The organism is uncultured Roseovarius sp. (genome assembly GCF_947259555.1).
Taxonomy (GTDB): domain Bacteria; phylum Pseudomonadota; class Alphaproteobacteria; order Rhodobacterales; family Rhodobacteraceae; genus Roseovarius.
Genome location: NZ_CAMYMD010000025.1, coordinates 55958 through 110882, shown reverse-complemented (window position 1 = coordinate 110882; position 54925 = coordinate 55958). Strand labels below are relative to the sequence as shown.

At 58.6% G+C, this 54925-nt stretch carries 57 protein-coding genes and 1 pseudogene (2 of these 58 cut by a window edge); 30 read left to right on the top strand and 28 right to left on the bottom strand.

Annotated features, from left to right (window positions below; genetic code table 11):
- Nucleotides 1–710: the 5' portion of a shikimate dehydrogenase gene (locus tag Q0X85_RS04140; protein WP_297769392.1), read on the bottom strand. Its footprint begins 124 nt before the window's first position; the window shows 710 of its 834 coding nt (coding positions 1–710); it begins with the start codon at nt 708–710; its stop codon lies off the left edge, out of view.
- Nucleotides 707–1306, bottom strand: a complete 600-nt coding sequence (locus tag Q0X85_RS04135; RefSeq protein ID WP_297769389.1) for a Maf family protein — start codon at nt 1304–1306, stop codon at nt 707–709. The genes Q0X85_RS04140 and Q0X85_RS04135 overlap by 4 nt, the downstream gene beginning before the upstream one ends.
- A gap of 419 nt (nt 1307–1725) precedes the next feature.
- Here Q0X85_RS04135 and hemJ point away from each other — a divergent pair, with 419 nt between their 5' ends.
- The 7 genes from hemJ to Q0X85_RS04100 all read left to right on the top strand — a co-directional run bounded on the left by hemJ (nt 1726) and on the right by Q0X85_RS04100 (nt 9085).
- Complete coding sequence (gene hemJ, locus Q0X85_RS04130) at nt 1726–2175, top strand: protoporphyrinogen oxidase HemJ (RefSeq protein WP_297769386.1); 450 nt, start codon at nt 1726–1728, stop codon at nt 2173–2175.
- 121 nt (nt 2176–2296) lie between these two features.
- A complete protein-coding gene (rho, locus tag Q0X85_RS04125; protein ID WP_297769383.1) occupies nt 2297–3568 on the top strand; it encodes a transcription termination factor Rho in 1272 nt (423 codons plus the stop codon).
- A gap of 28 nt (nt 3569–3596) precedes the next feature.
- On the top strand, nt 3597–4883 hold the full coding sequence (gene mnmE, locus Q0X85_RS04120; RefSeq protein WP_297769380.1) for a tRNA uridine-5-carboxymethylaminomethyl(34) synthesis GTPase MnmE: 1287 nt from the start codon (nt 3597–3599) through the stop codon (nt 4881–4883).
- A 12-nt stretch (nt 4884–4895) separates the two neighbouring features.
- Nucleotides 4896–6758 (top strand): tRNA uridine-5-carboxymethylaminomethyl(34) synthesis enzyme MnmG, encoded by a 1863-nt coding sequence (gene mnmG, locus Q0X85_RS04115; RefSeq protein ID WP_297769378.1) that lies wholly within the window; start codon nt 4896–4898, stop codon nt 6756–6758.
- Nucleotides 6755–7375 carry a 16S rRNA (guanine(527)-N(7))-methyltransferase RsmG gene (rsmG, locus tag Q0X85_RS04110; protein WP_297769376.1) on the top strand — a complete coding sequence of 207 codons (621 nt, stop codon included), beginning with the start codon at nt 6755–6757 and terminating at the stop codon, nt 7373–7375. Before mnmG ends, rsmG begins: the two co-directional genes overlap by 4 nt.
- Nucleotides 7353–8162 (top strand): AAA family ATPase, encoded by an 810-nt coding sequence (locus tag Q0X85_RS04105; protein ID WP_297769374.1) that lies wholly within the window; start codon nt 7353–7355, stop codon nt 8160–8162. Before rsmG ends, Q0X85_RS04105 begins: the two co-directional genes overlap by 23 nt.
- A gap of 17 nt (nt 8163–8179) precedes the next feature.
- Entirely contained in the window at nt 8180–9085 is a 906-nt protein-coding gene (locus Q0X85_RS04100; protein WP_297769372.1) for a ParB/RepB/Spo0J family partition protein, read from the top strand.
- Here Q0X85_RS04100 and hemW read toward each other — a convergent pair whose 3' ends face one another.
- From hemW to rph, 3 genes are read right to left on the bottom strand one after another with little or no spacing between them, the layout of a single operon-like run.
- The gene (hemW, locus tag Q0X85_RS04095) at nt 9086–10249 is read right to left on the bottom strand and encodes a radical SAM family heme chaperone HemW (protein WP_297769369.1); all 1164 of its coding nucleotides are present in this window, start codon (nt 10247–10249) and stop codon (nt 9086–9088) included.
- A complete protein-coding gene (rdgB, locus tag Q0X85_RS04090; protein ID WP_297769366.1) occupies nt 10242–10850 on the bottom strand; it encodes an RdgB/HAM1 family non-canonical purine NTP pyrophosphatase in 609 nt (202 codons plus the stop codon). The genes hemW and rdgB overlap by 8 nt, the downstream gene beginning before the upstream one ends.
- Nucleotides 10843–11559, bottom strand: coding sequence for a ribonuclease PH (gene rph, locus Q0X85_RS04085; protein WP_297769485.1), 717 nt, complete (start codon nt 11557–11559; stop codon nt 10843–10845). Before rph ends, rdgB begins: the two co-directional genes overlap by 8 nt.
- Nucleotides 11560–11677: 118 nt before the next feature.
- On the opposite strand from rph, the gene hrcA reads away from it, so the two are divergent.
- Nucleotides 11678–12742, top strand: a complete 1065-nt coding sequence (gene hrcA / locus Q0X85_RS04080) for a heat-inducible transcriptional repressor HrcA (protein WP_297769364.1) — start codon at nt 11678–11680, stop codon at nt 12740–12742.
- 9 nt (nt 12743–12751) lie between these two features.
- Nucleotides 12752–13312, top strand: coding sequence for a nucleotide exchange factor GrpE (locus Q0X85_RS04075; RefSeq protein ID WP_297769362.1), 561 nt, complete (start codon nt 12752–12754; stop codon nt 13310–13312).
- A gap of 18 nt (nt 13313–13330) precedes the next feature.
- On the opposite strand, the gene mutS is transcribed toward Q0X85_RS04075, so the two are convergent.
- Nucleotides 13331–15949, bottom strand: coding sequence for a DNA mismatch repair protein MutS (gene mutS, locus Q0X85_RS04070; protein ID WP_297769482.1), 2619 nt, complete (start codon nt 15947–15949; stop codon nt 13331–13333).
- A gap of 232 nt (nt 15950–16181) precedes the next feature.
- Between mutS and Q0X85_RS04065 the strand changes: the two genes are divergently transcribed.
- Nucleotides 16182–17048: a ribokinase gene (locus tag Q0X85_RS04065; RefSeq protein WP_297769359.1), complete on the top strand. Its 867-nt coding sequence runs from the start codon at nt 16182–16184 to the stop codon at nt 17046–17048.
- Here Q0X85_RS04065 and msrA read toward each other — a convergent pair.
- Entirely contained in the window at nt 17039–17707 is a 669-nt protein-coding gene (gene msrA, locus Q0X85_RS04060; RefSeq protein ID WP_297769356.1) for a peptide-methionine (S)-S-oxide reductase MsrA, read from the bottom strand. The genes Q0X85_RS04065 and msrA overlap by 10 nt on opposite strands.
- 147 nt (nt 17708–17854) lie before the next feature.
- Here msrA and Q0X85_RS04055 point away from each other — a divergent pair, with 147 nt between their 5' ends.
- A complete protein-coding gene (locus Q0X85_RS04055; RefSeq protein WP_297769353.1) occupies nt 17855–18763 on the top strand; it encodes a D-amino acid aminotransferase in 909 nt (302 codons plus the stop codon).
- On the opposite strand, the gene tmpT is transcribed toward Q0X85_RS04055, so the two are convergent.
- Nucleotides 18760–19398: a thiopurine S-methyltransferase gene (gene tmpT, locus Q0X85_RS04050; RefSeq protein ID WP_297769351.1), complete on the bottom strand. Its 639-nt coding sequence runs from the start codon at nt 19396–19398 to the stop codon at nt 18760–18762. The genes Q0X85_RS04055 and tmpT overlap by 4 nt on opposite strands.
- A 118-nt stretch (nt 19399–19516) precedes the next feature.
- On the opposite strand from tmpT, the gene Q0X85_RS04045 reads away from it, so the two are divergent.
- Both Q0X85_RS04045 and Q0X85_RS04040 read left to right on the top strand, forming a co-directional pair.
- Nucleotides 19517–20239 carry an HAD family hydrolase gene (locus tag Q0X85_RS04045; RefSeq protein ID WP_297769480.1) on the top strand — a complete coding sequence of 241 codons (723 nt, stop codon included), beginning with the start codon at nt 19517–19519 and terminating at the stop codon, nt 20237–20239.
- Between the two features lie 110 nt (nt 20240–20349).
- Nucleotides 20350–20763 carry a hypothetical protein gene (locus Q0X85_RS04040; RefSeq protein WP_297769348.1) on the top strand — a complete coding sequence of 138 codons (414 nt, stop codon included), beginning with the start codon at nt 20350–20352 and terminating at the stop codon, nt 20761–20763.
- A gap of 56 nt (nt 20764–20819) precedes the next feature.
- Here Q0X85_RS04040 and Q0X85_RS04035 read toward each other — a convergent pair whose 3' ends face one another.
- Nucleotides 20820–22046, bottom strand: coding sequence for an argininosuccinate synthase (locus Q0X85_RS04035; RefSeq protein WP_297769345.1), 1227 nt, complete (start codon nt 22044–22046; stop codon nt 20820–20822).
- Between the two features lie 105 nt (nt 22047–22151).
- Between Q0X85_RS04035 and ilvA the strand changes: the two genes are divergently transcribed.
- Entirely contained in the window at nt 22152–23390 is a 1239-nt protein-coding gene (ilvA, locus tag Q0X85_RS04030) for a threonine ammonia-lyase IlvA (RefSeq protein ID WP_297769342.1), read from the top strand.
- On the opposite strand, the gene Q0X85_RS04025 is transcribed toward ilvA, so the two are convergent.
- Complete coding sequence (locus Q0X85_RS04025; protein WP_297769339.1) at nt 23387–23722, bottom strand: Hpt domain-containing protein; 336 nt, start codon at nt 23720–23722, stop codon at nt 23387–23389. The genes ilvA and Q0X85_RS04025 overlap by 4 nt on opposite strands.
- Nucleotides 23723–23877: 155 nt before the next feature.
- Here Q0X85_RS04025 and Q0X85_RS04020 point away from each other — a divergent pair, with 155 nt between their 5' ends.
- On the top strand, nt 23878–25149 hold the full coding sequence (locus Q0X85_RS04020; RefSeq protein WP_297769478.1) for a fused response regulator/phosphatase: 1272 nt from the start codon (nt 23878–23880) through the stop codon (nt 25147–25149).
- On the opposite strand, the gene Q0X85_RS04015 is transcribed toward Q0X85_RS04020, so the two are convergent.
- Complete coding sequence (locus Q0X85_RS04015) at nt 25124–25567, bottom strand: NUDIX hydrolase (RefSeq protein WP_297769335.1); 444 nt, start codon at nt 25565–25567, stop codon at nt 25124–25126. The genes Q0X85_RS04020 and Q0X85_RS04015 overlap by 26 nt on opposite strands.
- Before the next feature lie 78 nt (nt 25568–25645).
- On the opposite strand from Q0X85_RS04015, the gene Q0X85_RS04010 reads away from it, so the two are divergent.
- The 5 genes and pseudogenes from Q0X85_RS04010 to Q0X85_RS03990 all read left to right on the top strand — a co-directional run bounded on the left by Q0X85_RS04010 (nt 25646) and on the right by Q0X85_RS03990 (nt 30220).
- Nucleotides 25646–26644 (top strand): Hsp33 family molecular chaperone HslO, encoded by a 999-nt coding sequence (locus Q0X85_RS04010; protein ID WP_297769333.1) that lies wholly within the window; start codon nt 25646–25648, stop codon nt 26642–26644.
- Entirely contained in the window at nt 26619–27236 is a 618-nt protein-coding gene (locus Q0X85_RS04005) for a CoA pyrophosphatase (protein WP_297769330.1), read from the top strand. The genes Q0X85_RS04010 and Q0X85_RS04005 overlap by 26 nt, the downstream gene beginning before the upstream one ends.
- Nucleotides 27233–28378 (top strand): CCA tRNA nucleotidyltransferase, encoded by a 1146-nt coding sequence (locus Q0X85_RS04000; RefSeq protein WP_297769328.1) that lies wholly within the window; start codon nt 27233–27235, stop codon nt 28376–28378. Before Q0X85_RS04005 ends, Q0X85_RS04000 begins: the two co-directional genes overlap by 4 nt.
- Nucleotides 28379–28420: 42 nt before the next feature.
- Nucleotides 28421–29644, top strand: a complete 1224-nt coding sequence (locus Q0X85_RS03995; protein WP_297769475.1) for a class I SAM-dependent RNA methyltransferase — start codon at nt 28421–28423, stop codon at nt 29642–29644.
- A gap of 74 nt (nt 29645–29718) precedes the next feature.
- Nucleotides 29719–30220: pseudogene (locus Q0X85_RS03990) on the top strand (L,D-transpeptidase family protein).
- Here the strand turns inward: Q0X85_RS03990 and Q0X85_RS03985 are convergent.
- Nucleotides 30221–30739 (bottom strand): CAP domain-containing protein, encoded by a 519-nt coding sequence (locus Q0X85_RS03985; protein WP_297769325.1) that lies wholly within the window; start codon nt 30737–30739, stop codon nt 30221–30223. It abuts the pseudogene before it with no gap.
- A 173-nt stretch (nt 30740–30912) separates the two neighbouring features.
- Here Q0X85_RS03985 and Q0X85_RS03980 point away from each other — a divergent pair, with 173 nt between their 5' ends.
- Nucleotides 30913–31515, top strand: a complete 603-nt coding sequence (locus Q0X85_RS03980) for a L,D-transpeptidase (protein ID WP_297769322.1) — start codon at nt 30913–30915, stop codon at nt 31513–31515.
- Nucleotides 31516–31659: 144 nt separating this feature from the next.
- Nucleotides 31660–31848: a hypothetical protein gene (locus tag Q0X85_RS03975; RefSeq protein ID WP_297769319.1), complete on the top strand. Its 189-nt coding sequence runs from the start codon at nt 31660–31662 to the stop codon at nt 31846–31848.
- Between the two features lie 72 nt (nt 31849–31920).
- On the opposite strand, the gene hemH is transcribed toward Q0X85_RS03975, so the two are convergent.
- The gene (gene hemH, locus Q0X85_RS03970; protein ID WP_297769472.1) at nt 31921–32985 is read right to left on the bottom strand and encodes a ferrochelatase; all 1065 of its coding nucleotides are present in this window, start codon (nt 32983–32985) and stop codon (nt 31921–31923) included.
- 60 nt (nt 32986–33045) lie between these two features.
- Nucleotides 33046–33864, bottom strand: coding sequence for a methyltransferase domain-containing protein (locus Q0X85_RS03965; protein WP_297769317.1), 819 nt, complete (start codon nt 33862–33864; stop codon nt 33046–33048).
- Between the two features lie 15 nt (nt 33865–33879).
- Between Q0X85_RS03965 and Q0X85_RS03960 the strand changes: the two genes are divergently transcribed.
- From Q0X85_RS03960 to Q0X85_RS03945, 4 genes are read left to right on the top strand one after another with little or no spacing between them, the layout of a single operon-like run.
- On the top strand, nt 33880–34611 hold the full coding sequence (locus Q0X85_RS03960) for a ComF family protein (RefSeq protein ID WP_297769314.1): 732 nt from the start codon (nt 33880–33882) through the stop codon (nt 34609–34611).
- Nucleotides 34612–34643: 32 nt separating this feature from the next.
- Nucleotides 34644–34901, top strand: coding sequence for a glutaredoxin 3 (gene grxC, locus Q0X85_RS03955; protein ID WP_297769312.1), 258 nt, complete (start codon nt 34644–34646; stop codon nt 34899–34901).
- Between the two features lie 5 nt (nt 34902–34906).
- Nucleotides 34907–35737, top strand: a complete 831-nt coding sequence (locus Q0X85_RS03950) for a carbon-nitrogen hydrolase family protein (protein WP_297769309.1) — start codon at nt 34907–34909, stop codon at nt 35735–35737.
- Nucleotides 35738–36184 (top strand): MarR family transcriptional regulator, encoded by a 447-nt coding sequence (locus Q0X85_RS03945; RefSeq protein ID WP_297769307.1) that lies wholly within the window; start codon nt 35738–35740, stop codon nt 36182–36184.
- A gap of 4 nt (nt 36185–36188) precedes the next feature.
- On the opposite strand, the gene ubiG is transcribed toward Q0X85_RS03945, so the two are convergent.
- Complete coding sequence (gene ubiG / locus Q0X85_RS03940) at nt 36189–36935, bottom strand: bifunctional 2-polyprenyl-6-hydroxyphenol methylase/3-demethylubiquinol 3-O-methyltransferase UbiG (RefSeq protein ID WP_297769304.1); 747 nt, start codon at nt 36933–36935, stop codon at nt 36189–36191.
- A gap of 48 nt (nt 36936–36983) precedes the next feature.
- Here ubiG and pip point away from each other — a divergent pair, with 48 nt between their 5' ends.
- Complete coding sequence (pip, locus tag Q0X85_RS03935; RefSeq protein ID WP_297769301.1) at nt 36984–37958, top strand: prolyl aminopeptidase; 975 nt, start codon at nt 36984–36986, stop codon at nt 37956–37958.
- A gap of 46 nt (nt 37959–38004) precedes the next feature.
- Nucleotides 38005–39066: a cell division protein ZapE gene (zapE, locus tag Q0X85_RS03930; RefSeq protein WP_297769298.1), complete on the top strand. Its 1062-nt coding sequence runs from the start codon at nt 38005–38007 to the stop codon at nt 39064–39066.
- Between the two features lie 22 nt (nt 39067–39088).
- On the opposite strand, the gene Q0X85_RS03925 is transcribed toward zapE, so the two are convergent.
- From Q0X85_RS03925 to Q0X85_RS03885, 9 genes are all read right to left on the bottom strand, one after another.
- On the bottom strand, nt 39089–39673 hold the full coding sequence (locus tag Q0X85_RS03925; RefSeq protein WP_297769296.1) for a c-type cytochrome: 585 nt from the start codon (nt 39671–39673) through the stop codon (nt 39089–39091).
- Nucleotides 39673–40929 carry a PQQ-dependent sugar dehydrogenase gene (locus Q0X85_RS03920; protein WP_297769293.1) on the bottom strand — a complete coding sequence of 419 codons (1257 nt, stop codon included), beginning with the start codon at nt 40927–40929 and terminating at the stop codon, nt 39673–39675. The genes Q0X85_RS03925 and Q0X85_RS03920 overlap by 1 nt, the downstream gene beginning before the upstream one ends.
- A 224-nt stretch (nt 40930–41153) precedes the next feature.
- On the bottom strand, nt 41154–41834 hold the full coding sequence (locus Q0X85_RS03915; protein ID WP_297769290.1) for a 2-keto-4-pentenoate hydratase: 681 nt from the start codon (nt 41832–41834) through the stop codon (nt 41154–41156).
- A gap of 50 nt (nt 41835–41884) precedes the next feature.
- Nucleotides 41885–43087 (bottom strand): CoA transferase, encoded by a 1203-nt coding sequence (locus Q0X85_RS03910; protein WP_297769289.1) that lies wholly within the window; start codon nt 43085–43087, stop codon nt 41885–41887.
- Entirely contained in the window at nt 43084–43857 is a 774-nt protein-coding gene (locus tag Q0X85_RS03905) for an enoyl-CoA hydratase (RefSeq protein ID WP_297769284.1), read from the bottom strand. The genes Q0X85_RS03910 and Q0X85_RS03905 overlap by 4 nt, the downstream gene beginning before the upstream one ends.
- Nucleotides 43858–43866: 9 nt before the next feature.
- The gene (locus Q0X85_RS03900; protein WP_297769281.1) at nt 43867–45147 is read right to left on the bottom strand and encodes a TRAP transporter large permease; all 1281 of its coding nucleotides are present in this window, start codon (nt 45145–45147) and stop codon (nt 43867–43869) included.
- On the bottom strand, nt 45147–45701 hold the full coding sequence (locus tag Q0X85_RS03895; protein ID WP_297769278.1) for a TRAP transporter small permease: 555 nt from the start codon (nt 45699–45701) through the stop codon (nt 45147–45149). Before Q0X85_RS03895 ends, Q0X85_RS03900 begins: the two co-directional genes overlap by 1 nt.
- A 117-nt stretch (nt 45702–45818) precedes the next feature.
- Complete coding sequence (locus tag Q0X85_RS03890; protein WP_297769275.1) at nt 45819–46793, bottom strand: TRAP transporter substrate-binding protein; 975 nt, start codon at nt 46791–46793, stop codon at nt 45819–45821.
- A 121-nt stretch (nt 46794–46914) separates the two neighbouring features.
- On the bottom strand, nt 46915–48099 hold the full coding sequence (locus tag Q0X85_RS03885; protein WP_297769272.1) for an aminotransferase class V-fold PLP-dependent enzyme: 1185 nt from the start codon (nt 48097–48099) through the stop codon (nt 46915–46917).
- 145 nt (nt 48100–48244) lie between these two features.
- Between Q0X85_RS03885 and Q0X85_RS03880 the strand changes: the two genes are divergently transcribed.
- Nucleotides 48245–51175 carry an FAD-binding and (Fe-S)-binding domain-containing protein gene (locus Q0X85_RS03880; protein ID WP_297769268.1) on the top strand — a complete coding sequence of 977 codons (2931 nt, stop codon included), beginning with the start codon at nt 48245–48247 and terminating at the stop codon, nt 51173–51175.
- Nucleotides 51168–51854, top strand: coding sequence for a GntR family transcriptional regulator (locus Q0X85_RS03875; protein WP_297769265.1), 687 nt, complete (start codon nt 51168–51170; stop codon nt 51852–51854). Before Q0X85_RS03880 ends, Q0X85_RS03875 begins: the two co-directional genes overlap by 8 nt.
- Here the strand turns inward: Q0X85_RS03875 and Q0X85_RS03870 are convergent.
- The 4 genes in view from Q0X85_RS03870 to Q0X85_RS03855 are tightly spaced (at most 24 nt apart) and all read right to left on the bottom strand, a layout consistent with a single transcriptional unit that may run on beyond the window.
- On the bottom strand, nt 51838–52941 hold the full coding sequence (locus Q0X85_RS03870; RefSeq protein WP_297769262.1) for an FAD-binding oxidoreductase: 1104 nt from the start codon (nt 52939–52941) through the stop codon (nt 51838–51840). The two genes, Q0X85_RS03875 and Q0X85_RS03870, sit on opposite strands and share 17 nt — an antisense overlap.
- Nucleotides 52938–53966, bottom strand: a complete 1029-nt coding sequence (locus Q0X85_RS03865; RefSeq protein ID WP_297769259.1) for a histone deacetylase family protein — start codon at nt 53964–53966, stop codon at nt 52938–52940. The genes Q0X85_RS03870 and Q0X85_RS03865 overlap by 4 nt, the downstream gene beginning before the upstream one ends.
- Nucleotides 53963–54424, bottom strand: a complete 462-nt coding sequence (locus Q0X85_RS03860) for a GNAT family N-acetyltransferase (RefSeq protein WP_297769256.1) — start codon at nt 54422–54424, stop codon at nt 53963–53965. The genes Q0X85_RS03865 and Q0X85_RS03860 overlap by 4 nt, the downstream gene beginning before the upstream one ends.
- A gap of 24 nt (nt 54425–54448) precedes the next feature.
- Nucleotides 54449–54925, bottom strand: partial view of a 3-keto-5-aminohexanoate cleavage protein gene (locus Q0X85_RS03855; protein ID WP_297769254.1) — the 3' portion only. It continues 450 nt past the right edge of the window; the window shows 477 of its 927 coding nt (coding positions 451–927); its start codon lies beyond the right edge, outside the window; its stop codon occupies nt 54449–54451.

Below are 54925 nucleotides of genomic sequence, written 5' to 3'. Positions count from 1 at the left end.
CGCTCTGCCTCTAGCAAGAGTGACGTCTTAAGAGGAGCGTAGACCAGATCATTGACCACAGTTCCTTTTTGAAGGCCGTCGAGTGGTATACGAAGCGGTGGCTGCCCTATCATTCCAAGCGATGTCGTGTTCACGACTGTCGTGGCCTCTTCGAGCATGTTGCCTGCCTGTACCCAATCGACAACGGTGAGACGCGTTCCGAATTCGGATTGGAGTGCCTCCGCGCGTACACGGGTACGGTTGGCAATCATGATCTCAGGCACACCCGCATCCAGCAATGAGGCAAGAACGGCGCGCGCAGCTCCGCCAGCCCCAAGTACGGCTGCTGGTCCGCTTTTGGGGGCCCAATCTGGTGCATTCTGATGAAGGTTCTGAATGAATCCGTATCCATCAGTGTTATCGGCGTGAATCTTGCCATCCTTACGAAATATGAGCGTGTTGGCAGCCCCGATCAATGTCGCTCTATCGGTGACGAGATCGGCTAGCTCAAGCGCGCGCTCCTTATGGGGGACGGTGATATTCACGCCGACGAAGCCCATCTTGGGCAAAGTCTGCAAAACATTTCCTAAATCATCAGAAGCCACATCCATTGGGATGTAATACCCTGGAATACCGAGAGTTTTGAGCCAATGACGGTGAAGTTGCGGGGACTTCGAGTGTGCAATGGGAGAACCTATCACACCAGCGAGGGGTATTTTTTCGTGACTCATTTTTGCAGGTCTCCTCGGAGAGTAAGAAAAGACAAGAGATCCAGAAGAGGCAACCCAAGAATGGTGAAGTAGTCTCCGTCAATTCGTGAAAAAAGCCGGACACCTTCTTCTTCCAGCTTATACGCTCCAACACTATCGCTAATCCGGGGCCAATTCCGATCTAAATAACTATCCAGCCAATCCTCTGAAAAGTTGCGGACACTCAGTTGCGCGCGGCCGATATGGCGCCAGATTGGCGCGCCCGCCTCGCAGACTACGACTGCGGATAACAGCTCATGATGTTTTCCTCGTAACGACAGGAGTTGTCTCCGAGCGATATCGAGCGTTTCCGGCTTGGAGAGCAATTGCCCTTCTAGATCAAGCACCTGATCGCAACCGATCACAAGCCTTTCCGGGTGCTTTGAGCTTATGCGCAGCGCCTTCATTTCAGCGAGAGCATCAACAATCTCTCTTGGGCGACAACCATCCGATATCATCGAGTCTCGCAGCGCAATCTCGTCAACACGCGGTTTTATGACATCAAATTCAAGACCTGCGTTCATTAGCAGCGTTTGGCGGATGGCGGACGCAGAGGCAAGTGTGATCGACATGGCCATGTGGATAACCCTTCGTACAACGACATGATGTCCTTATGAACAATTTACGTGAGAATCCATCCAAAGCGTCCACCGGGGGACAAGCCGCAGTTCATTAAGCGACCAAGGAAAGTAATACACGGTGGGCGAGGATAATTTAAAACGAAGGAAAACCCAATTCTTGAACCATTAATACACAGATTAATTGTTGGTTTTTATACTCATTTTATCAATTTAAGTTATTGTTTTTATTATGTTTTATGTGGTACAACTATGCTAATTATGACGAGGTTGAAAAATTACTAACCGAACTGTCCACAGGTGCATAACCTTGTTGATAACATGATAATCCACAGAAATTTCTTGGCCTAAATCAAACTACAATCTTTCTTATCTTTCTTATAATTATTAGAGAAACCTGATCTCGTCTGGAGTGCTCGATGATTGATTTTCTGACCATGCTTTATCCTTGGATAAAAGCATTTCACATCATGTCGGTCATCACTTGGATGGCAGGGCTCTTTTATTTGCCACGGCTGTTCGTTTACCACACGGAGCAATCCAAATTTGGTGACAGTAAAGACGCCGTTTTTCAGATCATGGAATACAAGCTTCTGCGGTTCATAATGAATCCGTCAATGATCGCGACATGGATCTTTGGACTATTTCTGGTTATGACGCCGGGAATTGTAGATTGGGGTTCAATTTGGCCATATAGCAAGTTTGCCGGTATAGTGGTAATGACGTGGTTTCATATTTGGCTCGGCAGGAGACGCAAAGAATTTTCGCTAGGCGAGAATACACTTAGCGGGCGTCAGCACAGACTTATGAATGAAGTTCCAACGCTGGCAATGGTTGTTATTGTGCTCTCTGTCGTGATCAAATTTTGACTCTGATTGACGACTGGTGCGATAGCGCCTATTAGGATGCCAAGCTCCCGTCCGGGTTCGCTGTAAATTCCCATCATCTACCGACAGAGGCACCTATCTGGATGCCATCATAGGATTCGTAATGTCCGAAGATCATTTGAACTTGTCTGACTTGAAGGCCTTGACCGCCAAGGAACTGTTGGCGATTGCCGAAGAGCTGGAGATCGAGAACGCGTCGACGATGCGCAAGGGTGAGATGATGTTCTCGATCCTTAAGGAGCGCGCGGAAGACGACTGGACGGTTTATGGGGATGGCGTTCTTGAAGTCTTGCAAGATGGCTTTGGGTTTTTACGTTCTCCGGAAGCCAATTACCTCCCAGGTCCGGATGATATTTATGTTTCGCCAGAAATGATTCGTCAGTATGCGTTGCGCACTGGCGATACAATTGAAGGGCAGATGAAACAGCCCGATGAGACAGAGCGTTACTTTGCACTTACGTCGGTTACGCAGATCAATTTCGAGGATCCTGAGCGCGCACGCCACAAGATTGCATTTGATAACCTGACGCCGCTTTATCCTGATGAACGTCTGAAAATGGAAATCGAGGACCCGACGATCAAGGATCGCTCAGCGCGTGTGATTGATCTGGTTGCTCCGATTGGCAAGGGACAGCGTTCTTTGATCGTTGCGCCGCCGCGGACGGGCAAGACGGTACTTCTGCAGAATATCGCAAACAGTATCGAGAAGAACCACCCGGAATGTTATCTTATTGTCCTTTTGATTGACGAGAGGCCCGAAGAAGTCACGGACATGCAGCGCTCTGTGAAGGGTGAAGTCGTGAGTTCTACGTTCGATGAGCCGGCGACGCGCCATGTTGCAGTATCGGAAATGGTGATCGAGAAGGCCAAGCGCCTTGTTGAGCATAAGAGGGATGTCGTGATTTTGCTCGACTCGATCACCCGTCTGGGCAGAGCTTACAATACTGTTGTTCCATCCTCTGGCAAGGTGTTGACCGGTGGTGTGGATGCCAACGCTTTGCAAAGGCCCAAGCGGTTCTTTGGCGCTGCGCGAAATATTGAGGAGGGGGGGTCTCTTACGATTATAGCGACGGCTCTGATCGATACGGGTAGCCGCATGGATGAGGTGATTTTTGAAGAGTTCAAGGGTACGGGTAACTCTGAAATAGTTCTGGATCGTAAGGTTGCAGACAAGCGCGTGTTCCCCGCGATCGATATCCTTAAGTCCGGAACGCGAAAGGAAGATCTTCTGATCGACAAGCTGGATCTGCAAAAGACATTTGTTCTCCGGCGCATACTCAACCCGATGGGCACGACGGATGCCGTGGAGTTCTTGTTGTCTAAGCTTAAGCAGACAAAGACAAACTCGGAGTTCTTCGACTCGATGAACACCTGATCATCGTCGAGATTTTAGGGGCGCGGTGATGGAAACGATCTATGCGCTTTCCACAGCGCACGGTAAGGCTGGTGTCGCGGTTGTTCGCGTAAGCGGTCCGAATGCGCATTTGGCCTGCGAGCGTCTGTGTGGTGATATTCCAGAAAGACGGCAGGCCACGCTGCGAATATTGCATGATGTGGAAGGGCATCGGCTGGATCAGGCGCTGGTGCTGGTGTTTTCGGAGAAATCCAGTTTCACAGGCGAATCAACGGTCGAGTTTCAATTGCATGGCAGTATTGCAGTTGTATCAGCTGTTCTTCAGGCTCTTGGTCGGATCGAAGGATTGCGGCCAGCGGAGCCAGGGGAATTTACGCGACGAGCTTTGGAAAATGGGTGTCTGGATCTAGCACAGGTCGAGGGGCTGGCGGATTTGATCGATGCAGAAACGGAGGCGCAGAGGCAGCAAGCACTGCGTTTGTTCTCTGGGGCGCTCGGTGAAAAGTGCGAGGCTTGGCGGACGTCATTGATACGGGCTGTAGCGCTGCTGGAGGCGACCATAGATTTTGCCGACGAGGACGTGCCGGTTGATGTGACTCCTGAAGTGACTGATCTGGTGGATAGCGTTATCTATGAATTGGATCGAGAGATTGCTGGCATCTCGGCGGCGGAACGTGTTCGAAGTGGCTTTGAGGTTGCGATAGTCGGGGCGCCAAATGTAGGAAAATCGACCCTCTTGAACACTTTGGCTGGTCGGGAGGCGGCGATTACCTCTGAGTTCGCAGGTACAACACGGGATGTCATCGAAGTGCGGATGGATCTTGATGGCTTGCCGGTCACGTTTCTTGATACGGCGGGGCTGCGTGAGACAGATGATGTTGTCGAATCAATGGGTATTGCTAGAGCAAGGGATAGGGCGGCAAGAGCTGACCTTAGGGTGTATTTGGTCGACGGACCATCTCAGCCGGATTTTGAAATGCGGGATGGGGACATTGTAATCAGAGCCAAGGCTGATTTGCTGGATACAGGGGAACAAGGGATTTCGGGCACTACGGGCGTTGGGATTCCTGAGCTGATCGCGAAGATTCGCGCAACGTTGGAAAGTAGGGTCTCGGGTGTTGGTCTTGCGACGCGGGAACGCCATCGGCATGCTATGATTCGGGGCGTTGAGGCGCTGGAACAAGCTACTCGCATATTGCCGCGCGGGGAGGGTCTGGCAGAGATTGCCTCGGAAGAGTTGAGAGTGGCTATTCGAGCGCTTGATTCTTTGGTAGGTCGTATTGGTGTCGAGCATATACTTGATGAAATCTTCGCCAGTTTTTGTCTTGGGAAGTGAAGGGTGTTTCACGTGAAACATTTTGATGTCATCGTCATCGGTGGTGGCCATGCGGGCTGTGATGCCGCTCACGCGGCCGCCCGAATGGGCGCGCGCACCGCGCTGATTACGTTAAACCGGAGCGGAATTGGTGTTATGTCCTGTAATCCGGCCATTGGGGGTCTTGGAAAAGGTCACCTCGTTCGGGAAATAGACGCGCTCGATGGGGTCATGGGGCGTGTTGCCGACCGGGCAGGGATACAGTTCAGGTTATTGAATCGGCGTAAAGGTCCGGCTGTCCAAGGCCCGCGTGCGCAGGCGGACCGGAAAATTTACCGCGAGGAAATGTTGCGGGAAATGGACGCCTGCGATGGACTAGAAATCATTGAAGGTGAAGCCGCTGATTTTCTTATGGACGGCTCGCGGGTTACCGGAGTGCGTCTTTCCGATGGAAGTGAGGTTTCGTCCGGGACTGTTATTCTGACGACTGGCACGTTCCTGCGCGGCATGATTCACATCGGCGATGTTTCAAGGCCGGGGGGCCGCATGGGTGATAAACCCTCGGAACGTCTTGCGAGGCGTCTTGATGAATTTGATCTTGGATTGGGGCGTTTGAAGACTGGAACGCCACCCCGCCTTGATGGCAGTACAATTGATTGGCAGCGTGTTGAAGCTCAGCCGGGTGATGAGGATCCCGTTCTTTTTTCCTTTTTGTCTAATACGCCTCATGCGCGGCAAGTCTCCTGTGGGATTACCCATACAAACGAAAAGACACACGCGATCATCAGGAAAAATCTTGATCGGTCAGCTATGTATGGTGGCCAAATCGACGGGGTTGGGCCGCGGTACTGCCCCTCCATCGAAGATAAGGTTGTCCGGTTCGCTGACAAACACTCTCATCAGATATTTCTCGAGCCGGAGAGTCTGTCAGACCATGTGATTTATCCCAATGGTATTTCAACTTCCCTTCCCGAAGAAGTGCAGAAAGACTACGTCCAGTCGATTGTTGGACTTGAGAAGGCGAAAATCCTTCAGCCGGGTTATGCCATCGAGTATGACTACGTTGACCCGAGGTCTCTTGACACGCGGCTGTCGGTAAAGTCCGTTCCAGGTCTTTATTTCGCCGGGCAGATAAATGGAACAACCGGTTACGAAGAAGCGGCGGCACAAGGCGTGGTGGCTGGAATGAACGCTGCGCGAGAATCGCTTGGCATGGCTCCCGTATTCTTTAGCAGAACGGATAGCTATATCGGGGTTATGATTGATGATTTGACCACCAGAGGGGTAAGTGAGCCCTATCGTATGTTTACCTCGAGGGCTGAATTCCGACTGTCGCTTCGTGCTGATAATGCAGACCAGAGATTGACGCCAACGGGTGTTCAGTTTGGATGTGTCGGAGAAAAGCGCAGGCACATTTTCGAGGAAAAGATGGAGAAGCTGGTTAATGGTCGGGAGGAGTTGCATCGCTGCACGTATACGCCTCGTAACTTGGCTGATATCGGTCTGAAGGTGAACCAAGATGGCGCGCGTCGGTCTGCGTTTCAAATACTCGCGTTTCCTGATGTTGGTTTTGACGACCTGATGCGCCTAAACCCGTCCTTTTCGGCGATAGATCAGACCACCCGTGACCAGCTTGAGAAAGACGCTTTGTACGCAAATTACATCGAACGTCAGAATCGGGATGTCGAGCTGCTCAGGCGGGACGAAGCCTATGTAATTCCAAGAGAATTCGACTATGGCTCTATTGACGGTCTTTCTAGCGAACTGCGGTCCAAGCTCACCCGCGTTCGGCCGGAGAATATAGGGCAGGCGGGTCGCGTCGAGGGCATGACCCCGGCAGCGTTGAGCTTGATCCTTGCTAAACTTCGCCACCGTGATCGGGCTAAAACAGCATGACCGAACAACCTGATGTTTCACGTGAAACAAAGGAGCGGTTGGAAGTGTACTTGGATTTGCTAGCAAAGTGGAATCCGACCATAAATCTTGTTTCCAAGAATAGCCTCAATAATATCTGGTCGCGGCATCTTATCGATTCCATTCAGCTCTCTGAGATTATGAACGCTCCAACGGGCCATTGGGCCGACATCGGATCCGGAGGTGGATTTCCGGGCCTTGTTATCGCCATCCTTGCTAGCGCAAGCAAATCGCCGATGTCTGTTACACTCGTGGAAAGCGACTCGCGTAAATGCGCCTTTTTGCGAACCGTCATCCGAGAGACTGGGATCTCCGCGAGGGTTTTGAATGACCGCATCGAGGCCCTTGATGGCCTCGATGCCGATGTTCTTTCGGCACGGGCGCTTGCTGACCTAGATACTCTCCTCGGATTCGCAGACCGACACCTTAAAAGATCAGGAACAGCGATCTTTCCCAAGGGAGCAACCTGGAAGAAAGAACTGGAAGTTGCGCAAAGGAAGTGGTTTTTCGATCTGCACCTTGCTAAGAGTAAAACGGATGCCGATGCTGTAATTATGGCCATCACAGGAGTTTCCCGTGTCCGATCCAACGCGCCCTGATGGGCCCAAGATCATCGCAATTGCCAATCAGAAAGGCGGGGTCGGCAAAACGACCACGACTATAAATCTTGGCGCGGCGCTGGCCGAAGCAGGTGAGAATGTTTTGGTTGTAGACCTCGACCCACAAGGAAATGCGTCCACTGGCTTGGGGGTGGAGGCCGATTCTCGGAAATACACCACGTATGATCTGCTCTTGGATGACATCCCGCTAGGAGACGTTGTCCAGCGCACGGAAACAGAGAACTTATTGATCATTCCCGCGACTGTTGATTTGTCCTCTGCAGATATAGAACTGATATCAAATGAGAAACGCAGCTTTTTATTGCATGATGCACTGCGGCAGCGTGCTATGGACGAATTTGACCTGGACTACATCCTGATCGATTGCCCGCCATCTCTTAATCTCTTGACCGTGAATGCGATGGTCGCAGCCCACTCTATTCTTGTTCCGCTTCAAAGTGAGTTTTTTGCGCTTGAAGGTTTGTCGCAATTGATGCTGACAATTCGAGAGGTACGGCAGTCGGCAAATCAGAATCTTAGAATCGAAGGCGTCGTGTTAACGATGTTCGACGCGCGTAATAACTTGTCGACACAGGTGGAGCAGGATGCACGAGACAATCTTGGGGACTTGGTGTTTAAGACACGCATACCGCGCAATGTACGTGTGAGCGAGGCGCCGTCTTACGCGATGTCTGTCCTCAGCTATGACCCGTCGTCCAAAGGCGCGCAGGCGTATCGTGATCTGGCTCGTGAGTTGTTACAGAACACTGCACGTATCGCGGCCTGACAAGAGGGGAGTACGTAATGACTGTAAAAAAATCACAATCTCGTGGTTTGGGGCGGGGACTATCCGCGCTTATGGCAGATGTCTCGATTGAATCGACGCAACAAGGAACGGACGACCCACAGAGCCCGGATCTGATGGTCCCGGTCGAAAAGGTACGACCCAATCCTAACCAGCCACGTCGAGATTTCGATACGAGTCAGCTTGAAGATCTTTCGAGGTCTATCAGTGAAAAAGGGATAATCCAGCCTCTGATCGTGCGCGCTGCTCCTGGCCGCGCTGGGGAATACGAGATTGTCGCCGGGGAACGCCGCTGGCGTGCCGCTCAGATGGCGAAGCTCCATGAAATCCCGGTTTTGATTCGGAATTTCGACGATACAGAAGTCCTAGAAGTTGCTATCATTGAAAACATCCAGCGTGCTGATCTCAACCCGGTCGAAGAGGCGTTTGGATATCAGCAGCTCATGCAGAAATTTGGGCATACGCAGGAAAGACTTGCGGATGCATTGGGAAAAAGCCGCAGCCATATCGCAAACTCTGTTCGTCTCCTGTCTTTGCCTGACGAGGTTTTGAGTTACCTCCGTGAGGGTAAGTTATCCTCGGGTCACGCACGGGCAATCATAACCTCAGACGACCCGGTTGCTTTGGCGCGGCGGGTGATTCAGAAATCACTCTCTGTGCGCGAGACAGAGAAGCTCGCAAAATCCGGTGTTGGAAATATTTTTAACGAGAGCGGCAAATCAGCCAAGGCTCGACAGGAGCGCAGCAAGGATGCTGATACGAAAGCCCTAGAAGACGACCTTTCCGCGACCCTGTCGATGAAAGTGGCGATCGAACATGTTCCGGGTCAGGAAAACGGGAAAATTACCGTACGCTACGAGTCTCTAGATCAGTTGGACCGCTTGGTCGGGATGTTGAGTGTATAATCAATGACCAACCGGTAGTAACTCGCGGATCACCGCATTGAGGACCGGGCGGCCTTTGGCTGTGGTCCGTAAACGATCACCGGAAAGACGGACCATACCAAGTGATGTCAAATGCTCGACGGCGTCATGTGAAATTGATTGACCCGAGATGCGCTCATATCGTCTGATATCGATTCCCTCAATCACACGAAGTCCCATTAAGAGATACTCAATCGCCTGTTCCTGACGAGATAGGGGTTCTGCCGGCAGCTCGGTTTCAGATCTTCCTACGCCATCCAGCCATTGACCCGGCGGCGCATGCGCAGCGGTTGCCCACTTCCGACCGCCGCAGGTAATCCGGCCATGGGCACCGGGCCCGATGCCGACATAGTCTCCGTAGTTCCAATAGATCTTATTGTGGCGCGACTCTGCGCCTGGCTTGGCGTGGTTGGAGACCTCGTATGCGCGCAAGCCCGCCGCTTCGCAGATCTCTTGCGTGGCATCATACATATCAGCTGCCGCATCATCATCAGGCAGACCCCGCAACTTGCCAGCCCTGTAACGATCTCCAAAGGCGGTACCACCTTCAATGGTCAATTGATAGAGCGACAGATGATCAACGGCCATTGCGATCGCCTCGCGTAACTCCGTGCGCCAGCCTTCCAGGGTTTGATCTTGGCGAGCGTAGATAAGGTCAAAGCTCACACGATCAAAGGTTTCTCTTGCAATATCATATGCTTGCCGAGCATCTGACACGGTATGAAGCCGTCCAAGGCGCCTTAGGTCTTGGTCGTTCATTGCCTGGATTCCCATGGAAATCCGAGATACGCCAGCCTCAGCATACCCTCGAAACCGCCCTGCCTCAACTGATCCCGGGTTGGCCTCGAGAGTGATTTCAGGGTCATTGCCCATAGGCCAATGTTTTCGTATCCGATCGAGAATCGCGGCGACTGTATCGGGTGGCATGAGGCTCGGTGTACCGCCGCCGAAGAAGACCGTATTCAAAACACGGTTCGGTAAAAGCGCCGCGTAGCGATCTATTTCATCAAGGTATGCGTCGCGCCAACGATCATGATCTATTTTCTGAACGACATGACTGTTGAAGTCGCAATATGGGCACTTTGCCTCGCAAAAGGGCCAGTGGATGTAGAACCCAAAACCACCGCTTTGCCAATCCTCAAGCAAAGCAACCCGCGATCAGCTTGCGAAACGCATCGGCGCGGTGGCTGATTTGATTCTTATCGTACGAGGTCATTTCTGCAAATGTGAGATCATGGCCGAGGGGTTGGAATACAGGATCATAGCCATGCCCTTGGACGCCGCGCATGGGCCAAATGATCCAACCTTCGGCCGTTCCCTCAAAGACTTGTTCCTGACCATCCGGCCAGGCGAGTACGAGTGTGCAACAAAACCGCGCTGTCCATGGCTGCGCACAGCCGCTTGACACAAGCTCGTCATGAGCTCTCTGCATCGCGATTCCAAAATCGCGACCAGTGTCTGTTTGCGCCCAATCCGCTGTATACACACCCGGCGCTCCGCCCAGAGCGTCAATCACGATACCCGAGTCGTCAGACAAGGCCGGCAGGCCAGTTGCCTGAACGGCGGCCTGCGCCTTGATCCTGGCGTTTCCGACAAAGCTCGTCTCTGTCTCTGCCGGTTCAGACAATCCAAGCTCTGCCGCACCTATAACTTTCACGCCATATGGTGCAACGAGGGCAGTTATCTCTTCCAGCTTGCCGGAATTATGGGTTGCAACCAGTAGTTGGTCCCCGGTAAAACTACGCACTTGTGGCCTCGAGCTGTTTTTTGACCAACTGGTCAACGCCTTGCTCTGCGAGATCGAGCAGAGTGTTCATCTGATCGCGGCTGAAGGTCGCTCCTTCCGCACTCATCTGCACCTCGATAAGACGTTTGCTGCCAGTCATAATGAAATTTCCATCTACTCCAGCCTCGCTGTCTTCGGGATAGTCGAGGTCAAGAACTGGCTGACCCGCATAGATCCCGCAAGAAACCGCTGCGACAGGGTCGATCAACGGATCGCTCACCACATCGCCTGCTTTCATCAGCTTCTGTACTGCCATTTTCAAAGCAACCCAACCACCGGTAATGGATGCGCAACGCGTCCCGCCATCTGCCTGAATCACGTCACAATCAACGGTAATCTGCCGCTCACCAAGAGCAACCCGGTCGACCCCCGCGCGCAAGGACCGTCCGATCAGGCGTTGTATTTCAACAGTGCGACCGCCTTGCTTGCCCGCGGTTGCCTCACGGCGCATGCGGCTGCCGGTAGAGCGGGGAAGCATGCCATATTCGGCTGTGACCCATCCCAATCCAGACCCTTTTACAAATGGCGGTACACGCTCTTCAATTGTCGCAGTACATAGAACATGAGTGTCACCGATCTTGACAAGACAGGACCCCTCGGCGTGTTTCAATATACCGGTTTCGATTGAAACCGGCCGCATATCACTTAAATCTCTACCCGATGGCCTCATGATCCATTCCCTTTCAGTGTTGGCCACGGGATACAGGCGCACGGCCTTGAATAGCAACCCCGATTGACCTCGGGCAATTGCGGTCTTTAATGGGGCCGCAGACAGGAACCCAGAATCCATGCACGATGCCAGTACCATTCTGGAGCAACTCAATGATCGATCGCGCGAAGTGTTTCGCCGCGTTGTCGAGAGCTACCTGATCAGTGGTGATCCGGTTGGGTCTCGGACGCTGACACGTGACTTCAGTGAAAAGGTCAGCGCTGCCACGATCAGAAACGTAATGCAGGATCTCGAATACCTCGGATTGCTGGGTAGCCCGCATATAAGCGCGGGGCGCATTCCTACACAGGACGGCCTGCGCATGTTTGTTGACGGGCTCTTGGAGGTCAGCAATCTCGAAGCCGATGACCGCCATGCGATAGATGCAACTGTTGGCAGCAATTCTCAGGATGTCGCGGGCGTCCTTGATCGAATCGGCTCGGCGCTGTCAGGGGTGACCCGGGGTGCTTCGTTGGTATTGACGCCGAAACACGAGGCGCCGATAAAACATATAGAGTTTGTCAGTCTCGGCCATGACCGTGCCCTAGTGGTCTTGGTTTTTTCTGATGGGCATGTCGAAAACAGGATCTTTACCCCACCGCCCGGACAGACCCCGAGCTCGATGCGCGAGGCAGCAAATTTTCTCAACGCGCTGATTGAAGGCAAGACACTTTCGGATCTGCAAACGGTAATCTCCCGTCAGATTTCGGCGCGCAAGCAGGAAATAGACAAGCTTGCCCGTGACCTCATCGAGAGCGGACTTGCCGTTTGGGAAGGAGAGGACGATAGCTATGAGCGCCTGATCGTGCGGGGACGGGCCAACTTGCTGAGCTCGACATCCGAGGAACAGGATCTTGAACGTATTCGAATCCTCTTTGACGATTTGGAAAGAAAGCGCGATATCGCAGAATTCCTCGAACTTGCGGACGAGGGGGCCGGCGTACGTATTTTTATTGGATCAGAGAACAAACTTTTCTCACTTTCGGGTTCCTCTTTGGTTGTCTCTCCATATATGAACGCAGACCGTAAGATCATCGGTGCGGTGGGTGTTATTGGCCCGACGCGCCTCAACTATGGACGGATTGTGCCGATTGTGGACTACACGGCACAACTCGTGGGCAAACTGATCTCCGACCGGAGCTAGAGGTGAAGAATGGCAGAGCCGAAAGAAGACAGCTTTCTTGACGATATCGAAGAGGCCGCGGCCGAAGAACATGAGGCGTTGACCGAAGATTTCAGTGATGAGGCGGCAGAGATCGATGCGCTGCGTGCGGAGCGCGACGCGCTTCGAGACAAGTTCATGCGGGCCCTCGCGGATGCAGAGAACGCGCGCAAGCGCTCGGACAAGGACCGACGCGAAGCGGAGAATTATGGCGGCTCCAAGCTTGCCCGGGATATGCTTCCGGTACATGACAATCTAAAGCGCGCGCTGGATACCGTTACCGAAGAACAGCGCGCTGGCTCTGTCGCTTTGTTCGAGGGAATCGAGCTCACCTTGCGCGAGTTGCTCAACGTATTCTCCAAACATGGCATTACCGTGATTGATCCTCAGGTTGGGGACCGTTTTGATCCGCAACACCATGAGGCGATGTTTGAGGCGCCTTTGCCCGGCACAAAAGCCGGAGAGATCATTCAGGTATCGGCACAGGGCTTCATGCTGCACGACCGCATATTGCGACCGGCACAAGTCGGCGTTTCGTCCAACCGAGGATAACTCGGGGCAGGGCGGGTATCACCCCGCCCGTTTCGCCAAATCTTTCAACTCATACAGCAGATCCAGTGCCTGACGAGGACTCAGTGTATCTGGCAAAACCTCCTTCAGCCGCTCTTCAACAACGGACTCTTGCCGCTGTACCTTCGGTGGCGCCGGCGTTGCGGCGAAAAGCGGAAGATCGTCGATAAGTGCCTTTTGCGCTCCACCCCCTTCTCTTTCACCTTTTTCAAGAGCATCGAGTACAACCCTCGCGCGCGCCACAACAGCCTCGGGTAGTCCCGCGAGTTTGGCTACCTGCACCCCATAGCTTCGATCTGCCGCCCCGCGACGGACCTCGTGCATGAAAATAACATCGCCGTCATGTTCCTTGACGGTGACGGTTGCATTTTCGACGCGCTTCAACGTTTCGCTTAGGTTAGTCAGCTCATGATAGTGCGTGGCGAAAAGCGCCCGACATCCATTTACATCATGCAGGTGTTCCAGCGTTGCCCAGGCGATGCTCAGCCCGTCATAGGTTGCTGTGCCCCGTCCGATCTCGTCGAGAATGACCAGCGCATGATCATCCGCCTGATTGAGAATCGCCGCCGTCTCGACCATTTCGACCATGAACGTCGAGCGCCCGCGCGCCAGGTCATCCGACGCGCCAACCCGGCTGAAGAGTTGGCTCACCATGCCGATATGTGCCGACGTGGCCGGCACGAAACTGCCCATTTGGGCCAACAGGGCAATCAATGCGTTTTGCCGCAAGAAGGTAGATTTACCGGCCATATTGGGACCTGTCAGCAACCAGATATCGCTTTCATTCCCCAAGGCGCAGTCATTGGCGATAAAAGGCGCACCGCCTTGGGCCCTAAGCGCCCGCTCTACTACAGGATGCCGCCCGCCCTCTATGCATAGCGCCCGGCTTGCATCGACTTTTGGACGACACCAGTTTTCGGAGTTGGCAAATTCTGCCAACGCAGTCGCGAGATCCAGCTCCGCCAGCCCGCGCGCGACCTGACCAATCTCAGCCGCGCTTTGCATTATGCTATGTTTCAGGCTGTCATAGAGCCTCTTTTCGATTTCCAGTGCGCGGCCCCCAGCGTTGAGAATCTTTGTCTCCATCTCGCTCAAGGGCACCGTTGTGAAACGAACCTGATTGGCCGTGGTTTGCCTGTGCTTGAAGGTTTCATTTAGCGGTGGCGATAGCATTTTTTCAGCATGGGCTGCGGTCACTTCCACGAAGTAGCCAAGAACGTTGTTGTGCTTTATTTTGAGCGATTGGATACCCGTTTGCCTGACGTAGTCGCCTTGCATCCCAGCGATGACACCTCGTCCCTCATCGCGCAATTGTCGTGCCTCGTCGAGCTCGGCATCAAAGCCTGGAGCAATAAAACCACCATCGCGCGCGAGGATTGGTGGCTCTGCGACCAGCGCCTGATCCAGTAAATCAAGCAGCGCGTCGTGGCCTGTCAATTCCTGCGACGCTGTTTCAAGAAGTGGCGGTAGATCAAGCTCCGAAGGCTGTTCGGCTATTACGGCCGCTTGTTCCAGGCCATTCCGCACCGCCGCAAGGTCACGCGGGCCGCCACGGTCCAACCCAAGCCTCGATAATGCCCGGTCGAGATCTGGAACCTTGCGCAGCGCATCACGCAGGTTTCGCGAAAAACGGGATTGGTCTACTGCAAACTGCACTGCGTTCAGGCGGACCTCAATCACCTCCAGCACACGGCTTGGGCTCGAAAGCCGTTGTTCCAAGAGGCGTCCACCACCAGCCGTCACCGTGCGGTCAAGCGTTGCCAGTAACGAACCGGATCGCCGACCATCAAGCGCATGGGTCAGTTCCAGGTTTCGCCGCGTCGCCGCGTCGATTTGGACGACACGCGCTTGTGCCTCGCGCACCGGTGTGCGCAAAAGTGGCAGCTTGCCCTTTTGGGTCACGTCCAACCATTCGACGATAGCGCCCATGGCTGCGATCTCCGGTCGCGAAAACTGCCCATAGGCGTCAAGTGTTCCGACGCCGAATAACGCGCAAAGGCGACTTTCGCCGCTCGTGCTGTCAAACGCCGCCTGACCTAACGCCGTGAGAGAGACACCAGCCTCCGCGATAATATCGCCAAGTACGGACTCATCCCTGTCGGCAATCACAACCTCACGTGGCGAAAGCCGAGCAAGTTCTGGTCCTAGACGCTCCAAGCTCAGCGGCATCACGTGGAAGGCGCCCGTAGAGATATCGACCCAAGCCAGAGCGCCCTCGTTACGTATTTGTGTGAAGCTTGCCAGATAATTATGCCGCCGCGCATCCAGAAGGCTTTCTTCTGTCAATGTCCCTGGCGTGACAAGGCGCACCACCTCGCGCCGAACTACGGATTTCGAGCCTCGCTTTTTGGCCTCTGCCGGATCTTCCATTTGTTCACATACAGCGACGCGAAAGCCTTTGCGAATAAGCGTCAGCAAGTATCCTTCGGCCGAGTGAACCGGCACACCGCACATCGCGATATCCTGACCTTGATGTTTGCCGCGTTTGGTGAGCGCGATGTCGAGCGCCTCGGCTGCGGCCGCGGCATCGTCAAAGAACAACTCGTAGAAATCACCCATTCTGTAGAACAGGAGCGCCCCGGGATACTGCGCCTTGATTTCCAGATACTGTGCCATCATCGGCGTTGCAGTCATGGCGGTGCCTGTCACATCGTTCCCCTCGATCTTTGGCGCGACCTTACAAATCTGCTTGTCTCCGCGAAAGCCAAAACCTACCGCTATTTGAGATGTGCGGCTGGTCGGATATTGCCAAGATTAGGAATAAAGATCTCGGCATGAGTCCGATCACAAGCGTCATGCCGTCTGACAATGCCCTGAATAGGATCATGAACTTCGCCAGAGGTGAAAAGCGATGATTTACAATCTTGGATCTATCAACGCGGACCATGTGTACCGTGTGCCCCGCCTGCCTGCGCCCGGAGAGACCCTTCACACTCAAGCCTATGATCGCATGTTGGGCGGCAAAGGTGCAAATCAGTCTATAGCGGTCGCGCGCGCGGGTTCGCGAGTCATGCATATAGGCGCGGTCGGCCCTGAAGGAGGCTGGCTGGTTAGCGAGCTAGAAGAAGCTGGTGTGAATGTACGTCATGTTGTGCGCAACGAGACCCCTACTGGACATGCCGTGGTAAGTGTCGATGCATTGGCCGAAAACTCTATCATCATTCATGCTGGGGCGAATCGGGCGCTTGGCCGCGATGATCTGAAGATCGCTTTGGAAGGCGCGGGATCGGGCGACTGGCTGATGATGCAGAACGAGACCAACTTGCAGTTCGAGGCTGCTCGCATGGCCCGGCTCAAGGGTTTGCGTGTCGTGTACTCCGCCGCACCTTTTGATGCACAGGCGCTGCTGAAGGTTTCTCCGTTCCTGACGTTGCTCGTTGTGAATGAGATCGAAGCGGCCCAGATTGAAAGTGATCTGGGTAAATTGACTGTCCCCTCAATGATCGTGACACGGGGCGGCAACGGTGCGGAATGGTGCGATACAGCAACAGGAAAGCGTATCTCTGTGTCTGCACCAACCGTCGATGCGATGGATACGACCGGCGCAGGAGACACATTCACTGGCTACCTCGTAGAGGCTCTCGCACGTGGCGCCAGCGCAAAGGATGCGATTTTCAGAGCAGTCTCAGCAGCAGCTATTTCGGTAACGCGTGCCGGTGCCTCGGAAGCAATCCCAACAGCAGTAGAGGTAGACCGTTTTATAAGCGCTCAGGACTGACCAGCAAAAGGCGCCTCATTTCCCCAAAGTTCTTTGACCCGATCATCGCGTCCGCAGGCATCACGATAGAGCGAATACGCTTTAGCCTTGGTTCTTGGGCCAAACCGAGTGAGCACGATGTCCCCGCTCTTGTAGTAATCCTGGTGATACGCATCAGCGGGCCAAAACGGCCCAGCCGACAGGATTGGCGTCACGATCCTTTGACCCAAAGCTTGCATTGCGGCGTCGCGCGAGGTTTCTGCAATCTTCTTCTGTGCGTTGTTTTCAACGAAGACGGCAGTGCGGTAGCTATTGCCACGATCACAGAACTGACCGCCGCTATCGGTCGGATCTACAGATCTGAAGAACAAGTGCAATAGCTGCCGACGGGAGACACGCGAGGGATCGTACGTGATTCGCACGGCCTCGTAATGACCGGTGCCACCCTGTGTCACCTCCTTGTAGGTCGGATTAGAAACCGAGCCTCCGGCAAATCCGGCGACCGCTTCGACTACACCAGAAACTTTCTCGAAGTCGGCCTCAACACACCAAAAGCACCCGCCGGCAATGATGAGCGTATCCGTATCGGCGGCGTGAGCGCGACTGGTATTCACGCAAAGCCCCACCAAGATCAACACAGCAAGCGCCGCCGCTTTGATTTCCCGAAAATGTGCCGTCATCGCCTCTTCCTCCTGTTCATAGCTATCTTGCCTCAGACGGGTGACTTCGCAAATATACGACCCCGTGATGTCACGGTCTCTTGAGGGGTGTTTCACCCTTGGCAGCCAATGCCGACAACACTACGCTTCGCGCCAAAAGGGGATAGAATGACCGACCACCAGACGACCCATGCCGCCCAAGAGGATGCGCGGAACGAAAACATCCTGATATGGCTCAACGGGCGCGTTGTGCCCAAGGCTGAGGCGCTGGTCAGCGTCTATGACAGCGGCTTCATGCTGGGTGATGGTGTGTGGGAGGGGCTGCGCCTCTATAATGGCAAATGGGCCTTCGTCGATGAACATCTCGACCGGCTCTTCGAGGCCGCGCGGGCCATCGACCTCGATATCGGCATGACCCAGGATGAGGTGCTTCAAGCTATAATAGAGACACAAAAAGCCAATGGCATGACCACTGACGCGCATGCCCGACTGATGGTGACTCGAGGAATCAAGACACGGCCTTTCCAGCACCCCGCGCTCAGCCAACAGGGCCCGACCGTGACTATTATTATGGAACACTCAAAGCCGAAGATTGCCCGGCCCATCCGCCTCGCCACTGTGCCGCATATCCGGGGCCTGCCTATGACCCAGGACCCGAAACTCAACTCGCATTCCAAGTTAAACTGTATCCTCGCGTGTATCGCGGCCGAAAAGGCCGGCGCCGACGAGGCGCTCATGCTCGATATCCATGGATTCGTGAACACCACCAATGCCTGCAATTTCTTCATTGTGCGCAAGGGCGCGGTCTGGACCTCGACTGGGGATTACTGCATGAACGGCATAACCCGTCAGAAGGTCATCGACCTTTGCCGCGCAAACGCCATTCCCATTTATGAGAAGAATTTTTCCCTGGTCGAGACCTACGGTGCTGATGAGGCATTCTTGACCGGAACGTTCGGCGCACAAACCCCGGTGAGCGAGATCGACGGACGCCAGATCGGAGACGGCCTGCAAGGGCCGGTGACAAGCCATGTTCAGGATCTGTACAAGACTCTGATTCAGCATGAAACGGCTTAGGTGGGGCGTAGAAGCATTGCCTTTTCCCTTGCTGCCACCACGCCCTTGAGGCCGCCCGGCACATCCTCATCCGCCAGCACCCTGATCGCGAAGCGCGCGCCATGACAGCGCATCACTTCCTCCTCAGTGATGGAAAATGGCGGACCTTCCATCGCGCTTTGGTCGTATTCGAAGGTTACAAGAAGCTGCGGTGCGCTATCCGTGATTTGGGCCAGATGCGCCGCATAGCGCGCGCGCCTGTCGTCGGGCAGCGCCACCAGCGCGGCACGGTCATAAACTGCATCCACAGACCCAACGACATCGCGGCTCAACTCGAAGATATCTCCGACGAATATATCGACACCCTCTGCGGCGTACCGGCGATGGCGTCCTGTATCTGTTACCTCCGGTGTGACGCCCATTTCGGAGAATAGATCATGGACAGCGATCTCACTCAATTCTGCCCCGGCAACTTGGTAGCCCTGTGATAAGAGCCACGGGATATCAATCGCTTTACCGCAGAGCGGCAGAAATATGCGTTGCCCCTGCACTAGCCCAAGCGCTCCGATATGCGCCTCCAGCATCCGGTTCACCTTACCCTCGTGAAACCCGAGCCGCCCCTCCTGCCAGCGATCATGCCAGAACTCTGCGTCCATTGCCTGCCTCTCCTGTTGCATCGGTGATTCGACGATCCTAGACAGTGTTAACATGCCGGGAACATGGGGGACGGGCCAGTGACGATGACGCATGACCACATTGCCGGGCGGGGTTGAGATGCGGATCGCCATGTGGTCCGGCCCGCGCAACCTGTCGACCGCGATGATGTACAGCTTTGCCGCGCGCGGCGATTGTGCGGTTGTCGATGAGCCGTTCTATGCCGCCTATCTCGCGCAGACCGGGCTCGATCACCCGATGTGCGACGCGATCCTGGCCGCGCAGCCGCAAGATCCCGCGCGCGTAGTGGAGGGGCTTTTAGGCACTGTTCCGGCCCAAAAGCCGCATTTTTATCAGAAACACATGGCCCAGCACATGATCCCCGGCGTGCCGCGCGACTGGGTGAATGAACTGACCAACGTGTTTCTCATCCGCCACCCCGCGCGCGTCGCCGCCAGTTTCTCGGCCAAGTATGACAATCCGACGCTCGCCGATATCGGCTTTGTCCAGCAGGTCGAACTTTACGACCAATTGGTATCCGCAGGGCAATCGCCCGTCGTCATCGATTCCGCCGATATCCGCCGTGACCCCGAGCGAATGCTAAAACGGCTCTGCGCGGCCATCGACCTAGACTGGGCCCCCGCCATGCTCGTGTGGCCCCGCGGCGGCCATGCCGATGACGGGGTCTGGGCGGCGCATTGGTACGCGGCGGTGCATGACAGCACTGGCTTTGCCCCCGCCGAGGGGCCACCGCCTGAACTGGACGGTGCGCGCGCCGCGTTGGCCGAGGCGGCGATGCCCGCCTATGAGCGGTTGCGCGCCGTCAAGCTGCGGCTTGCCTGATGAGTTGCCGCAGGAAATATTCGGCCGACTTGAAACTATCTCCACTCGAATCCGTGTCTTGTGCTGTGCCGGGTAAAAGCCCGGTCGAAGCCATGACAAAGGAGTTCACTATGAAGACGACTGTTCTTGCAACGACTTTTGCCCTCACCGCTGGTGTCGCGATGGCGGATGATCACGGAATGCACCCGATGGTGATGGCCGAGGACCAAAGCGTCGCCAACGGTATCGTGAGCGCCGAGAAGGTGGTCGCCGATAAAAACGGTTGGCTGGTCGTGCATCGCACCGGCGAAGACATGAAGCCCGGTCCGGTTGTTGGCTACGCCCCCCTTCGCAAGGGCGAGACGGATGATGTCGCCGCGATTCTGCAAGAAGATGTCGCCGCAGGCGATATGCTCATGCTGATGGTGCATGCCGAAGACGGCGGGATGCAGACCGGCGTATTCGAATACACCTTGGGGGCCAAGGAAGACGGCCCGATCAAGATGGATGGAAACCTTGTGATGACGGTCGTCACCGCGAAGTGACCGGATACGAGAAAGGCGGCCCGTCGCAGGGCCGCCTTTCTTTTCAATATGGAGGGCTAACCCTTCAGACGCCGGTTCCGCGCCGCGAGCAGCTTCAGACGCAGGGCGTTCAGTTGAATGAAACCCGCCGCGTCCTTCTGATCATAGGCCCCGGCATCCTCCTCAAAGGTCACATGCGCCTCGGAATAGAGGCTGTGATCGGACCAGCGCCCGACGGTCGTCGCCGCCCCCTTGTAGAGCTTGAGCCGCACCGTGCCGCTGACATGTTCTTGGCTCTTGTCGATCGCCGCCTGCAACATCTCGCGTTCCGGGCTGAACCAGAAGCCGTTGTAAATGAGCTCCGCATAGCGCGGCATCAGCGAATCCTTGAGATGCCCCGCGCCACTGTCGAGCGTGATTTGCTCGATCCCGCGATGCGCCTCGAGCAAGACCGTGCCGCCAGGGGTCTCGTAAATACCGCGTGACTTCATGCCCACGAACCGGTTTTCCACGAAATCGAGCCGCCCGATGCCGTGCTTGCCGCCCAATTCGTTGAGCTTTGTGAGGATCGTGGCCGGGCTCATCGACTCGCCATTGATGGCCACCGCGTCACCCTTCTCGAACGTTACCTCGATGAATTCGGGGGTATCGGGTGCCGCTTCGGGGCTGACTGTGCGCTGATAGACGTAGTCCGGCGCGGCCTCCGCCGGGTCTTCCAGCACCTTGCCCTCGCTTGAGGTGTGCAGCAGGTTCGCGTCGACCGAGAACGGTGCCTCGCCGCGCTTGTCCTTGGCAATCGGAATCTGGTTTTTCTCCGCAAACTCAAGCAGTCGCGTGCGGCTGGTCAGGTCCCATTCCCGCCAGGGGGCGATCACCTTGATATCGGGGTTGAGCGCATAGGCCGCCAGCTCGAACCGCACCTGATCGTTGCCCTTGCCGGTGGCACCATGCGCCACGGCATCGGCCCCGGTCTCGGCGGCGATCTCGACCAGACGCTTGGAAATCAGCGGGCGGGCGATCGAGGTGCCGAGCAGATAGAGCCCCTCGTAGAGAGCATTGGCACGGAACATCGGGAACACGAAGTCGCGCACGAATTCCTCACGCACATCCTCGATATAGATGTTTTCCTCTTTGATCCCGAGGAGTTTCGCCTTTTCCCGTGCCGGTTCCAGCTCTTCGCCCTGCCCCAGATCGGCGGTAAACGTCACCACCTCGCAGCCATACTCGGTCTGTAGCCATTTCAGGATGATCGAGGTATCGAGGCCCCCGGAATAGGCCAGAACAACTTTCTTGGGCGCGGACATGTGTTTCCCCTCTCTCGCGGATATCGCAGCGCGCTTAGCCGGTTTTCCGTGGCAGGGCAAGGTGCGCCCCTTGCCAGCACGCCCCGATTGCGGCACTGAAACGGGATGATCGAGTTTCAGGATAATGCCCGCACCGCCGAGGCCGCCATGCGCGCCGTGTTCGAGCCCACGCCGCTGCAGCGCAACGATCACCTGTCGGAACGCTACGGGGCGGAAATCCTGCTCAAGCGCGAGGATCTGAGCCCGGTGCGTTCCTACAAGCTGCGTGGCGCATTCAACGCTATGCGCAAGGCACTCGCGGCGCGACCCGAGATTACGCAATTCATCTGTGCCAGTGCCGGTAATCACGCGCAGGGCGTGGCCTTCATGTGCCGGTATTTTGGTGTAAAGGGTGTGATTTTCATGCCGGTAACGACACCCCAGCAAAAGATCGGCAAGACCGAGAAATTCGGGGGCGATGCGGTGTCAATCCGCCTGACCGGCGATTATTTCGACGACACGCTGCAGGCCGCCCAAGCCTATTGCGCCGAGGTTGGCGGGCATTTTCTGTCGCCCTTCGACGACGAGGACGTGATCGAGGGGCAGGCCAGCGTCGCCGTCGAGATCGAGGCGCAATTTGGCGGCATGCCCGATCACCTGATCCTGCCGGTGGGCGGTGGTGGTCTATCGGCGGGGGTGCGCAGCTACATGGGCGATGCGGTTGCCCTGACGCTGGTGGAGCCTGCGGGCGGGGCCTGTCTTGCCGCGGCCCTTGCTGCTGGAGAGCCGGTGCGCCTGCGCCATGTCGAGAATTTCGCCGACGGGGCCGCCGTGGCGCAGATCGGCGCGCGCACCTTTGCGCGGCTCGCCGATCTTGATCCGGCGCAGGCTCGGGTGATCGACGAGGACCGGCTGTGCACCACGATGCTGGAAATGCTCAACATTGAGGGCATCGTGCTGGAACCGGCGGGCGCGCTCGCCGTCGATGCGCTCAAGGATATGGCTGAGGCGATCCGGGGCAAGACCGTGGTTTGCGTCACCTCGGGCGGCAATTTCGATTTCGAACGCCTGCCCGAGGTCAAGGAACGCGCGCAGCGCTACTCGGGGGTCAAGAAATACTTCATCCTGCGCATGCCGCAGCGCCCCGGGGCCTTGCGCGATTTCCTTGATATCCTCGGACCAGAGGACGATATCGCCCGGTTCGAATATCTCAAGAAATCGGCGCGCAATTTTGGCTCTGTCCTGATCGGGATCGAAACGACGCGACCCGAGAATTTCGTTCATATCCTGCGCAAGCTGGACGATACTGGGTTTGACTACCGCGATATCACCCGCGACGAGGTGCTGGCGGAGTTCCTGATCTAGGCGTTGATCACCTCCGGCGTCAGGCCGGTTAGGAACGCCGCTTTTGAGCGGTCAAAACAGTTGAGGATTTCCACCAGGTCGACCTCTGCGGCCAGTCCCTTGTCGGCGGCCCCCTCACCCCGGTGACAAAGATCCGAAAAATCGGCAAAGCCGAGGTTGAGCGCGCTGCCCTTGAGGAAATGCAACTGCGCCTCGATATCGAGCGCCTCATCCGGCGTGCGCAGCTTCTCTATCTCGGTCTCGACCTCTTCGATAAAGAGGTCGACGACCTCCTCGAACGCGTCGATCCCAATTTCATCCCGCAGGTTTCGAACGCGGTTCCAGTCGATCATTTCCGGTCTCCTTCGACCGGGTCAGAGTGCCGTGTGGGATCCTGAGAAATCGTTAACGCGTCTCAGTAATTCTGAACATTTTTACCATTCACTCATCCTTAAACATGGCTGCGCTATGGCCGATGGTGAACAGGCCAAGGGGATCAACGGTGCGGGTGCGCAGAACGGAAAATGGGCGGATCGAAACCGGTTGCGATGTCATCCGTCGTGTACTTGTCGTTGATGATAGTCGCGCACAACGCCGCATTCTGACCGCGTCGTTGCAGCGTTGGGGTTTTGACGTGCGCGAGGCCGAATCGGGTGGTGCGGCGCTTGTGATCTGCGCCGACTACGCGCCCGACTTGGTGCTCAGCGACTGGATGATGCCTGGCATGACGGGGCTGGATTTCTGCCGCGCCTTTCGCGCCATGCCGCGCGACGCATACGGATATTTCATCCTTCTGACGTCCAAGAGCGACAAGGATGAGGTGGCGCTTGGTCTCGATGCCGGGGCGGATGATTTCCTGACCAAACCGGTCAATGCCGCTGAATTGCGCGCCCGCATTGCAGCAGGCGCCCGCATTCTGCAGATGGAGCGAGAGCTGACCGAAAAGAACCGGCTGATCAAATCCACCCTCGACGAATTGCAATCGCTCTATGATTCGCTCGACAGCGACCTGATTGAGGCCAAGAAGCTGCAGCAATCGCTGGTCAGCGAAAGGTATCGCGATTTTGGCCCGGCCGACGTGTCGCTGATCTTGCAATCGGCAGGGCATGTGGGTGGTGACCTCGTGGGCATGTTTCCGATCGCGGAGGGGCGTGTCGGCCTTTATGGCATCGACGTGTCCGGTCACGGCATCAGTTCGGCGCTGATGACGGCACGGCTGGCGGGGTATTTGTCGTCCTCGGTGCCCGAACAGAACCTCGCCTTGCAGAAGACGCGCGGCGGCGGCTTTGCGCCACGCCCGCCCGCCGAGGCGGTTGCGATGCTCAACCGCGTGATCATGTCCGAGATGGAGACCGAGCATTACTTCACCATCGCCCTCGCCGATGTTGACCTCAATAGTGGCCATGTCATCATCGCGCAGGCGGGTCACCCTTACCCGGCGTTGCAACGCGCGGGCGGCACCGTAGAGTTCATCGGTCAAGGCGGCCTGCCCGTGGGGCTGATCGACGCCGCCGAATTCCAGCAATTCGAAGTCACGATGGCGCCCGGCGACAGGCTCTTGATCCACTCCGACGGCGTGACCGAATGCGCCGCGCGCGATGGTGCGCTGCTCGACGAGGCCGGGCTTGCCCGCATCCTGCGCGATTTGCGCCAGACGCGCGGTCGTGCCTTTCTCGAATCACTGATCTGGAAACTATCGGATTTCGCCGAGGATGCCGATTTTCAGGATGATATTTCCGCAGTGCTTCTGGAATTCAAGCCAGGCCCGATGCCCGGCTGAAGAAATGCCGGTCGCCGGAATTGCCTAGGCGTTCCGCCGCGACCTCCGGTGTGATCCAAACCGCGCGATGCCCCGGCTCTGTCGGCGCGCCCAAGGCACGCACCGGATCGGCGCGGTAGATCACGCAGAGCTTTTCGGCCCAGAACCCGTATTCCGGCATATAGGTAAACCGCCGAAACGCCCCGATTCGACAGGGCCGCGCGATGATCCAGCCGGTTTCTTCAAAGACCTCGCGGTGCAGCGCGCGCAGTGGATGTTCGCCCGGGTCGATCCCGCCGCCCGGCAGTTGCAGCTCCGGTACCGGCTCGGCCTGATGTGTGACCAGCAGATGCCGTCCCTGCGGCAGGATCGCATAGACCCCGGGCCGCAACCGATAGCGCACATCTTGGCGCGGTGCTGTGCCGAATCTCCGGATCATGGCTTGCCCCCTTGGTGCCCCGTCTTGTCCTGCCTACATACACGCGATATGCCGAAGCAAGGCGGATAAGGAAACCCCATGACCCTTGGACAGAAAATCGCCTGGGACGATACGATCCTGCCGTTCCAGCTTGATCACGCCGATATCCGGGGCCGCGTGGCGCGGCTCGACGGGGTGCTCGATGGTATCTTGAAACAGCATGATTACCCGCCGCAGGTCGAGGCGCTGATCGCTGAAATGGCGCTCTTGACGGCGCTTGTTGGCCAGACGATCAAGCTGCGCTGGAAGCTGTCGCTTCAGGTGCAGACCAAGGGTGCGGTGCGGATGATAGCAACAGATTACTATGGCCCTACGGAAGAAGGTCAACCTGCGCGAATGCGCGCCTATGCAAGTTTTGACGCAACACGGTTGAGCAATGCGCGCCCCTTCGATCAGCTTGGCGAGGGCTATTTTGCGGTCTTGCTTGATCAGGGGGAGGGCATGACTCCTTATCAGGGGATAACTCCGATTGCGGGAGACGCACTGCGCCATTGTGCGGAGGCATATTTTGCGCAGTCCGAGCAGTTGCCTACCCGGTTCGCGCTAAGTTTCGGGAAGTCGACCGAGGCGGGCGGTACTGAACATTGGCGCGCCGGCGGCATGATGCTGCAACACATGCCCAAAGCGTCGCCGTTCGCCCAGGATGGTGGATCAGGTGAGGGCGGTCTGCTGCAACCGGAAGATGTGGTCGACGGTGAGGGTGCCGAAAACTGGAATCGGGCGAACTTATTGCTCGACACAGTGGACGAACTGGAGCTGATCGGCCCGTCGGTGGCCCCAACCGATCTTCTCGTCAGACTTTTTCACGAAGAACGCCCACGTGTATTTGATTTGCAAGCGGTTCGGTTTGGCTGCACTTGTTCCGAGGAACGTGTGCGCAACAGTCTCTCTATATATTCCGCTCAAGATATTGCGAAAATGACCACTGACGAGGGCATCGTCACTGCAGATTGTCAATTTTGTGGGGCGCATTATCGTCTTGATCCGGCAACTGTCGGATTTGAGGCGAGCAATGATGGAACAGAAAACAGTGACTGATCCGATCGCGCGGGTGTTGGCGGCGCTGGAGGAGACGCGCGCGCCCTCGTCCGACTACGATCTGAATCCTGAAGTTGTTTTACCAGAGGGCAGAAAATTACGTTCAGCAGCCGTGTTGGTGCCTATTTTTGGAGGTGAAGCAGGTGCGCAGGTGATCCTGACGAAACGGTCCTCGGCGCTGAAACATCACCCCGGACAGGTCGCATTTCCGGGAGGGAAACAAGATGCAACCGACCCGGACATCATTTCAACCGCTTTGCGTGAAGCGGAGGAGGAGATTGGGCTTGATAGAGCGTCGGTCGAGGTTCTCGGTTTTTTGCCACGGCATGAAACTGTGACCGGATTTGACGTAACGCCGGTTCTGGCGCGGGTGCACGGAGTTTTTCATCCTCGCGCGGAGCGGGGTGAGGTTGATGAGATTTTCAACACGCCATTGGCGCATTTGTTTGATTTAAGCCGATACAGGGTCGAGAAACGACGGTGGCGCGGAGACTGGCGGCGTTACTATTCGGTGCCTTACGGGCCGTATTATATTTGGGGTGCGACTGCGCGTATTCTGCGAACCATGGCTGACATGGCGGGACAAAAATGAGAGTTGCTGGCGCATGGCTTGAGGCGCCAGAGACACAGGCGGTATGCCGCATTCTAACAGATGCTGGGTATCAGGCGCTCTTTGTAGGGGGATGTGTCCGAAACGCGCTTTTGGATGCGCCCGTAGGAGATATCGACGTTGCGACGGACGCCCTGCCCGAACGAGTGATCGAGCTGGCCGGTGCGGCCGGCCTTAAGCCGGTTCCTACGGGTATCGACCATGGGACGATTACGGTTGTTTCGGGCGGTATTCCGCATGAAGTAACAACGTTTCGTGAGGATGTCGAAACCTTTGGCCGTCACGCTGTCGTGGCATTTTCCACGGATATCCGCGCCGACGCCCGACGGCGGGATTTCACCATGAACGCCCTCTATGCGCAGCCCGATGGCAAGGTGCTCGACCCGCTGAATGGTCTGAGTGACCTGCGCGCGCGACGGGTTCGGTTCATAGAGCAGGCCGAGGAGCGTATTCAGGAGGATTATCTTCGGATTCTTCGGTTTTTTCGCTTTCATGCCTGGTATGGTGACCCCGAGGGTGGGCTTGATGCGGACGGTCTTGCAGCATGCGCGGCCAATCTGGACGGGCTGCCAAGCCTTTCCCGCGAAAGAACCGGCACAGAGATGCGCAAGCTTCTTGCGGCGCCTGATCCCGCACCCGCCGTTTCCGCCATGCAAGCGACAGGTGTGCTCAACGTCGTTCTACCCGGAGCACAGGCGGGGGGCCTCGCGCCTTTGGTTCACTTGGAATCAGGGACAGACACGGCCGCAGACCCGATTCTACGGTTGGCAGTGATCGGGGGTGAAGGCGCTGCCGAGCGGCTTCGCCTGTCAAAAGCCGACCAAAAACGCTTGGTTAAACTGCGTGACGCCGCGGTTGGCGACATGCAGGCGGGCGAATTGGGCTACCGGTTCTCCACGGAGGAGGGCCGTGCCATTCTCCTTCTACGCGCTGTGCTTTCTGATAGCCCGCTGAACGCGAGCACGTTCGAGGCTTTGAATGCCGGTGCCGCGGCCCGGTTTCCGATCAAGGCGGCAGACCTTATGCCGGACTATTCCGGTGAGGCACTTGGCGCTCGCTTGCGCACTCTGGAGCGGCGTTGGATTGAGTCCGGATTTCTGCTTACGCGCGAAGATCTTCTCTGAGTGGGCTTTCACGAAGAGCACTCCCGGTTTACAGGCGAACGCATGAGAGAAATTGATATCATCAGGTTGGGGCAGCATGGCGACGGAATTGCTGCCGGGCCTCTTTTTGCGCCACTGACGCTGCCGGGTGAGCGTGTGACCGGCAAATTGGACGGTCAGACTCTCAACGAGGTGCGTATCGTCCACCCTTCGCCTGACCGGGTGTCCGCCCCCTGTAGACACTTTCGGTCTTGCGGTGGCTGCCAGCTTCAGCACGCGAGCGATACGTTCGTGGCCGACTGGAAACAAAGTATCGTGCGGACTGCGCTTGCGGCTCATGGCATTTCTGCGGAATTCGAGCCTGTTCATGTTTCGCCGCCTCAATCGCGACGGCGTGCTACGTTTGCCGCGCGCCGCACCAAAAAGGGTGCGATGTCAGGATTTCATGCACGTGGCAGCGACGTCATCATTGAGATACCGGAGTGTCATCTTTTACATCCCGATGTGCTAAGGGGCAGCGCTGTTGCATGCGATTTGGCGATGGCAGGAGCGAGCCGAAAGGCAGGTATTGATGTCAGTGTGACCCTGTCGTTGACAGGGCTTGATGTTGCGGTGAGCGGGGGAAAAGCATTGGATGCTTCGCTGCGTGTCACGTTGGCGGATCTGGCCGAGAAACACGATCTGGCGCGTCTGGCATGGGGCGACGAGATTCTGGTGACACGGCGACCACCGGTTCAGATGTTCGGGCAGGCGCGCGTTGTGCCGCCTCCCGGAGCCTTCCTCCAAGCGACTGCCGATGGACAATCGGCGCTTTTGGCGAGAACAGAGACGATAATCAAGGGTGCTCGCCGTGTCGTCGATCTCTTTGCTGGCTGTGGCACCTTCGCTTTGCCGATCGCGGGGCACGCGCAGGTGCACGCGGTCGAGGCAGACAGCCTTATGCTTGAGGCGCTTGATGCCAGTTGGCGTAAGACAAAAGGTTTGCGCGCCGTAAGTGTCGAGACCAGAGACCTGTTTCGCCGTCCACTTTTGCCGGACGAGTTGTCTCGGTTCGATGCTGCCGTCATTGATCCGCCGCGGGCCGGTGCCGATGCCCAAATCGCCGAGATCGCCGGGGCAGGGGTGCCGTTGCTGGCCTATGTCTCATGCAATCCGACGAGTTTTGCGCGAGACGTCAAAGTATTGCTGGAGTCCGGTTACGCGATGGGTCCGATTCTCGTCGTCGATCAATTTCGTTGGTCGACGCATGTGGAACTCGTGGCAGGGTTCACACTGAATAAGAAATGAGGCGGTAAATTATGCTACCGTAAAATGCAGGAATTGAGTAAAATGATAAGAGAGCAGTAAACTAGGTTAAAGAAATGAAGCTAAAAAGACGCTTCGTGCTGTTGGCGGGTTTGTCGGCACTTTCCGCGTGTGGCACACAATCAAAATTTCGCACCTATCGCGGCCCCGAGGTGACGCGTGTTATCGTCAACAAGGGTCAACGCGAGATGTTCCTGTTTCATAACAACAGGATCCTCAAACGCTACAAGGTGGATCTCGGCTTTGCACCCAAAGGCCACAAGGAAATTGAGGGAGATGGCAAGACGCCCGAAGGCGAATACCTCATAGATCGGCGCAACCCCAACAGCTCGTTTCATCTTTCTTTTGGGGATTTCTTACCCGAACGAAGCGGATATCGCGCGCGCCAAGGTTCTCGGCAAAAGCCCCGGTGGAGACATCTTCATACATGGGGAGCCCAATGCGATGGCCTTTCTCAGTCCGGATTGGACGGCAGGCTGCATCTCGGTCAAGAACCGCGAGATGGAGGATGTTTACGCGATGGTCGGCAATGGCACGCCAATCATGCTGAACGCGTAATCAATTCCCTAGGATCATGGTCCACCAGATCTTGCCGCCCGGCTCTTGCAGCCAGGCAAATCCCATCTTGCGCGCTTCAGGAGAGAGGATCACGCGACGCGTGCCTTCCTCGTCCATCCAGGCCGCGAGTGTTTCCAGCTCTGTTTCGTAGGTCTCGGAAATGGTTTCGCCCACCAGATTGCCCGAGTACCCCACACGGCGAATACGATCGATTGGTGATGAGCCGTCAGATCCGAAATGCCAAGGCCGCTTCTGAACCGACATATCGCGTGAATGAGTTGCCGCTGCCGCTGTTAGCGCAGGATCGAGCGAGACCGAAGGTTGCCCCGCTGCTTCACGCAGGGCGTTGACCGAATCCAGCATTCTGAACCGGATTTCCGACGTTTCGCCAGATCGGATGCGATAAACGCGCGGCAAAGGCTTGCCGTCAGAACCAAGCTGAGGCTGTGAGGGTGGTGGCGCTGCACAAGCCGCCAACGCCAAAAGTGCCGACAGCATTAAAATAGACAGACGCATCATGATCCCGAACCACCCGATATTTGTTTCTCAAACCGCTTTAGCCCGGCTGGCGTTGCGATTCAAACCCACATGGGCGCAAGATTGCCCGCCGAGCGTTGTTTGATTTGCGACTGCGTCCTTCGCGCCATATATTCAGGTATTGTCCCTTATGGTGGCGTAGTGGAGATGTGGATATGACCTCAAGCAATCACAATTCGTGGAATCGGCGCACGTTCCTGACTGGCGCGGCCGCGCTGATGGGAGCGCCCGCGTTGGCGCAGAGTGTTGACGGGGACGCGACGGTAGAGATTGAACGCGACGTCACGGAGACGGTGAGGCGCAATATTTCGAGCTTCCGTACACTCGATTGGCAGCCCTATTTCTCGACGCTCAACAACGGCGCAATCCTCGTGGACATTGATTCGAGAGCGGTGCACTTTTGGAGTGAAGATCAGTCCGTCTACAAGCTTTACCCATCGTCAGTGCCATTGACCGAAGATCTCACCCGTCGTGGCCGTACATCGGTCGTGCGTAAGGTCGAAGGGCCGAGTTGGCGTCCGACGCCTTCGATGCTCCAGCGCAACCCGGATTGGCCCGCCTATGTCGGGCCGGGGCCTGACAATCCATTGGGCACCCATGCCCTTTACCTCAGCTGGACCTATTACCGCATTCACGGTACGCATGACACGCGCAAGATCGGACGGCGGTCTTCAAACGGCTGCGTAGGGCTATACAACGAGCATATCTCCGAACTTTTCGCTCTCACCAAAGTAGGCACACAGGTGTTGCTAATTTGACGAAAGCGGGGCGGTTCTTGTTGTTTCAGTGTCAAGATGCATTTGCATTCCTCACAGTTTGCTGATTAGAGATCAGTCACGAGGTAAGTCTTGGGTGCTTGACGTTGTATGATGCAGCGCCAGGCCAATATCTGGAGGATAATTATGAAGAAACTCGTTCTCGCCGCCGCCCTGAGCGCTGCCGCTTCGACCGCTTTTGCAGGCAACATTTCCGAGCCCGTTATCGAGGCACCGGTTGTTGTTGAAGAAACCAATGCAAGCTCGTCCGCCGCTGGCGTGTGGGTTCCGTTGGTTCTGCTGGCAATCGTCGCAGCAGTTGTCGCTGCTGACTGATCCGGTTTTCAGATCATTAAAAAAGGCAGTGGGAAACCACTGCCTTTTTTGTTGCCGGGTTGCTTGTCCGTCTTACGCGACCCAACCCTGAAGATTGCTTTCCACGATTGATGACAACGCTTTGATATGGGCATCGTCATCGTTGAGGCATGGAATATAGTTGAATTCCTCTCCGCCCGCCTCTTCAAAGCTTTCGCGGATCTCCTCGTTGATCTCTTCCAGCGTCTCGATGCAGTCGGCGGAAAAGGCCGGGGCCATAACCGCGATGCGTTTTTTGCCGTCTTCGCGTGCCAGACGCGCCACCTCGTCCACGGTATAGGGCTTGAGCCACTCCTCGGGGCCAAAGACCGATTGGAACGTTGTGGTGATCTCGGTATCCTCCCATCCCAGACGTTCCTTTAAAAGCCGCGTCGTCTTTTGACACTGGCAGTGATAGGGGTCGCCCTGCATCAGATAGCGTTTCGGCATGCCGTGATAAGAGACGACGAGTATCTCGGGCCGATTCTCGATATCCGCATAAGCGCGCTCGACGGACTGGGCTAGCGCCTCGATATAGAGCGGATTCTCAAAATAGGGCTCGACCACGCGGGCGATGGGCTGCCATGTCTCGTCCATCAGTGCGCGAAAGAACTGGTCATTCGCGGTGGCAGATGTGGCTCCTGCGTAATGCGGATAAAGCGGAAAGAATAGGATGCGCGTGCACCCCGCCTCGACCATCGCGCGGACTTTGGACTTGGTCGAAGGATTGCCGTAGCGCATGCAGAAATCGACCATCACCTGATCGCCGTAGCGCTCTTCCATCGCCTTGGCCATCTTGGCGGTCTGGTCGCGGGTGATCGTCATCAAGGGGCTTTCGCCCCTGTCCTCGTTCCAGATGGATTTATACGCCTCACCGCTGGTAAAGGGCCGCTTGGTCAGGATGATCAACTGCAACAGCGGCTGCCATTTCCACGGAGAATAGTCGATCACCCGCCGGTCCGACAGGAACTCGTTAAGATAGCGGCGCATCGGCCAATAGCTGTAATCGTCCGGCGTTCCCAAATTGGCCAGAAGCACGCCGGTCTTCGCGCGCGGCACCTTTGGATGGTCGCTGGGCGAATGGGCGGGGCGAGTGGCATCGTGGCTTGCATCGAGCATGGCTTGGAGCATTCCTGTCAATTCCGGATCAGGGGTGACATATAGGTTGGGCTTGAAAGGTCAATCTTTGAGAGGTTTTTCAGCCGTGCTGAGTGCGTCCGCGAGCCTCGCGCTGGCTGATCCGGGGCGGAGTGGCTGAGGCTGACTGGCATCCGGAGCCCAGCCTGTCAGGAAAATCATCTCGAATGTTGCAGGTATTCGGCCATCTTCGGTACCAAACCCTTGTGAATATATGTCGCAGGCGCGCGCTATCACGCTACGACGCGTGAGCGTCTTGCGTCGATTGGTCATCGCGTTGACCTCGCCCATCGCACGCAATTCGCGCATGAGCGCGTGTGGGCTGGCATAGCTGGTCGTCAGCGGCAACGTATCGGCCACAGGTAATGCGAGGCCAGCACGCTGCATCAGCGCGCCAAGATCACGTATTTCGGCCATAGGAAGGATCCGAGGAGAGAGCCCACCGGTCACGTCCGCCTCTGCCTGCGCCATCGCGCTGCGGAGTTCTTGCAACGTGCCCCCCCCAAAGAGCGCCACCAACAGGAGCCCATCGGGGCGAAGCGCCCGCCGTGCCTGAATGAGCTGGCCGACAGGGTCATTCGCCCAGTGCAGGCAGAGCGCGTGAATGATCAAGTCATGCGATTGAGGCTCCAACTGGAGTATCTCGTCATCCGGAACGATCCGCGCAGCCGGCATCCGGTCGTGCCAATAGTCTGGAAAACCCGTCACAACGGCCGGCTCGGTAAAGGTTTTGTTAACCATGCTTAGACGATCCTCGACCTCGTCGGCTGCGATCTCGTGGAGAAACAGCGAGGGAGCGGATAGCGCCCGCTTGCGATTGCGTATCAGGGCGGCGCGGTCGGTCAGGGACGTGGTGCTCATGGGCAGGAGAATAGAATGCGTGGTGCGGCAATTCAAACGCTGGTTCAGCTTGTCTATCCCCCACGTTGCACCTTGTGCGGTACATTGGTCGGAACAGATTTTGGCCTTTGCGGTCCGTGTTGGCGTGATACTCCCTTTATCTCAGGGTTGGTCTGCGACATCTGTGGCACGCCATTGCCAGGTGAACCTGGCTCGGTCGCGGAAAAATGTGATGAGTGCCTTCGTATAGCGCGTCCATGGTCGCGGGGGCGTGCCGCCATGCGCTACCACGAGAATGGCCGCCGCTTGGTATTGGCGCTCAAGCATGGTGACCGCCACGACGTCGTGAGACCAGCGGCAAAGTGGCTGGCGCGGTCGGCGCAACCTCTGCTCAGATCCGATACCTTGATCGTTCCGGTGCCCTTGCACTGGACGCGTATGCTCTCGCGGAGATTCAATCAATCGGCACTGCTTTCGCAAGCGCTGGCACGAGAGACTGGTCTGTCGTGTTGTCCAGATCTCTTGATCCGGTCAAAGAAGACCAAACCACTTGTCGGTATGGGTGTAGATGCCCGACACGAAGCGTTGTTGGACGCGATACAGGTGCACCCCCGGAACCTGACAGGAATCGCGGGGCGTGATATACTTATTGTAGATGATGTCATGACCTCGGGCGCGACGCTTTCTGTGGCGACGCAAGCCTGTTTTTCTTCGGCGGCGCGGGATGTTTGTATTCTGACACTGGCGCGCGCGGCAAAGGATGCCTAAGTTTCCGCCAAACAGGACGGGAATGCGCAATCATGAAGACAGTCGAAATCTACACATCGCCGCTCTGCGGCTTCTGCCACGCGGCCAAGAGGCTCTTGAAGCAAAAAGGTGTCAACTTCTCAGAGATCAATGTGATGGCGCAGCCAAAGCGCAAAAGCGAGATGATGAACCGCGCGAACGGACGTCATACCGTGCCGCAGATTTTTGTGGGCGACACGCATGTTGGCGGGTGTGACGAACTCTATGAGCTAGAGCGCGCGGGCAAGCTCGATACGATGTTGGCCGGGTGACAGCAATGCGTGCCGCACTTCTTCAGTTGAACAGCAGTGATGATCCGCAGGCCAATCTTGCTGTAACTCTGGATCTGCTGGATCGTGCCATTGAGAAAGGTGCGCAATTTGTGCTGACACCCGAAGTCACGAATTGCGTCTCTGGTAGCCGCACACATCAGCAGGCTGTGCTGAGTCCGGAAAAGAGCGATCCGACCCTTCAAGCTCTCATTGGGCGTGCGAAAGCAGCGGGGATTTGGGTGTTGATAGGCTCTCTTGCACTCAGGACCGATGACCCTGACGGGCGATTCGCCAACCGTTCATTCCTGATTGGGCGGGATGGAGAGATCGTTGCGCGGTATGACAAGATCCATATGTTCGATGTCGATGTATCGCCAGAAGAGACGTATCGGGAATCGGATGGGTTTCGCCCCGGTGACCGCGCGGTCATCGGAGAGACGTCGTGGGGCGCAATTGGCCTGACCATCTGCTATGATATCCGGTTTCCCCATCTTTACCGTCGGCTTGCGCAGGCCGGGGCGACCATGTTGACTGTTCCGGCAGCGTTCTCGCATGTGACGGGGGCCGCCCATTGGGAAAGCCTCCTGCGCGCGCGCGCGATCGAGACCGGCTGTTTCGTTTTGGCCCCGGCGCAGACCGGGACACATTCCGTCAGCCGGGGACGCCCACGCAAAACCCACGGGCACAGCATGGTTGTCGCCCCTTGGGGCGAAATCCTCGTAGATGGTGGGACAGCGCCGGGCCTCGTGATGGTTGATCTTGACCCCGAGCAAGTGGCAGAAGCACGCAGGCGCGTGCCTTCGCTGCGCCATGACCGAGAGTTTGATGGCCCTTGAATGGAAGAGATAAACAGTAATTCCCTTGCGGTGGCGCTCTTCAGCGAGATCCTTACCAATGAGCAGCTGATCCGCAACCGCCTCAGCCGTGTACTGCCGAAGGGTATGGAAATCTCGCACTTCTCGGTTCTCAACCATCTTGCCCGCATCGGTGACGAGCGTAGCCCGGCGCAACTGGCCAAAAGCTTTCACGTCACGCGCGGGGCGATGACCAACACGCTCAGCAAGCTCGAATGGGCCGGGTACGTGCATATCCGCCCCGACTGGGACGATGCGCGGCGCAAGATGGTGGCCATCAGTCCGTCGGGCCGCCAGGCGCGGGATGCAGCGATCGCCGCGATCACGCCAATGGTGTCGGACCTGATCCGCGACCTTGGAGAGGATCGCGTTCGCTCCAGCTTGCCTGTGCTGCGCGAATTGCGTGCGCGACTGGAGCCGGGAAGCTGACGGTTCAACCGCGCTTGATGCTTGCCGTGACGTAATTCACACTCAGGTCCCGATCCGACAACCGCCACTGCCATGTAATCGGATTGAATACAAAACCTTTGCGATCCACCGGGTCTAGGCCAGCGTTGCGCAATAGCTCGTAGAGTTCATCCGGCGTGATGAATTTTGACCATTCATGCGTGCCCTTAGGCAACCACCGCATCACGTATTCTGCGCCTACGATGGCCATTGCATAGCTCTTTGGATTGCGGTTCAGGGTCGAACAGACATGCAAACCACCAGCTTTCAAGAGCTGCTGGCAGGCCGTGAGATAGGCCAAGGGATCAGCCACATGCTCGACCACCTCCATGTTGAGCACAACGTCAAATCGCTCTCCGGCGGCGGCCATATCTTCCGCCGTGGTGTGACGATAATCTATGTCGAGACCTGATTGCGCGGCATGTACCTGTGCTACCGGGATATTTCGCTCGGCCGCGTCCGCACCTACCACTTCGGCGCCGAGCCTTGCCATGGGCTCGCTCAACAAACCACCGCCACATCCGATATCGAGCAGGCGCAGGCCAGTGAACGGGGCATCGCTTGCAAGGTCTCTGTCGAATTCCGCCGCGATCTGCCCTGTGATATAGTCCAGCCGACAGGGATTGAGCATGTGCAGGGGCTTGAATTTTCCATTCGGATCCCACCATTCAGCCGCCATCGCCTCGAATTTGGCAACTTCGGCTGGGTCGATCGTGCTCTGGGCGGCTTGCATTCTGCTCTCCATATGCTCTTTTGGTCTCGCGGCATATATAGGACATTCATGGACAAATTCTCAGGCCAAAAGAACGCAGTTCAATATCTATATCCGCCGGTCGAGCCATTCGACCGCCAGATGTTGGATGTTGGTGACGGGCATAGCGTCTACATGGAGCAATCGGGCCGCGCCGATGGCTTGCCTGTGGTCGTCTTGCATGGTGGGCCAGGTGGGGGCTGCAGCCCCGCCATGCGGCGCTATTTCGATCCCAAGGTTTACCGAATCATCCTTTTTGATCAGCGTGGCTGTGGTCGTTCGCGGCCGCATGCGAGCGTCGAGGCGAACACGACTTGGCACCTGGTAGACGATATCGAGCGGATCCGGACCACGCTTGGAGTGGATCAGTGGATCGTGTTCGGAGGTAGCTGGGGGGCAACTCTGGCCTTGATCTATGCGCAGGCCCACCCCGAGCATGTTCAGCACCTGGTGTTGCGCGGTGTCTTTACCATGACGGCAGCCGAACTTGATTGGTTTTATGGCGGTGGGGCAGGGGCATTCTGGCCAGAGACATGGGAACGCTTTCTCGCGCCGATCCCCGAGGATGAACGCGGCGACATGATTGCCGCCTATCATCGGCGTCTCTTTTCAGGCGATCTGACCGAGGAGGTGGCCCATGCCAAAGCATGGTCGGCTTGGGAAAACGCACTTGCCACGGTGCATTCAACTGGGGTGGGCGGTGACAGCCCGTCTGATTACGCACGTGCCTTTGCCCGACTCGAGAATCACTACTTCACACATCGTGGATTTCTTGAGCATGATGGGCAGATCCTCGCTCAAATGGGCAAGATCGCACATATCCCCGGAACGATCGTTCAGGGGCGATATGACATGATCTGCCCCCCGGCGACGGCACACCGGATAGCCGCGCGGTGGGGCAATGCGGATTTACGAATGATCCCGGTAGCCGGGCACGCCCTTTCCGAGCCGGGTATCAGTGCCGAACTCGTGGGTGTTATGCAAAAGCTTGCGCGCGGTACTTGAGCATTCTCGCTTTTCGCAAATGCTCCATCGCGGTATTCGGAGGACCATGGAAACGCTACCCGATCTATACGCTCGCCTCGTAGCTGATGGAAAACTGAGCGCGGACCCCGCCCAAGAGGCGGTCATGCCCGAGTTTGAGCGCATTCGCGCCGCGCTCGCGGAGGCCCCGCGCAAGGGCTGGTTCCGCCGTGCGCCCGAGCCACCCAAGGGGCTTTATCTGTGGGGGGGAGTCGGACGCGGTAAATCCATGTTGATGGATATGTTCGTCGATACGCTCGATGTGCCAAAGAGACGCGTTCACTTTCATGCCTTCATGCAGGAAATTCATGCCGGTTTGCATGCCGCCCGCGCGCGCAATGAAACCGACGCACTCGCCCCGGTGGCAGCAGAGGTCGCGAATTCTGTGCGTCTTCTGGCATTTGACGAGATGCAGATCACCGACATCACGGACGCGATGATCGTTGGTCGTCTTTTCGAGGCGCTATTTTCTGCCGGTGTGGTTGTGGTGACCACGTCCAACCGCCTGCCCGACGATCTATACAAGGATGGCCTGAACAGGCAGCTCTTTCTTCCATTCATTGGCTTGTTAAAGGAACGGATGGTCATTCATGAAATGGTCAGCCCGACAGATTACCGACAGGACAGGCTGGCTGGAAGCCCAAGCTATTTCTCGCCGATAAATAGTGAAAGCAGGGCTGAGATAGAGACGATTTGGCAGGACCTTACAGGTGGCGAGGGGGGCCCGCATTCTATTGTCGTGAACAAGCGCGTAGTCGAGATCCCGGCGTTTCACAACGGTGTCGCGCGCGCCACGTTCTACGATCTTTGTGGCAATCCACTGGGGCCCGCGGATTATCTGGCCCTGGCCGAGGCGGCGCGGGTTCTCATACTAGAGAACATACCCGAGCTCGGCCGAAGTAACTTTAACGAGGCCAAGCGCTTTGTGACCCTGATCGACGCCCTCTACGAGGCGAAAGTGCGGCTCATCTGTTCGGCGGCGGCGGTGCCAGAATATCTCTATATCGAGGGTGAAGGATCGTTCGAGTTTGAGCGTACGGCGAGTCGCTTGAGGGAAATGCAATCCGAGGGCTGGGGTGAGGATGAGTGAGCCTTCAATGGCGCACGTATTTTCAGTTGACCGCCTCGACCTCGAATTTGACCGACGAATACCAATCCGCCACCGCGCGGATCTCGTCATTCGACATCTCTGACGCAATCTCACTCATGATGTCGTGCTGACGTTTGCCGGTGCGAAATGCCTTGAGTTGTGTGTCGATATACATGACGGACTCGCCTGCAAGGTTGGGCGCATCGTCCATCAAGGCAATGCCGTCCACGCCGTGACATGCGGTGCAGGCCTCGGGCGCTTGCTCGGGGTCCTGCCCGGGTGAAAGCGAGGCGACGGGCGTTTGGCTGCTGTACCACGCGGCCAGATCGGCAATCGCCTGATCGTCAAGATTGGCAGCCACTACGCTCATCATTTCGTGCACACGCCGACCATCGCGGAACGCGGTCAACTGATGTTCGATATAAGCCGGGTTTTCGCCACCGATATGAGGCACGATCGGCATCTTCGCCATGCCTTCGATCCCATGGCAGGTGCGACATTGGCCGGCGAGTTTGCGGCCCGCTTCAGGATCGCCCGGGATGTCCTCGGCGAGGGAAATCTGGCCGAGAAAGACCCCGCCCAGACCCAGAATGCATGCCTTGAGCATCAGTTGCCCTCGTACCAGATGCGATAGACCGCGCCGGCCAGATCGTCCGACACCAGAAGCGACCCGTCACGCAGCTGTGCGACGTCCACAGGACGACCGAGATACTCACCATTCTCGTCGATCCAGCCCTCTGCAAAGGGCTCCATCGTGGCGTTGCCCTCATCGTCGATGTGAGTGACCATGACTCGCGCGCCTACAGGCTCAGTCCGATTCCAAGAGCCATGTTGCGCCGAGAAAATGGCGTTCTTGTAATGATCCGGGAACATGTTGCCGGTGTAGAACGTCATGCCGAGATCTGCCGCATGTGCAATCGTTTCAACGGCAGGCATTACAACATCTACGGGCACCTCTTCGCCCTTGTACTCATTGGTTCGCACGTCGCCGCCACCGAACCAGGGATGGCCAAAATGCTGCCCCGCCTCGGTCTGTCGATTCAACTCTCCAGGCGGAATGTCATCGCCCATCCCGTCAACCTGATTATCGGTCCACCAGAGATTTCCGGTCTCGGGGTGGAAATCCTGACCGACCGAGTTGCGCACGCCGTAGGTATAGACCTCACGACCGCTGCCGTCTGTGTTCATGCGGATGATCCCGCCGATCCCCCATTTTTTGTACTTCTCCAGCTTGTCCGCCGGTGCCACGTTGAAGGGCTGGCCGAGCGAGATATAGATCTTGCCGTCCGGCCCGATGTCACAGACCCGCGCGGTATGGTTGAAGCTTTCCTCTTCCTCGGGAATCAGATCACCCTTGGCCACCAGATTGAACGCCGCCACGTCCGGGCTTTCATAGAAGAACTCGGCGGCCGGAAACAGCAGTACGCGGTTCTGTTCGGCGATGTAGAGGAAGCCGTCGTCGGAAAAGCATGGACCATTGGGGATCGAGAATTGCAGCGAGGGTGCGAAATCCTTGACCTCGTCGGCGACCCGGTCCTTGTTGCGGTCGGTTACGGACCAGACCTTGTCCTTGCGCGTTCCGACAAAAGTCACCACGCCCTGCGGGCCAACCGCCATGTGGCGGGCATCAGGCACGACGGCATAGAGACCGATCTTGAAGCCGTCGGGCAGGGTGATCTTTTCCAGTGTGTTCTTGATACCCTCGGCATAATCGCCGCCCTGTTCGATTACTGTAAAATCAGTGACGCCGGTACTCTGAAAATTTGACAGTTTCTCAAGATTGTCCGGCACATTTGCCGCTTGCGCGTGGGCAAGGCCTGCGCTCAGCGCAAGCGTTCCGATGGATGACAGCAGATTTTTCATTTGGTTCCTCCCGTTTGAAAATCCAGACCCCCCACCCGCCTTTCCGTGGCGGATCGGGCCTTAGTCCAAGACATCTTTTAGCAGACCCAACGCGCTCTCCCCTTCGCGCGGCTCATGCAAGTTCGATTTACCATTCACTCACACCAGTTGAAATTACCGTAGTTTCGCATCCGGACAAGCCGTGGCTGCCATCTTGGTCTCCGACCAAAGTCGTAATTCACTCATCACATCAACGTCATCGACACGGTTCCCAGGCTCATGATCTCACCTTGTGCCGTTAGGGGTGCATTGATCCAGGGGAGGCCGTTGAGCGAGCCGGTGATCACGACATGGCCGGGCTGCAACCCGCCGCAATGAGTGCCAATCGCGCGGGCCAGGGCGGAGAGCGTGGCAAAGGCATCGCCGCCCGGCACGCGCGCCGTGCCGTCAAGGAGGGTCTCTTCCCCAACGACCAGCCGCGCGTCGGCGCGGGTCACGTCAATGTCCTGCCAGTCGCGAACCGCCTCGCCCAGAACCACGGCACCATTGAGTTGATTGTCCAACATCTTCAGCGTGGCCCCCGCGCCTCTGGGATCGGCGAGACGGCTCTGCACCAGCTCGAACACCGGCAAAAGCTCTACCGCATCGCGCAACTGGGTTTCGAAATCAGCCATGTTCGGGTCTGGTAATGGTGCAATCAGACGGAAAGCGTATTCGAGTTCGACGCCTACCTCTTCATTTTCAGAGACAGAGATGTCGGCGGGGCTTTGGTAGATGTCGCGGCCCATGATCGGCGCGATCACAATTTGCGCGTCGGGCGGGCACGCTACCTTGAAGCCAGCGACCGGGCCGAGGGCCTGTGCCACTGCCTCTTGCACCAGAAGTACACGGTCCCGTGTCAGCCCTTCGCTTGCGGAAAGGGGCAATTTTGGTCCTCCCTCCCGCGCCGCCAGTAGCTGCGCCGCCAAGTGGTCAGTCATGCCGCGATTACCGCGCCGGAGGTTACCATCGCCTCGATCTGGTCTGGCTCAAACCCAGCCTCACGCAAGACCTCGCGGCTGTGCTCTCCCAGCAAAGGGGCCGCAGAACGCACGCTCGCGGGCGTTTCGCTGAACTTGATCGGGTGCCCCAGCGTCTTGACCGAACCGGCCACCGGATGATCCACTTCGACGATCATCTCACGGTAGCGCGCCTGTGGATCGGCCTGCATTTCAAGGATGTCCAGCACCGGCCCGGCAGGCAGGCCCGCCTGCTCCATCCGTTCCAGCCAGATCTGTGACGTTTCGTGCCGCAGATAGCCGTTGAGTATCTCCTCCAACTCCTTGAGGTGCTGCATCCGGTCGTGGTTCGAGGCGAAGCGTGGGTCGTCGTTCAACTCTGGCGCGCCGATCACGTCGAGAAAGCGCAGCCAGTTGCGCTGATTGGCGGCGCCGACGTTGATCCAGCCATCCGCGGTCTCGAACGCCTGATACGGGCCATTGAGCGGATGGGCAGAGCCCATCGGCCCAGGGGCCACCCCGGTGGCAAAGGCAATCGCCGATTGCCAGTAGGTCTGGGTGATTGCCGCTTCGAAAAGCGAGGTATCGACCTTTTGCCCCTCTCCCGTCTGCAACATCCGCGCATAGGCCGCCGAGACACCCATGGCCGCGACGATCCCCGCCGTGATGTCCGAGACCGGCGCGCCGGTCTTGACCGGGGGCCGCCCAGGCCCTTCGCCAGTGATCGACATCAGGCCCGACATGCCCTGCGCGATGAGGTCAAAGCCGCCGCGCTCTGCATACGGTCCGGTACGACCAAAGCCCGAGATTTCGCAATAGATCAGGCGTGGATTGATCTCACGCAGGGCCTCATAACTCAGCCCCAGCCGTTCCATCGTGCCCATGCGGTAATTCTCGATCACCACATCGGCCTCTTCCAGCAGACGGTGCAGTGCCTTGACCGCCTGCGCGTCCTTGAGGTTCAGTGCCACGCCCCGCTTGTTGCGGTTCATCATCATGTAGGCGGCGGATTCGCCCTCGATCGCGGGCGGAACGAAGCGGCGGCTGTCATCACCGTCCGGCTTTTCCACCTTGATCACGTCCGCGCCCATGTCGGCCAACATCAGGCCGCAGACAGGGCCAGCCATGATATGCGCCAGCTCTATAACCTTCATCCCCTCAAGAGGGCCTTGCTTCGTCATGTCCCGCTCCATTCGGGTTTCTCCTTGGCCAGAAACGCCTCCAGGCCGTGGCGGAAATCCCGGCTCATGTAGCACATCTCGATCAGGTCGGCGTCCTCGACCCGGGTTGCCACGCTCACCCGGCGCATCGCCTCTTTCGTGGCGCGCAGCGTCAGGGGGGCCATTTGCGCAAGCGTTTCGGCCAGTTCCGCGGCGCGGGCCATCAAGGTGTCCTCATCTTTCAGAATCTCGGTGACCAGACCGCAGGCCTGCGCCTCGTCGGCACCGATCAGGCGGGCGGTAAAGATCATCTCTCGCACCCGCCCCGCCCCCATCAGAGCCGACAGTCGCGCCAAATTCGCGGCGGCGAGGCAATTGCCAAGGGTGCGCGCAATGGGAAAGCCGAACTTGAGATTGGCGGTCGCAATGCGGATATCGCAGGCCCCGGCAATCGCGGCTCCACCGCCAGTGCTGGCCCCGTTGATGGCGGCCACCGTGGGCAGCGGGCAACGCTCCACCGCCTCCAGCACGCTCTCGATCCGCGCCTCGTATTCGAGCGCATCCTGCGGTTTGTCAAAGGCGCGAAACTGCGTCATGTCGGTGCCCGCCGCGAATGCCTTGCCGCCCGCGCCGTGAATGACTACCGCGCGAACGCTACCATCGGTCGGCACCTCGCGGCAGAGCGCAGCCAACCCCTCGTACATCTCGAAGGTCAGCGCATTGCGCGCCTGCGGGCGGTTGAAGGTGATCCAGAGCGTGTGGTCCCGGACCTGTGACAGTATCTCGCTCATGGCAGCCCCCTAGCGATAGAAATATTCAACGAGGAACAGCGGAACCGACGGCACGTAGGTGCACAGCATCAGCACCGCCAAGAGCACCATGACGAACCAGACGTTGACCTTGGACACTTCCCAGATATTGGCCCGCGCCACCGCGCAGGAGGTGATCAGCACCGACGCCACCGGCGGTGTCTGTTGCCCGATGGCAAGGTTCAGCGTCACCACCAGACCGAAATGCACCGGGTCGATCCCTGCCGCGGTGATCAGCGGAATGACGATGGGAACCACCAGGATGATCGCCGCCGCCGAATGCAGGAAGAACCCGATCACCAGGAAGAAGAAGTTGAGGATCAGAAGGATCATCCATTGCTGATCGGTGATGTTGAGAATGCCCTGCGCCAGTTGCTGCGGGATCTGCGCGCGGGTCAGGAATCCGCCCATAAGCACCGAGGCCGCGACCAGCAGCATCACGACGGCGGTCTGCATGCCGCCATCCAGCATGGCACGGCGCAGATGCGCGATGTCGATCTGCCGATACCAGACCGACACCACGATGGCCGCGATCACCGCCAGCCCCGCCGCCTCGGTCGCGGTGACGAACCCGCCGAAGATGCCGCCGAGGATGATCACCGGCAGTGTGAAGGCCGGCAGCGCCTCCATAAAGGTTTCGCGCAGGCGCGGGATGTTGAACGCCTCTTCGGTCGGCAGGTTGTAGCGCCGCGCAAAGATATAGGCGACCATCATCAGCCCGAAGGCCCCCAGAAGGCCCGGCACCACACCGGCGACGAAAAGCTGCTCGACCGAGGTATTGGCAGAGGCGGCATAAAGGATCATTGGGATCGACGGCGGGATGATGATCGCCAGCGAGGCCGAGGACGAGGTGACGGCGGCCGAAAGCTCCTTGGAATAGCCGCGTTTCTTCATCTGCGGAATGAGGATCGAGCCCATCGCCGCCACATCCGCCACTGCAGAGCCCGAGATTTCGGCGAAAAACAATGATACGCCGATATTGACCATGGCAAGGCCGCCGCGCACGAAACCGATAATCGCCGAGACGAAATTAATCAGCCGGTCGGTGATGCCGCCCGCGTTCATGATCGCCCCCGCCAGCACGAACATCGGGATCGCGATCAGCGAGAATTTGGTCGAGCCGTCATACATGTCGAGGGCGATGGTCACCAGGCTGTCCGCCCCTTCGGTGACCAGAAGGCCCATGACGCCCGCAAGGGCCAGCCCGATCGCGATCGGCACGTTGATGCAGATCATCGCCACGAGGGCTATGAAAATCGCCAGCATCAGCATCAGCCGCGCTCCTTGTTCTTGTCCATTTCGGTTTCGACCTCTTCCTCGATCTCGGCATGCTCAAGCGATATGCCTTGCGCGGTCTTGGCCCAGTAATGTGGCAGGCTCAGCAATTGGCAGATGATGAACAGGACCGCACCGATGGGAATGACGGATTGGGTGAATTGGATCGGCACCCAGGGCAATGAGACGAGCGAGTCGCCTTCCAGAACCTCGAGCACCTGAAATCCGGCGCGGGCCATCAGCACGAAGAAGGTCAGCACAAGTACCTCACCCACCAGCACCGCGACCATGCGCGCGCGTGGCGGAATGGCCAGCAGCACCGTGTCGAACCCGATATGCCGTCGGTGCAGCGCCGCTAGCGCCGAGCCGTAATAGGTGATCCAGGCGAGCATGATCGCCGCCACCTCGTCATACCAGGAAAAGCTGTGTCCCGTCAGCCGGGCCAGCACGGCGAGAATCACGATGGCCGTCAGCGCGACCATCAGCAGAACCGTGATCCACTCCAGCAGGCGGCTTGCGATCCGGTTGGTTCGGTGAAGAAGAGCGTTCATTCGGGCCTGTCTTGCGCTGCATCGGCACCGCCCGGCACGCGGGCGCGCCGGGATCGGGCCGTCATTGGGTATCAGGGATCATCCGGTGGCCCCGCTCAGGGCCACCGGACAAGGCATTCAGCTTGCGTTGCCGAGGGCGAGCACCTTGTCGATCATCTCCTGCCCGCCCTCGACCTCGGCGGCAAACGCCTCGTAGATCGGCTTGGAGGCGCTGATGAAGGCGTCCTTGTCGGCCTCGTTCACCTCGACGCCTGCGTCCTTGATCACGCCAAGCAATTCGGTCTCAAGCTCTGCCGCCTTCTCATAGGTGAAGGTTTGCGTCTCCGCCGCGCAGTCGCTCAGCATCGCCTGCATCTCGGGGGAATGCTTGCCGAAATGCTTTTCAGAGGCGAGGATATAGGCTGGTGTGTAGACATGCCCGGTGATCGAGAGATACTCCTGCACCTCCTGGAACTTGGCCGAGGCGATCTGCGCATAGGGGTTTTCCTGGCCGTCGATCACGCCGGTCTGCAAGGCGGTGAACACGTCAGAAAAGGCCATCGGCGTCGGGTTCGCGCCGTATTGCTTGAACATCTTCACGCGCCATTCGCCGTTGGGCGTGCGCAGCTTTACGCCTTGCAGGTCCTCGGGCGTATTGATCGGGCGGATATTGTTGGTGATGTGGCGAAAGCCGTTCTCGGCGAGGCCCACGATGTGATAGCCATTGTCGTTAGCCCCGCCCTGGAACGTGTCCATCATCGCATCCTGCACGCGGCGCATATGGTCGCGGTCCTTGATGATGTAGGGCATCTCGAAAATGCCGAACACGCTGTCGACCGAGGACATCACCGACGAGGGCAGCGCGAAATCGACCTGCCCCAGCTTGAGCTTCTGCAACAGCTCCTTGTCCTTGCCGAGCTGCGACGAGCCGAAGGTCTGCACCTCGACCGAGCCGCCAGACTTGTCGCCCACGCAGGCAGCATAATGGTTGACCGTCGCCTCGAAGAGCGAGCCCGGCGCGCCGACATGGCCGAATTTCAGCGTCGTGTCCGCCGCCGTGGCGGGCACTGCGGCGAACGAGGCCACCACGGCTGCAATCAGTGTCTTTTTCATCATCTTTCCTCCCTTGGTTTCAGTGTCCCGCACGGCTCCTCCCGCGCGGTGGTCTTTGCGTTGCCCGAACATCTCGGGTGCGTTCCGCGCAGGCTCCTCCTCCCGCGCGGAACATCCGCCGTCAGGCGGCGGCGCGATTGGCGGGGGCAGTCTCGCCCAGTACCTCCATCGCGGCCTGCACGCCGCCCGCGCGGTAGGGCACGCCTGCATCGCGCAGGCCCATCTCCACACCGGCCAGCGTGCCGATCAGCATCAGATCGTTGAAATCGCCCAGGTGTCCGATCCGGAAAACCCGGTCGGCGACCTTCGAGAGGCCGTTGCCAAGCGACATGTCGTAATTGCGCAAGGTGACAGCGCGGAAATTGTCGGCCGAATGCCCCTCGGGCACCATCACCGCCGTCAGTACCGGCGAGCGGTCGGAGGGGGTGTTGCACAGCACCTCCAGCCCCCAGGCCTCGACCGCCGCGCGCGCTGCAGCACCGTGCCGCCGATGCCGGGCAAAGACATTTTCCAGCCCTTCCTCGTGCAGCATGTCGATCGCCTCGTTTAGACCGTAAAGCAGATTGGTCGCGGGCGTGTAGGGGAAATAGCCGGTGTCGTTCGGGCCCGCCATCTCGGCCCAGCTCCAGTAAGAGCGAATGAGCCTGGCGCTCTCGGAGGCCTTCATCGCCTTGTCGCTGACAGCGTTGAACGACAGGCCGGGCGGCAGCATAAGTCCCTTTTGCGAGCCAGACACGGTGACATCCACGCCCCATTCGTCATGCCGGAAATCGACCGAGGCGAGCGAGGAAATCGTATCGACCATCAACAACGCCGAATGCCCCGCCGCGTCGATGGCCCGGCGCACAGCGGCGACATCGGTGACAGACCCGGTCGAGGTCTCGTTATGCACAACGCAAACCGCCTTGATCTCGTGGCCTGTGTCGCCACGCAAATGCTCTTCGATGGCTGCGGCATCGGCACCGCCACGCCAATCGCCCTCGATGAACACCGGATTCAGGCCCAGCTTTTCGGCCAGTTTCTTCCACAGCATCGCGAAATGGCCGGTCTCGTACATCAGCACCGTGTCACCGGGCGACAGCGTGTTGACCATTGCGGCCTCCCACGCGCCGGTGCCCGAAGACGGGTAGATCACCACGCGGGATTCGGTCTTGAAGATACTCTTCATCCCTTCCAGCGCCTTGCGCCCGACATCGGCAAAGGCCGGTCCACGGTGATCCATCGTCGGATAATCCATCGCCCGCAGGATGCGGTCAGGCACGTTCGACGGCCCGGGAATTTGCAGAAAATGGCGGCCAGCAGGCATGTCGTTCCTCCCCAAGATGACGGCACCTGCGCCCGTGAGGGGCCGAGTAGCGAAGACTCGGATGCAGGTGAATTTTGTTGAATTGAATTCTGAATTCAATATTCTGTCAAGACATTATCTCAAACCACCACCGGATCGGGGGACCATGCTGGACAGCGCCATTAAAGACCGCCTCAGCCGCGAGGTGCGGGGAGAAACCCGCTTCGATGCGTTTTCGCGCGGGCGTTATGCGACCGATGCCTCGATCTATCAGATCATGCCCGCAGGCGTGATCGTACCGCGTGCACCAGAGGATATCGCCGTCGCCATTGAGGCCGCGCGTACCGCCGAAATCCCGCTCACAATGCGCGGCGGCGGCACCTCGCAATGCGGGCAGACGGTGAATTCCGGGCTTATCGTGGATTGCTCCAAACACCTCAACCGTATCCTGGAGCTGGATGTAGAAGGGCGGCGCGCGGTGGTCGAACCGGGGATTGTTCTGGATGATCTCAACCGCGCTCTGAAACCGCACGGATTGTGGTTTCCTGTCGATGTCTCCACCGCCTCGCGCGCCACCATCGGCGGCATGGTCGGCAACAATTCCTGCGGCTCGCGCTCGCTGCGCTATGGCACGACGCGGGACAATGTCGCCCGAATCGAGGGGTTTCTTGCCGATGGCATCCCATTCGATTTCGGCCCCGGATCGGGCAATCGTGTGCCCGAATCGTTGCTGCGCCAGATGCTCGATCTGGGCGCGCGCGAGGCCAATGAGATCGCCGCCCGCTTCCCGCAGGTGCAGCGCCGCGTCGGCGGCTACAATATCGATGCGCTTGTGCCCGGCGACACGCCCATCAACCTCGCCCATCTGCTGATCGGATCCGAGGGCACGCTCGCCACCTCCACCGCCATAGAGATCAAGCTGTCGCCGCTACCCTCCAAGACCCGCGTTCTTGGGGTATGCCACTTCCCCACCTTCCGCGCCGCGATGGAGGCCGCGAAATCACTGGTCGCCCTTGGCCCGACCTCGGTCGAACTGGTGGACAGCACCATGATTGACCTCGCCCGCGCGATCCCGCTCTATGCAAAGACGCTGGAGCAATTCGTGAGGGGCGACCCGGCGGCGATGCTGCTGGTGGAATTCGCCGACAGCCCGCCCGAGAACGAAGAGAACATGGCCCGCCTCTTCGATACCTTGTCAGATCTTGGCTATGGTTTCGGTAAGGGCGGCAGCCACGAGGGCGGCGTCGTCGAGGTCTGGGACATGGCCCTTGCCGCCGAGATCGGCGAGTTACGCAAAGCGGGGCTCAACATCATGATGTCGATGAAGGACGAGGGCAAGCCGGTGTCCTTCGTCGAGGATTGCGCCGTGCCGCTCGACCATCTGGCTGATTACACCGACCGGCTGACCGAGGTGTTCCACCAGCACGGCACCACTGGCACATGGTATGCCCACGCCTCCGAAGGCTGCCTGCATGTGCGCCCGGTGCTCAACCTCAAACTGGAGCAGGACGTGCGCAAGATGCGCGAGATCGCCGAAGCCGCGTTCGAGATGGTGCGCGAGTACAAGGGCTCGCATTCCGGCGAGCATGGCGATGGAATCGTGCGCTCGGAATTTCATGGCGCGATGTTCGGCCCCCGCATCCTGCGCGCCTTCGAGGAGGTCAAGGCTGCCTTCGATCCCGACACCCGCCTCAACCCCGGCAAAATCGTGCATGCGCCGAAGATGGATGACCGCAGCCTGATGCGCTATCCGCCGGGCTATGATTTCGCCGATCTCAAGACCGGGCATGACTGGTCTGCCTGGCCCGGCAAGGGCGGCGGATTTCAGGGCGCGGTCGAGATGTGCAATAATAACGGTGCCTGCCGCAAGCTGGCGGGCGGCGCGATGTGCCCCAGCTACCGTGTGACACGCGATGAGCGCGACGTGACGCGGGGCCGTGCCAACACGCTGCGCCTCGCGCTCTCGGGCCGCCTCGGCAAGGACGCGCTGTTCTCGAACGAGATGGCCGAGACGATGAAGCTTTGCGTGGGCTGCAAGGCCTGCAAGCGCGAATGCCCCACCGGCGTGGACATGGCCAGGATGAAAACCGAGGTGCTCTATCAGCGCGGCCAGAAACTGGGGTTCGGTCTGCGGGCGCGCCTGATCGCCGAAATGCCGCGCTATGCGCGGATTGCCGTGGCGCTGCGCGGTCTCATCGCCCTGCGCAACCGGGTGCCGTTTCTCGCCAGCATAGGTGAGCGGGTCACCGGACTGGCACGTGGGCGGTCCCTGCCGATGTTTCGCGGGGATTATTTCCGCGATTCGGAGGTAAAGCGCGCCCGTGCCGCGACAAAGGCAGGCAAGGTTATTCTCTTCGCTGACACGTTCAACCGCTGGATGGAGCCGGACATTCCCCGCGCTGCTCTGCGCGTGCTGTCGCGTGCGGGATACGAGGTGATCACCGCAAATGCCCCCGGTCGCCCGCTCTGCTGTGGCCGCACCTATCTGGCGGCGGGGATGATCGACAAGGCCCGCGCCGAGGCGCGGCGCACTCTCGATGCGCTCCTGCCGCATATCCGCGCGGGCGTGCCTGTGGTGGGGCTGGAGCCGTCGTGCCTGCTGACCCTGCGCGACGAGTTTCTGACACTCCTGCCCGGCGAGGATGCGCGCCTGTTGTCGGAAAACGCCTATCTCTTCGAAGAATTCATCGCCCGCCAATCTCGCGCCGGAAAGCTCAAGCTGTCCCTTGGCCGTTTGGGCCAGACTGCTCACGTTCACGGCCATTGCCATCAGAAAGCGGCGGGCGTGATGGGCGATATGGGCCAGGCCCTCGCATTGATCCCCGGGCTCGACCCGCAAACCATCGAGAGCAGTTGCTGCGGCATGGCGGGGGTGTTCGGCTATCAGGCGGAAACCATCGAGGTCTCGCTGAAAATGGGCGAATTGTCTCTGCTGCCCGCCGTACACGCCGCCGCGTCCGACGATCTTCTGATCGCCAACGGCACCTCCTGCCGCCACCAAATCGCCGACGGCACCGACCGCCGCGCGCTGCATATCGCGGAAATCTTCGACAGGGCGTCGGAAAATGCTGTAAGGGAAGGCCGCAGCAATGGATGACCAACGCCAAGAGGCCCCGATGACCGCCCTTAAACCCGATCCCATCGGCCGCACAGCGCTGGCTGTCGAGATCACCAACCGCCTGCGGCAGATGATCCTCGAAGGCCAGTTGCAGCCCGGTGAGAAGATCAACGAGAAGGCACTGACCGAGCAATTCGGCGTGTCCCGCACGCCTCTGCGAGAGGCGCTCAAGGTGCTGGCCGCCGAGGGGCTGCTCGATCTCATCCCGCATCGCGGTGCCGTGATCACCCGCCAGAGCGAGGCTGAACTGGCCGAAGTGTTTTGCGTCCTCGCGGCCCTTGAGGGATTGGCGGGGGAGCTGGCCGCTGAGTCCGCGGGTGATGACACGCTTGACGAAATCGCGGAGATGACGCACGCGCTGCGCCGCACGTATGAAGAGGCGGATCGCCCGACCTATTTTCGGATCAATCAAGCTATACATAGAGCCATTCTTGCCGCGGCAGGTAACGAGACATTGCTGCGCTCGCATGAATTGCTGGCCTTCCGCGTTCAGCGCGCGCGGTATCAGGCTAATCTGACGCCTGAACGCTGGTGCGCGGCGGTCGAGGAACACGAGGCTATTCTGGATGCCCTGCGCGCCCGGGATTCAGACCGCACGGGCCGGTTGATGAAAGACCACCTTCTGCGCAAGTTCGCCTCAATCAGGGCGAAGGGCTGAAACGTTCGGGTGATAGTGCTGCCAAAACTGATGGATGCAATTGCGGCACCTCGCCCTTGATCAACGCGGCCGTCACTGTCGACAGCGCCGGTGCAGTCTGCACACCGTAGCCACCCTGACCGGCCAGCCAAAAGAACCCTTGCGCGCGCGGATCGAACCCTGCGACCGGCGTGCGGTCGGGCGCGAAGGTGCGCAAACCTGCCCAGCTATGCTCCAGCCGGGTGACCTCATGCGTCACCGCCTGCTCGAACCGGTAGAGGCCCTCGGCCAGCACCATATCCTCGGGCCAGGCGTCGTGGGGATCGACCGGGTCCTCGTCGGCGGGCGAGACCATCAGCTTGCCCGCCTCGGGCTTGGCGTACCAGGTCTCGGCTATGGAGCCGAAGATCGGCCAATGCTCGGTGTCATGGCCTTCTGGGGCAGGAATGATCGCAGCGGAGCGGCGATAGGGTTGCAGCCCGAGGCGCGGCAGACCGGCCATGGCGGCGATTTCATCGGCCCATGCCCCGGCGGCATTGACGATTGTTGGCGCAGCAAAGCTGCCCTGTGCCGTTTCCACGTGCCATTGCCCGGATTCATGGTGCAGCGCCTGCACCGGAGCGCCGGTGACAATGCACCCAGCCCGTGCGCGCAGCATCCTTGCGTAGCCTTGCAACAGCAGATCCACGTCGATACCGCGCGCGTCGCGCTCGATCATCGCGCCCGCGATGCGCTCGGGGCGCAGGATGGGGACGATCTCGGCGGCCTCCTGTCCGGTCAGCCGCTCCACCCCGACCGCGCCGTCAAGATAGGCGTCGAGCACCGGCAATTCTTCCTCGGAGGCGACCATAAGCTCGCCCCGGGGGCTGAGGATCGGTTTGTCGCTGATCTCGCCGGGCTGCTCGAAGATCGGCTCGGCCAAGGCGTTGAGCGCGCGCAGCGTCGCGTTGCCGTAATTGCGGATAAAGATCGCCGCTGAGCGCCCCGTCGCGTGATAGCCTATCTGCGGCTCGCTCTCCAGCACGGTCACGTCGGCCCCCGCGCGGGCGCATTCCGCCGCGGCACTGACCCCTGCGATGCCGCCGCCGATGACGATGATATCGGTCATACCTGCGCCCCCTCGAAGCCGGTCAGCGTGGCGGTGAGGTTCTGGCCCAACTCCTCGCAGAGATAGCCGCCCTCCTGCACGAACAGCGTGGGCAACCCGAGGCCCGCAATGGCCGCACCGATGCGCCCGAACCCCGGCGTGGTGATGGCGAGGCCCTGGAACGGATCGCCCTCGTAGGCGTCGAGGCCGAGGGCGACGACCACCGCATCGGCCCCGAAATTCACGATCCGCTCCAGCGCGCGGTCGAGCGTGCGCAGGTAGTCGTCATCACCGGTCTTGCGCGGCAGCGGCAGGTTGAGGTTGTAGCCCATGCCACGCCCCTCGCCGCGTTCGGACGCATGGCCCCAGAAGAACGGGTAGAAGCGTTCGGGATCGGCATGGATCGAGACGGTCAGCACATCATCGCAGTCGTAGAAAATGCCCTGCGTGCCATTGCCGTGATGCACGTCCACGTCGAGGATGGCGGTGCGCCGCCCGGCCATACGCAGTCGTTCGGCGGCGATGGATGCGTTATTGAGAAAACAGAATCCCCCCGCCAGATCGCCGAAGGCATGGTGCCCCGGCGGGCGGCAGAGGGCGTAGGCGGCGCGTTCGCCCTGCTCCAGCAGATCGGCCCCGGTGACGGCGCTCTGCGCCGACCAATAGGCGGCCTCCCACGTGCCTGCGCCGATGGGACAGGCGGTATCGGCCTGATGATAGCCTGCCTGCCCCACGGCGGATTTCGGGTAATTGTCGCCGCGCGTGGCGGGGTGGATGTTGGGGATCACCTCCGGCCCGCCGCCGTCGATGCGCTGCCAGCGGGTGTGGATGTTGCGCAGGAAGGTCACATACTCTGGCGAATGGAGCGCCGCGATGGGGCCAAGACCGGCATCCTTCGGTGCAGTCAATTCGCAGCCCGCCTTGCGCGCGCCATCGGTCAGACGGGCGATGCGCTCGGGCTGTTCGGGGCTGGGCTGGATGACGCCGTTGGCCATGAAATGCTGCGGGTCGTGCTGCCACTGGCGGTCGTCGAAAATGGCCTTCATCTGCCCTCTCCCTTCAGTCTGTGAAATCCTGCCTGTGGCAGGCGCATCTGTGTCACGCGGTCCTGCGGCGCAAAGCCGAGACGTTCATAGAACCGGCGCGAGGCGGTGCTGTGACCGTAAACTGCCAGCGTCATCCATGCCGCGCCCCATTGCGCCCCGGCCCGATGCGCCACCTCGACCAGCAGGTGCCGCCCGGCCCCCTGCCCCCGGGTCGCCGCATCGACCCAGAGGTCAGAGACATAGACCCCCGCCGCCCCCTGCGCAGTGGAAAACAACGGGCTGTAGAGCGCCGCGCCGATCACGTCCCGCTCTACCGCCAGAAGCCCGTAGGCCGCTGGCGTATCGCCCATCAGCCCCTTGCGCAAGGCGTCGAGCCCTGCCCGGTGCGTATCGCCCAGATCATCGCTGAGCGCGCGCAAGGCACGATCCAGCAGGACCAGATCCGCCTCCGTTCTCACCGCGCGAAACTCCGTCACCATGGTTCAGATCGCCGTCCGGTCCGCGCCCTTGAGGCGCAGCAGACGGCGCGCACCGTCGGCATCCACCACCTCGCGCCCCATGGCCTCGACAATGCCGCGCACTTTCTCCACCTGCTCGGCATTGGACCGCGCGAGCGTGCCGCGCGCAATCGTCAGGCTGTCCTCCAGCCCCACGCGCACATGCCCGCCCATCGCCGCCGCCTGCGCCGCCATCGGCATCTGGTGGCGGCCCGCAGCCAGCACCGAGAACATATAATCCGCACCGAAGAGCTTGTCGGCGATGCGCACCATGTGGCTCAGGTTTTCCGGGTCCGGCCCCATGCCGCCGAGCACGCCAAATACGAATTGAATGAAGAACGGCGCCTCGATCAGGCCCCTGTCGGCAAAATGGCGCAGCATGTAGAGATGGCCCAGATCGTAGCATTCAAATTCGAACCGCGCGCCGCGCTCCTGCCCCAACTCGGTGAGGATACGGGCAAT

What these genes read in the sequence shown, in the direction of transcription:
- Q0X85_RS04135 (WP_297769389.1), bottom strand. Translation starts at nt 1,306, where the DNA reads ATGGCCATGTCGATCACACTTGCCTCTGCGTCCGCCATCCGCCAAACG.
- hemJ (WP_297769386.1), top strand. Translation starts at nt 1,726, where the DNA reads ATGATTGATTTTCTGACCATGCTTTATCCTTGGATAAAAGCATTTCAC.
- rho (WP_297769383.1), top strand. Translation starts at nt 2,297, where the DNA reads ATGTCCGAAGATCATTTGAACTTGTCTGACTTGAAGGCCTTGACCGCC.
- mnmE (WP_297769380.1), top strand. Translation starts at nt 3,597, where the DNA reads ATGGAAACGATCTATGCGCTTTCCACAGCGCACGGTAAGGCTGGTGTC.
- rsmG (WP_297769376.1), top strand. Translation starts at nt 6,755, where the DNA reads ATGACCGAACAACCTGATGTTTCACGTGAAACAAAGGAGCGGTTGGAA.
- Q0X85_RS04100 (WP_297769372.1), top strand. Translation starts at nt 8,180, where the DNA reads ATGACTGTAAAAAAATCACAATCTCGTGGTTTGGGGCGGGGACTATCC.
- rph (WP_297769485.1), bottom strand. Translation starts at nt 11,559, where the DNA reads ATGAGGCCATCGGGTAGAGATTTAAGTGATATGCGGCCGGTTTCAATC.
- hrcA (WP_297769364.1), top strand. Translation starts at nt 11,678, where the DNA reads ATGCACGATGCCAGTACCATTCTGGAGCAACTCAATGATCGATCGCGC.
- Q0X85_RS04075 (WP_297769362.1), top strand. Translation starts at nt 12,752, where the DNA reads ATGGCAGAGCCGAAAGAAGACAGCTTTCTTGACGATATCGAAGAGGCC.
- mutS (WP_297769482.1), bottom strand. Translation starts at nt 15,949, where the DNA reads ATGATGGCACAGTATCTGGAAATCAAGGCGCAGTATCCCGGGGCGCTC.
- Q0X85_RS04065 (WP_297769359.1), top strand. Translation starts at nt 16,182, where the DNA reads ATGATTTACAATCTTGGATCTATCAACGCGGACCATGTGTACCGTGTG.
- msrA (WP_297769356.1), bottom strand. Translation starts at nt 17,707, where the DNA reads ATGACGGCACATTTTCGGGAAATCAAAGCGGCGGCGCTTGCTGTGTTG.
- Q0X85_RS04055 (WP_297769353.1), top strand. Translation starts at nt 17,855, where the DNA reads ATGACCGACCACCAGACGACCCATGCCGCCCAAGAGGATGCGCGGAAC.
- tmpT (WP_297769351.1), bottom strand. Translation starts at nt 19,398, where the DNA reads ATGGACGCAGAGTTCTGGCATGATCGCTGGCAGGAGGGGCGGCTCGGG.
- Q0X85_RS04045 (WP_297769480.1), top strand. Translation starts at nt 19,517, where the DNA reads ATGCGGATCGCCATGTGGTCCGGCCCGCGCAACCTGTCGACCGCGATG.
- Q0X85_RS04040 (WP_297769348.1), top strand. Translation starts at nt 20,350, where the DNA reads ATGAAGACGACTGTTCTTGCAACGACTTTTGCCCTCACCGCTGGTGTC.
- Q0X85_RS04035 (WP_297769345.1), bottom strand. Translation starts at nt 22,046, where the DNA reads ATGTCCGCGCCCAAGAAAGTTGTTCTGGCCTATTCCGGGGGCCTCGAT.
- ilvA (WP_297769342.1), top strand. Translation starts at nt 22,152, where the DNA reads ATGATCGAGTTTCAGGATAATGCCCGCACCGCCGAGGCCGCCATGCGC.
- Q0X85_RS04025 (WP_297769339.1), bottom strand. Translation starts at nt 23,722, where the DNA reads ATGATCGACTGGAACCGCGTTCGAAACCTGCGGGATGAAATTGGGATC.
- Q0X85_RS04015 (WP_297769335.1), bottom strand. Translation starts at nt 25,567, where the DNA reads ATGATCCGGAGATTCGGCACAGCACCGCGCCAAGATGTGCGCTATCGG.
- Q0X85_RS04010 (WP_297769333.1), top strand. Translation starts at nt 25,646, where the DNA reads ATGACCCTTGGACAGAAAATCGCCTGGGACGATACGATCCTGCCGTTC.
- Q0X85_RS04005 (WP_297769330.1), top strand. Translation starts at nt 26,619, where the DNA reads ATGATGGAACAGAAAACAGTGACTGATCCGATCGCGCGGGTGTTGGCG.
- Q0X85_RS04000 (WP_297769328.1), top strand. Translation starts at nt 27,233, where the DNA reads ATGAGAGTTGCTGGCGCATGGCTTGAGGCGCCAGAGACACAGGCGGTA.
- Q0X85_RS03995 (WP_297769475.1), top strand. Translation starts at nt 28,421, where the DNA reads ATGAGAGAAATTGATATCATCAGGTTGGGGCAGCATGGCGACGGAATT.
- Q0X85_RS03985 (WP_297769325.1), bottom strand. Translation starts at nt 30,739, where the DNA reads ATGATGCGTCTGTCTATTTTAATGCTGTCGGCACTTTTGGCGTTGGCG.
- Q0X85_RS03980 (WP_297769322.1), top strand. Translation starts at nt 30,913, where the DNA reads ATGACCTCAAGCAATCACAATTCGTGGAATCGGCGCACGTTCCTGACT.
- Q0X85_RS03975 (WP_297769319.1), top strand. Translation starts at nt 31,660, where the DNA reads ATGAAGAAACTCGTTCTCGCCGCCGCCCTGAGCGCTGCCGCTTCGACC.
- hemH (WP_297769472.1), bottom strand. Translation starts at nt 32,985, where the DNA reads ATGCTCGATGCAAGCCACGATGCCACTCGCCCCGCCCATTCGCCCAGC.
- Q0X85_RS03965 (WP_297769317.1), bottom strand. Translation starts at nt 33,864, where the DNA reads ATGAGCACCACGTCCCTGACCGACCGCGCCGCCCTGATACGCAATCGC.
- Q0X85_RS03960 (WP_297769314.1), top strand. Translation starts at nt 33,880, where the DNA reads ATGCGTGGTGCGGCAATTCAAACGCTGGTTCAGCTTGTCTATCCCCCA.
- grxC (WP_297769312.1), top strand. Translation starts at nt 34,644, where the DNA reads ATGAAGACAGTCGAAATCTACACATCGCCGCTCTGCGGCTTCTGCCAC.
- Q0X85_RS03950 (WP_297769309.1), top strand. Translation starts at nt 34,907, where the DNA reads ATGCGTGCCGCACTTCTTCAGTTGAACAGCAGTGATGATCCGCAGGCC.
- Q0X85_RS03945 (WP_297769307.1), top strand. Translation starts at nt 35,738, where the DNA reads ATGGAAGAGATAAACAGTAATTCCCTTGCGGTGGCGCTCTTCAGCGAG.
- ubiG (WP_297769304.1), bottom strand. Translation starts at nt 36,935, where the DNA reads ATGCAAGCCGCCCAGAGCACGATCGACCCAGCCGAAGTTGCCAAATTC.
- pip (WP_297769301.1), top strand. Translation starts at nt 36,984, where the DNA reads ATGGACAAATTCTCAGGCCAAAAGAACGCAGTTCAATATCTATATCCG.
- zapE (WP_297769298.1), top strand. Translation starts at nt 38,005, where the DNA reads ATGGAAACGCTACCCGATCTATACGCTCGCCTCGTAGCTGATGGAAAA.
- Q0X85_RS03925 (WP_297769296.1), bottom strand. Translation starts at nt 39,673, where the DNA reads ATGCTCAAGGCATGCATTCTGGGTCTGGGCGGGGTCTTTCTCGGCCAG.
- Q0X85_RS03920 (WP_297769293.1), bottom strand. Translation starts at nt 40,929, where the DNA reads ATGAAAAATCTGCTGTCATCCATCGGAACGCTTGCGCTGAGCGCAGGC.
- Q0X85_RS03910 (WP_297769289.1), bottom strand. Translation starts at nt 43,087, where the DNA reads ATGACGAAGCAAGGCCCTCTTGAGGGGATGAAGGTTATAGAGCTGGCG.
- Q0X85_RS03905 (WP_297769284.1), bottom strand. Translation starts at nt 43,857, where the DNA reads ATGAGCGAGATACTGTCACAGGTCCGGGACCACACGCTCTGGATCACC.
- Q0X85_RS03900 (WP_297769281.1), bottom strand. Translation starts at nt 45,147, where the DNA reads ATGCTGATGCTGGCGATTTTCATAGCCCTCGTGGCGATGATCTGCATC.
- Q0X85_RS03895 (WP_297769278.1), bottom strand. Translation starts at nt 45,701, where the DNA reads ATGAACGCTCTTCTTCACCGAACCAACCGGATCGCAAGCCGCCTGCTG.
- Q0X85_RS03890 (WP_297769275.1), bottom strand. Translation starts at nt 46,793, where the DNA reads ATGAAAAAGACACTGATTGCAGCCGTGGTGGCCTCGTTCGCCGCAGTG.
- Q0X85_RS03885 (WP_297769272.1), bottom strand. Translation starts at nt 48,099, where the DNA reads ATGCCTGCTGGCCGCCATTTTCTGCAAATTCCCGGGCCGTCGAACGTG.
- Q0X85_RS03880 (WP_297769268.1), top strand. Translation starts at nt 48,245, where the DNA reads ATGCTGGACAGCGCCATTAAAGACCGCCTCAGCCGCGAGGTGCGGGGA.
- Q0X85_RS03875 (WP_297769265.1), top strand. Translation starts at nt 51,168, where the DNA reads ATGGATGACCAACGCCAAGAGGCCCCGATGACCGCCCTTAAACCCGAT.
- Q0X85_RS03870 (WP_297769262.1), bottom strand. Translation starts at nt 52,941, where the DNA reads ATGACCGATATCATCGTCATCGGCGGCGGCATCGCAGGGGTCAGTGCC.
- Q0X85_RS03865 (WP_297769259.1), bottom strand. Translation starts at nt 53,966, where the DNA reads ATGAAGGCCATTTTCGACGACCGCCAGTGGCAGCACGACCCGCAGCAT.